The organism is Zhenpiania hominis (genome assembly GCF_014333425.1).
In the GTDB taxonomy this organism is placed as follows: Bacteria; Bacillota; Clostridia; order Peptostreptococcales; family Anaerovoracaceae; genus Hominibacterium; species Hominibacterium hominis.
In genome coordinates this window covers 1-50,219 of sequence record NZ_JACRYT010000024.1, presented here as the reverse complement: position 1 = coordinate 50,219, position 50,219 = coordinate 1, and the positions used below count along the sequence as shown (strand labels likewise).

The window sequence follows — 50,219 nt, the reverse complement described above, 5'->3', positions numbered from 1 at the left end:
GCCATGCCGTTTTTTATCCACTATTCACTTTTCAATGTTCAAATTACATCAAGTAACAAGTTGTAACTTTTTGAGCTAAATCTATATATTTCACTTGACTTTTATATAGTTAGCTTTCTTTTCAATAAAACTTATATAACGCTTTATTCAAAACGCAAACATCATGCCAACTTAAAAACTTTTTAAAATGTCTGAAATTCGCAGTTTCTGCCGATCTTTGAAATTGTGCTGGTGTCTTTTTAGACTTACACTTTTAAAGAAAAATTTTGATAATTTCATTATTTTCAAACAAAAAGACAGTGTTATTTTAAAGTCACACTGTCTTTTTGTACTCACATCATTTTTTCTTTCCCTTTTGCATATCACAAAGCTTTTACGAATTTTTGTTGAGAACCAGTTTCGCGAAATGCTCAAAACTCCAGTCTTCAAAGCCTTCTACACTGTCCACGACTTTCAGGAAAAAGCATTTTGGAATCTCTCCGCATTTCAGGCTGTCTTCTACGCACAAATTGCAGCCCTGATCGTGATTGGCGGGATTGAACTGACATCCGGTGTCCGTACATGGACAAAACTCAACTTTACTCATTTTTCTCTCCTTCTCATCTTATCGTTCATATATAATTGATCCATCCATTACGGTCAGCAATACGTTTGCGGAAATAATTTCAGAAGGATCTACCGTAAACAGATTGCGATCAATTACTACAATATCCGCAAATTTTCCTTCTTCTAAAGTCCCAAGTTCTTTTTCTCTTCCAACTCCGTATGCTGAACCGTAGGTATAGCTTCTCAGCACTTCATAAACAGATAACTTTTCCGTCGGATTCCATCCTCCTTCGGGTTCCCCGTCGTTATGAAGCCTGGTTACGCCTCTGTAAATTTCCAAGAATGGGTTATTGTCTACAACTGGACAGTCACTTCCAATCGCAAGAACCCCCGCGGTATCGTACAAAGATTTCAACGGCCAGGTTTTATCCGCACGTTCTTTCCCCAGAGTAATGGGGTACGGGTTCTCTGAAAATTTTTGTGTCAGCGCAATATGCTCCGGCTGTACAGATGGAATAATTCCCAGTGTCCGAAAACGCGGAAGATCTTCCGGCGAAAGCATTTCTACATGCTCAATAGCGTGTCGACAGTTGTTTTTGCCGTAACGAGTTATTGCCTCTTCATAGTAATCCAGCCCCATTCTTGCGGATTTATCCCCGCAGGAATGCAGTTTGACAGAAAACCCTCTGCGGTGCGCTTCCGGTATCGCCTTGCGAATCGCTTCGGTATCATTTAAAGAGATCCCATAGTTCCCGGGAGCATCCGCATATTCTTCCAACACCAGCGCCGTATGAGTTGTACTGACTCCATCCAGAAACTGTTTTAAATGTTCTACGCGAAGTTTCTCTGAGCGATATTTCTCCCTCCATTCTTCGACTTGATCCAGATCGCCTAAAAGATCGGGTGCCGCGTGAATACGAACAGTCAGCTCATTATTTTGATCCATGTCGCTGTACACTTCGAGGTTTCCCATATTCCCATGGAAGTAGGGCTGAACGTCATTTGTCGAAGTAATTCCATACTGTGCTGCGCCTTTCATATACTCACGGATAATTGTTTTTTCTTCTTCTGGAGAAAAAACAAAAGCATGTTTTGTAATCAGTCCAGAGGCAGATTCGTAAAAAAATCCCGTCGGCTCTCCGTTTTCGTCTCTTGCAATCTCTCCACCGAATGGATCCGGCGTATCTCTGGTAACTCCTGCAATTTCTAATGCCCGACTATTTGCCCATACTCCGTGCGCTTCCGCATTGACAAGACACACCGGGCGATCTGGAAAATATAGATCCAGAGATTCTTTTGTAGGAAGTTTCTTATTTTCCCAAAAGACGTGATACCAGCTGAATCCCCGAACCCATCCGTCCTTGTCCGGAGCTGCATCCGCTGCCTCTTTCACCATATAAGCCGCTTCTTCTTCCGATTTAGCATCTGCCAGATTCACATAAGTTTTAAACATTCCCGCCATCAAAAGATGGGTATGGCTATCGTGAAATCCGGCCATAACCAGCTTGTCTTCAAACTTCCTCACTATAGTCTCTTCTGATTTCCATTCTTCAAAATCCATTCCCTTTCCAACTTCAAGAATTCGATTTCCTTTTGTCGCGACAAAGCCGGGAAAGGGTTCTTCCGCAATGCTGTCAAAAACAGCATCACTTACAATGATCAAATCAGCTTTCATTTTCACCCTCCTTCTGTCTGAACTTCCTTTTTGAATAAATGCAATCTTCTAATTATTCTGTATATATAGTTAGCAAAATGTATGCCACTTAGTTTAATTTTGAATTTTCAACCTTTTCTTACAAATAACAAAAAACATAGTGTTTGTCCTCGCACACACTATGTTTTTTTTAATTCTATGCATTCTGTTTTTTCAACAGGTTTCTTTACATGTTATCCTATACACACACTGTCTTTTTTTACTGTCATATTCCTAGGCTGATCGGATTATAAATGAATCCCTAGACGCTTCATTTTCTGGTATAAAAGGGACCTGGATATTTTCAGGTAACGGGCAGCCTTACTCTTGTTATAGTCAAACCGCATCAGAGTTTCGTTAATCAGTTTTCGCTCTGCTTCCTTTTTAATGGCTTCGATGGGATTCTGTTCCCTCTGCAGGGCTTCCAGATCAATACTGCTGTTATCCGCCCTCCAGTTAAAATGCTCCGGCCGCAGGATTTCTCCCTGGGCGTAATTCATCGCCACTTCCACACGATTATAGAGTTCCCGCACATTTCCCGGCCAGTCATAATCCATTAGCTGCCGATACACATCCGGATCTACTTTCTGGATATTTTTCCCCAGCTCGCCGTTCAGCGACCGCACCTTCGCTTCCACCAGTTCCGGAATATCTTCCAACCGCTCTCTCAGCGCGGGAACATTAATGGGGAATACATTCAGCCGATAATAAAGGTCTTCCCGGAACTCGCCTTTATAGACCAGTTCCCTTAAATCCTGGTTCGATGCCACAATCACGCGGACGTTGACATTTACGTCTTCTTCGCTTCCCACCGGCGCGATTTCCCCCTCCTGCAAAGCCCTCAGCAGTTTTGGCTGAAGAGACAGAGGCATCTGGTTGATCTCGTCAATGAAAAGAGTCCCCTCATCTGCCTGTTGAAATTTTCCTTTTTTTCCGCCTTTCTTCGCTCCGGTAAAGGCACCTTCCTCATAGCCGAACAGTTCTGATTCGATGAGGGATTCTGCCATTCCCGCCGCGTTGACTTTTACAAAGCTGTTAAAAGCCCTGGCGCTTAAATTATGAATGGAATGGGCTACCAATTCCTTGCCGGTCCCGGTTTCTCCGCAGATCAGGACCGTGGAGTTTGTCGTACTCGCAAGTTCAATCTGATATTTCAAATCTTTTATTTTCTGAGAAGATCCCAGGATATTGTTAATGGAGTATTTCGTGCTTTTGAAATTCCGCACTTGCTCCCTGAAATAGGCCATTTCATCTTTCAGGGTTCCCGCGTACTTTGTCAGCAAATCGTCCAGCGCGTCGATATCCTGGATCATGTCATATTCCAGAACGCCTACGATCTCTCCGTCCTTTCTCAGCTGCACCTGTGTACTGACGCTCATTCTCCCGTCGCAGAAATAAAAGTTCGTATTGAATTTATTCGGGCCCTTGAGAAGATTCTGCATATTAGACGGAGGGAATACGTCCGTCACATATTTTCCCATAATTTTTTCCCGATCCACTTTTATATAATCCGCGCACTGTTCATTCATATAAACGACATTTCCATTTTTGTCAATTACCATTAATCCGGTAATAGCATCCAGAAACAAATCATAATCTTTGCTGATATCCATGCCGCACCCCCTCTCATTTCTGAAAAACCTTCTTATTTTTATGGTACATCGGGGAAAGGAAAAAGTAAAGGACGCTTTTCCTCTTATTTTACCAGCAGTTTTTTGATCCCCCGTTCCAGTCCGTCCAAAGACAGTTCAAACATGGGGAACACTTCCCCGATGGCCTGGATCGTCTGCGCGCCGTAAGCCCAGTCCCACTCGGATTCATGAATGGGGTTGAGCCAGATCTGTTTTTTATACCGGCGTTTGAATTTTTTCAGCCATTCAATTCCAAGCTCGTCATTCCAAAGCCCGATCACCGAGTTTCCGCCCCTCCGGTATAATTCCGAAGGCGCCATAGCCGCGTCTCCGACAAAAATCACTTTATATTCGCTGTCCAGATTGGACAGCACCCAGTTTGTTTCAATCCAGTCGCCCCGTTTGCACAGGGGGGTATTGTACAGATTGTCATAGATGCAGTTGTGGAAATAGTATACTTTCAGATCTTTAAAATGGTTGGATTTGCGCAATGCCTGAAAGAGCTGGTTGCACAGGCGGCTGTAGGGAAGCATGGAGCCGTCTGAATCAATCAGCAGCAGCACCTTTACCGTATTTTTTCTCGGCTTGTCGTAAACGATCTCCAGAAGCCCTGCGTTTTCACAGGTTTTATCAATGGTCTGATCAATATCCAACTCCGTTCTCTCCCCTTCCACCCGGGAAGAATACTGGCGCAGCTTGCGGAACGCCATCTGAAACTGGCGGATATCCAGAATATTGTCCTGGCGAAAGTCCCGGAAGTTCCGTTCTCCCGCGATCTGTACGGCGGATTTGTGCCGGCTGCGTCCGCCTACGCGGATTCCCTGTTTATTGTAGCCTCCCCGGCCCATAGGAGAGGTTCCGCCGGTTCCGATCCAGTAGTTTCCGCCATGATGCTTTTCCTTCTGTTCCTCAATTCGCTCGTGAAACATCTGCAGCAGTTCATCCAGTTCCCGGAAAAAGTCGTCACCGTTTCCTTTGTCATTGATATCCCGTTCCAGTTCTCCATCACTGAGCCATTTCCAGAATTCCTCCGGCAGATCTTCCGGAGTTTCCACACCCTGAAAGTACTCGGCGAAAACCGCGTCAAACTTGTCGTAGTCCGCCTCGGTCTTAATAATGATGCTGCGGCACAGATAATAAAAGCCTGTAAGGGAAGAACCCGCCAGACCTTTATCCAGCGCGGAAATCAGGGACAGCCATTCGTTGATGGAAACCTCAAGGCCTTTTGCCCTGAGCAGATAAAAGAATTCTAAAAACACATTACCACCTCTTGAGCGAATAGCCCTTTTCTTTGATCTCATGCATAATATCAATGTCCTGGTTCTTTTTCAGGAGCACTCCCACAAACGGAATTTCATCCTTAATTTTGTTGACGCTCACTCCACTGATCATCAAAGCCTGCAGCCAATCCAAAAGCTCGGAAGTGCTGGGTTTTTTCTGGATTTCTTTCATATTGCGGATCTCATAAAACGCTTCCAGCGCCTTCTGGCACAGCTTCCGGTCAATGTCTCCGAAATGCACCTTAATGATCTCCTCCATCTTTTCCGCATTCGGAAATTCGATGTAATGGAAAATGCAGCGGCGCAGGAACGCGTCCGGCAGTTCCTTTTCCGCGTTTGAAGTAATAATGACGATTGGTCTGTGCTTGGTCTTTATGGTTTCTTTCGTTTCATTAATATAGAATTCCATTTTGTCCAGCTCCCAGAGCAAATCGTTGGGGAACTCCAGATCCGCCTTGTCGATTTCATCGATCAGAAGCACGACCTGTTTGTCGGAAGCAAAGGCTTCTCCCAGCTTTCCCAGCTTGATATATTGTTTAATGTTGGCTACATCGCCTTCTCCGAACTGGCTGTCATAAAGTCTCTGTACGGTATCGTACACATAGAGCCCTTCCTGCGCCTTGGTCGTTGATTTGATTCCCCATATGAGCAGCTTCATGTCCAGCGCGTCCGCGATGGCTTCCGCCAGCATGGTCTTTCCGGTTCCCGGTTCGCCTTTGATGAGCAGGGGCTTTTCCAGGGCAATGGATACATTGACCGCGTTCATCAGCTCCTGGGTAACCACATATTTGTCGCTGCCTTTAAAAACGTCTAACTTTTTCATCTACATTCTCTCCTTCTACCTTCAGACTGTAACATCGCCTTTTTGCACATATGCAACTATTATACCATCTTCTCCTGTCTTTGGGTAATTTTTTTATCCGGCCGGACCACAAAAAAAGAACCCCCGTAAGAGTTCTTTCTTTTTGACGCTAAATCTTTTCGATCTCTTCCAGCGTAAGTCCTGTGATCTCCAAAATTTCTTCCAGCCGCATATTTTTCGCTTTCAGCCTTCGGGCAATATTCAGCTTTTCATCTTTGCGGCCTTCCGTAAGGCCTTCTGCGCGTCCCTCCGCAATACCTTCCGCGAGACCTTCGGCATGACCTTCCAGAATGCCTTCCGCGAGACCTTCGGCATGGCCTTCCATAATCCCTTCGGCATGGCCCTTCGCATGACCCTCCGCGTATCCCAGTTCTTTTGCCTTCTGCTTTTCTTCCCGTACCTCCTTTACCTCCCGCATGAGAATCGCTTCCTGCATCTTATACATCTCACGGGACATCCGGTACGCGAACAGCCGGTCATCTTCGCTCACTTTTTTCAATTCTTCATCCGCCATGGCGATCACCTCATCTCCTGTCTCCAGCAGCCTCTCCACATACGCTTCCTGCCCCGGCTCCCCCGTGCTGTTCATATAGGCGCTCAGCACTTCCAACGGGCTCAGTTCTTCCGCCTTCTTTCCCCGCCAGTTGTATTTCCCCAGTTCCAGAATATGCAGCTGCGCCATTTCACTCAGCTCATAACCCGTTCTCTGATTTTTCAGCACAAAACAGCTGTGCGCCGGTTCGCTCTCCGGCAGGCAGGAATCCTTTAAAATCACGATTACGATACTTTTTTTCAGTTTATCATAGTTTTCTCCCTTTTCCAACCCCCGTACCACCAGTTTGCTCAGATAATACAAAAACCGATTCATCAGTTCCTTCGTGGTGCTGATCTGCATTTCAATGTCGATCTGCTCTCCCCGGCTGGTTTCCACCAGAATATCCATAATAATTTCTTTTTCCTCTTCCAGTTCCCCGATGGAAAAAGGGTTCTGATAGTCCAGCGCCACAATGGGATCTTCGTTTCTTTCCAAAATCCGGTTTAACAAAGCGATCAGCGCCCGCTTGCTTCCCGGCGTATCCCGGCCGAATACGGCTTTAAAAATAATGTCACTGGTCAGCGGTTCTCTGTGAATATGTAATCCCATACAGTAAATCCCTCCCTTTTGTAATTGGATAATATTTACTGTAATTTTATTACATTTATTGTCATTTGTCAACTCCCGTCCAATTAATCTGTTATTTTTTGAATTTTCCCTTTTCTTGTTGTAGTTTCCGCGCACCTGCCTTATAATATAGTAAACAGTGTTGATTATTTTCCCACTCAAAAGGGAGGTGAGGTTTCCACATGGATCGACAACAGTTGAAGCTGGAGCTTCTTCAGTCTCTCCAGAAAATGTACGATATGGAGCTGGTTGCCCCTCTGCTGGAATTCTGTCAGGGGGAAATGCGGGTGCTTTTATATCTGGATGCCCATCCTGCCGGGGCGCGGGAAATTTACCCCTCGGATTTAAGCGACGCGCTCTATGTGACGAGGCAGCGTATTACCACAATTCTGGCGTCATTGCGGAAAAAAGGATATATTATTACGGAAACTTCAAAATCCGACCGCCGGAAAACGCGGGTAAGGCTGAGTAAGGCAGGGAGCCACTATGTTCAGGAAAAAAGAGCTCTCGCCGACTCCTACTTTGATCTTTTGATTCAGACACTGGGGGAAAAAGACGCGGCAGAACTCAACAGGCTGGTAAAACGCGCCGCGGAAGAACTGGAGGGACTTGCGGAATGAGTTATGTAATTTTTGAAAACGTATGTAAATATTATCACATGGGCGATCAGACCATCGCCGCCTCGGATCATGTCACCTTCCACATTGAGCAGGGTGAATTCTGCATTATCGTGGGTCCCAGCGGCGCGGGGAAGACCACAGTGCTTAATATACTGGGCGGGATGGACTCCTGCGACGAGGGACTGGTTCTGCTGGACGGTCGTGAAGTCAGCGGTATGAGCGAAAAAGAGCTGACTGACTACCGCCGCCACGATGTAGGTTTTGTCTTTCAGTTTTACAATCTGGTGCAAAACCTGACCGCTCTGGAAAACGTGGAATTGGCTTCGGAAATCTGCAAAGAGCCTCTGGATCCGGCTCAGGTAATGGAATCCGTGGAGTTATCAGAGCGAATGAATAACTTTCCCGCCCAGCTTTCCGGCGGGGAGCAGCAGCGGGTCGCCATCGCGAGAGCCCTTGCGAAAAACCCGAAAATTCTGCTCTGCGACGAACCCACCGGCGCGCTGGACTACCGGACAGGAAAAACAATTCTCAAGCTGCTGCAAGACTGCTGCCGCCAGATGAATAAAACCGTTATTATTGTCACACATAATCAGGCGCTGACGCCGATGGCGGATCGCGTGATCCGAATCCACAACGGAAGTGTCGCCTCAATCGAAGAAAATAAAGAGCCGCTGCCTGTAGAACAAATCGAATGGTGAGAACATGAAAAAAATGTATGCCCGTACAACTGTAAGAGAAATCCGCCAAAGTTTCGGTCGTTTCGCCGCCATCATCGCCATTGTCGCCCTCGGCGTGGGGTTTCTCACCGGTCTGCTGTCAACAACACCCGATATGGAAGCTTCTGTGGATTCCTGGTATCAGAAAACCTCCATGTCGGATTTTGATATTAAATCCACCATGGGGCTGACACAGGAGGACGCGGAAGCGGCGGCAGCCCTTCCATCCGTTGATAAAGTCACACCCGCGCGGGTCACGGATGTTCTTGTATCCTCTCCGGACGGCGATCTTTTATCCGCCCGTATGTACGGAATGGATCTGAATGATACAGATTCTGTCAATCAGCTCACCCTGCTGGAAGGGAGCATGCCGGAAAAGGCAGGCGAATGCGTGATCGAAAACCCCAACTCCTCTATGACCGACCTGTCCATCGGTGATACCATCACCCTTTCCGAGGACACGGAAAACTTGGAAGATACCTACCGCCAGAGAACCTTTACCATTACCGGTATTGTAAACAGCCCTTACTATTTCTGCAATTCCGAAGAACCATCTTCCGTGGGAACCGGCACCTGCAGCGTTATCTTTTATACAGACAGTTCCGCCTACGCTCTGGACACCTACACGGATCTCTTTTTAACCGTAACCAATAACGGCAACGCGTTTTCTGATGAATATGAATCGCGAATCGAAGATGTAACCACAGAACTGGAAACGCTTTCCGAAGAACGGATTCCAATCCGGTACGAACAGATCCGGGAAGAAGCCTACGAGGAAGTGGACAAAGCGCAGCGCGAACTGAACCGGGAGAAGAAACAGGCGCGGCAGGAACTGGAAGACGCCCGCGCGCAGCTTGAGGAAGGGCAGAAAGAGCTGGACAGTGGAACCGCTCAGCTGGCCAAGGCCAAAACGCAGCTCGCCGACGGAAAAAAAGAGCTGAAGAGCGGAAAAAAACAGTTAAAAGAGGGAAAAGCCCAACTGAAGAAAGCCCGCCGCCAGCTGAATGCCAGCAAAAAAGAACTGGATGCCGCCAGGGATTCCGTGGAACAGGCCAAAGAAGCGCAGGAAGCCGGGTACCCCCTTTCCGAAGAAGCGCTGGTTCAGATCGAGCAATACGATAAAGGACTCGCCGCCTGGGAGCAGGGAAGCAAGGAACTGTCCAAGCAGGAAAAGGCTCTGAAAAAATCCCAAAATCAGATCCGGGCCAGCGAAAAGCAGCTGGACGCCGCGGAAAAAGAGATCGCTCAAAATGAAGAAAAACTGAAAGAAGCCGAAGCCGAACTTGCCAGCGGCCGCGTGGAATACGAAGAGGGAAAAGCCGAAGCCGAGGCGCAGATTCAAAAAGCGGAAAGAAAAATCAAAAAAGCCCGGCAGGAAATCGAAGATCTGGAAGAACCGGAATGGTACATTCTCGACCGCGATTCCAATCTCAGCTACGCCCGTTATTCGGTTGACGTGGAAAAAGTCGCGGATATCGCTACCGTCTTTCCCCTCTTCTTTTTCCTGGTCGCCGCTCTTGTTTCCCTGACCACCATGACGCGTATGGTTGAAGAGGAACGGATTCAGATCGGAACTTTGAAGGCGCTCGGATACCGTAAGGCCACGATCATGTCAAAATACCTGATCTACTGCGGCGGAGCGGCTGTCGCGGGCTGCCTGATCGGTCTTGCCGCCGGGTTCATTCTGTTTCCGACCGTCATTTACCAGGCTTATATGTCCCAGTATGATCTTCCGGATCTGATCCTGCAGTTCCACTGGGAATACGCGCTTTTAGCCTGCGGTCTGGAAATCCTCTGTACGATAGGCGCCACCTGGCTTGCCTGCGCAAGCGCGCTAAAAGAAAAACCCGCGCTGCTTATGGTTCCAAGAGCCCCGAAAGCCGGAAAACGCATTTTTCTGGAACGCGTCGGCATCATCTGGAAGCGTCTGTCCTTTTCCCATAAAGCGACTGCCCGCAACATTTTCCGGTATAAAAAGCATCTGTTTATGACGGTAATCGGGATCGCGGGCTGTACGGCGCTGATGGTCGCGGGATTCGGAATGCGGGATTCCATGTCCCGCATGGTGGGAGCCCAGTATACCGAACTTCTGAAATACGACATGCAGATCGAACTTTCCGAAGACAAAACCGACTCTGTTTTAAGCGAGTTTCTCGATGGAAAAACCTTTGCAAAGGTCTATGATATGACGGGAGAAGCTTCGGCGGGCGGAAACAGCGTCAGCACGACAATCTGTATTCCGCAGGATACCGAAACCTTTTCGGACTTTATCAACCTCCGTGAGCGGAAGTCCGGCGATGCCATTGCATTCTCGAAAGACTCGGTCATTATGACGGAAAAGATGGCCGAAGATCTGGAACTGTCGGTGGGGGATTCCTTTACCCTGATGAACGCGGACGATCAGTCGCGAGAGTTTACCCTTACCGGGATTACGGAAAACTATATCGGATGCTATCTTTATATCGCGCCGCAGCTGTACGCGGACGCGTTTGGGGAGTTTGACTATAACGGATACCTCCTGCACAGCGGGATCCAGGGGAAAGCGGCTCAGGATCAGGCAAGCGAGCAGCTTCATGAGAGCAGCTATGTTTCCTCTGTGTCCTTTACCTCTCAGGAGGAAGAAAGTTATGAATCCATGCTGTCCAGCATTAATCTGATCGTTTATGTGCTGATCCTGTGCGCCGGAGCGCTGGCGGTTGTGGTTCTCTACAATCTCACCAACATCAATATTAACGAACGAAGCCGGGAGCTTGCGACGCTGCGTGTTCTGGGGTATCATCATCGGGAAGTGGCGATCTACATTTTCCGTGAAATCGGGATCCTCTCGATTCTCGGAACTCTGGCGGGGCTCATCGCCGGATGGGTTCTGCACCGCTATGTTATTCTTACAGCAGAATCGGTGGATTTTATGATGGGCAGAGAAATTTCCTGGCAAAGCTACCTGCTGGCGGCAGTCCTCACCCTTGTCTTCTCCGCTCTGGTAGACATTCTGATGCTGTTTAAACTCCGCAGAATCCAGATGGTCGAATCGATGAAAGCAGTGGATTAGTCAGTAGCGCAGAGGAACGGAGGAAACCCTGCAGGTTTTGGGAAATCCATAATGATGGAGCATATAGGCCGCGCCCCGGACTGCCATCTCCTTGTCCAGCGCCGGCCCCGCGGTCACCCCGGTAATAACCGTTCCCTTGTCCAGGACCTCCAGGGCCAGAAAAGGCACCTGAATCCCCCGGACTTTCCGAAACTGGTAAGGCGCCCCTTTTTCCTGCGGAGAGCGCTGAATCTGCTCGTTGCCGGAAGGGATCACAAGCCGGATCTCTTTCTCATGGGAAAAAGCCCGCTCTTTGTAAAACAGGCTCATTTTCTCAAAACAGCGTTCCAGCGCGTAAAGCAGGTTTTCCCTCTCCTCGGGATTTTCCCGGCAGTTCCATCGGTCGGAAAAAACGCGCAGCATGCTCCGTATTTCCTCTGCTTTCCGCTCATTCTCATACACAATCCTTCTGCACAGAATCTTCTCGCCTCCCGTCAGCGCGGAAGCAACGGGCTGTGCGTTCAGCACCTCGATCAGGCGCCGGGTGTCAAAATGAAGGTTGTAACCGGCGGCATGAAGGCTGTGGGTGTAATAGTTCCACATGGGCAGGCTGTCCTGTTCCTCTGAGCAGGAGAGGACAAAGTAGCGGGAAGCCGTTCTGTCCGAAGGATCGGGCTCCCCCAGACTGCGGAGAACATATCCCTGCCTGCCAAAATACCGTTCCGCCAGTTCCCTGCTTAATGGCGAATCCCATCCTTTCAGACATTCACGCAGAATCCGGTAAAAATTCTTACGTTCGCTCCGGTCATTGAGGAACAGGCTGTCCGTAAAATATAAAATACCGGAAGACAGAATTCCATGCAGCCCGTCCGCGGAGGTATAGTGATAAATCGTCCCCGGCAGAGTTTTCATACTCACAGTATCGCGGCGGCGCTGAGGATCACCAGAACCAGAACAAACAGCATCAGTACGAACTTCCAGACCCATTTCAAGTAAACGCCATAGGAAACCCTGGCGATGGCCAACGCTCCCATGAGCACGCCGCTTGTGGGGGTAATCAGATTTACCACTCCGCTGGCGCCGGCAAAGGCAGTAACGACCAGCTCCCTTCCCACTCCCGCAAATTCCGCGATGGGAGCCATAATCGGCATGGACAGAGCCGCCAGCCCCGAAGTCGAAGGTACCAAAAAGGACAGCAGAAGGAAAAACAGATAGGACAGATCCGCGAAGGCAAGAGAACCCATAGATTTAAGGGATTCCTCACCCAGATGCAGCACCGTCGCCGTCATGCCTCCATCGTTCATCACAACCGCGATTCCCCGCGTAATACCGATAATCAGCGCCACGCCCAGCAGATCCTTTGCTCCGTTTAAAAACAGTTCGATGAACTTCAGCTCTTTCCATCTCCAGATCAGCCCGCACAGAAACGACGCAATCAGGAACAGAATCGTAATATCTCCGAACCACCAGGAACCCAGCGGCGTAATCTTTCCCAAAACCGTTCCCAGCCCCGGGATTCCCAGAATCCAGTTATTAAAATCCTCAAAAATCGTAATCCCGAATTTATCCGCCCACGGTATCACGCCCAGAACCATGATGAAAAAGCTAAGACCGAAAATCCATAAAATCGCTTTCTGCTTTGTGCTCAGACCTTCCACGGAAGTTCCCTTCTGAGACAGAAAATGGGCTTCGTTACTCTCTTTCATATTGTAGACCAGAGATTTGGACGGATCCGCCTTGACTTTTTTGGCGTAAGACATAACATACCAGATGGCCAGCAGCAGGCAGGCTGCCAGAATCATGACCCGCAGCACGATTCCTTCTCCAATGGAGATCCCGGCAAATCCGGACGCAATGCCTGTGGCAAAGGGATTTATGGTGGAGCCGAGGCATCCCACTCCCGCTCCCAGGCAGATTACCGCGAATCCGGTAATGGAATCAAAGCCCGCCGCTACGAAAACCGGAATCACCAGGATATAGAAAGCGATGGTTTCTTCCCACATGCCGAAGATCGTCCCACCCAGGGCGAACACGCACATCAGAATGGGAATCATCAGCGTTTCCCGCCCGGAAAACCGTTTTACAATCGAGCCGATTCCGGCGTCAATGGCGCCCGTATCGGTAACCAGCCCTAAAAAGCCGCCGATTACAAGAATAAACACGATAATCTCCGTCGCGTTGAAAAAACCTTCAATGGGAGCACGCAGAACTTCCCAGAGTCCCTGGGGATTCTGGGCGGTCTGTGTATAGGTTCCCGGAATCGGTTCCAGTGAGGCGGCGGTATCGTCCACATAATCGTAAGTACCTGCCGGCACGATCCAGGTCAGGATCGCGATGATGATAATAATCAGAAATAAAATGGAAAATGCGCTGGGCATTCGGAATTTTTTCATAGTAAAACCTCGCTCGCTTCTGTTTTTCCTTAGTTTGGACAAAAGCGAGCCGCTTTATGTATTCAAAAAACGCGCCGCGAAGAAGCTTTGTAAAAAGCTTCTTCCGTCTGGCGCGCTATTTTCTTAGCGGTTCATAAGTTTTTGAATATCGGTTTGCGGATCGCCAATCGGCTGAAGGTTATAATGCTCTACCAGGAAATTCAGCACATTCGGCGACACAAAGGCCGGCAGGCTTGGTCCCAGGAGAATGTTTTTGATTCCCAGGTGCAGCAGGGTCAGCAGGATGCAGACCGCTTTCTGCTCGTACCAGGAAAGCACCAGGGAAAGAGGCAGTTCGTTTACACCGCAGTCAAAGGCTTCCGCAAGAGTAACAGCTACGCGGATGGCACTGTAGGCGTCGTTGCACTGCCCCATATCCATCAGTCTCGGCAGTCCGCCAATCGTTCCCAGATCCAGATCGTTAAACCGGTATTTTCCGCATGCCAGAGTCAGAATCACAGAATCCTGCGGCGCTTTCTTTACAAATTCCGTATAATAGTTTCGTCCCGGCTTCGCGCCGTCGCAGCCGCCTACCAGGAAGAAATGTCGGATCGCGCCCTGTTTCACCGCCTCAACCACCTGATCGGCGGCAGCCAGAACCGTGCCGTGGGCAAAGCCTGTGGTCATGATTTTTCCGCCGTTGATTCCGGAGAATTCCTGCTCTTCGCTATAACCGCCCAGTTCCAGCGCTTTTTCAATAACCGGTGTAAAATCTCTATCTTCTCCGATATGCACCATCTCCGGATAGGCTACCACTTCCGTTGTGAAAATCCGGTCCTTGTAGCTGTCCTTCGGCGGCATCAGACAGTTGGTCGTAAACAGCACCGGAGCCGGAATCCCCGCGAATTCTTTCTGCTGGTTCTGCCAGGCAGTCCCGAAGTTTCCTTTCAGATGCGGATATTTTTTCAGTTCCGGATATCCGTGAGCCGGCAGCATTTCTCCGTGAGTGTAGATATTGACGCCTTTTCCTTCGGTCTGCTCCAGCAGACGCTTGATAATATAAAGGTCGTGTCCGGAAACAACGATAAACGGGCCTTTTTCAACGTTCATGCCCACCTCCGTTGGCTCAGGCGTGCCGTAGGTTCCGGTATTGGCCCTGTCCAGAAGCTCCATGCATTTCAGATTCACTTCACCGGTTTTCAGTACCAGCGGCAGCATCTGTTCCATCGTCTGTTCGGTCCCCACCGCGGCAAGGCCTGTGCAGAAAAAGCGGTTTACCTCTTCATCCTGATATCCCAGTACAGCCGCGTGCCACGCATAGGCCGCCATACCCCTGAGTCCGAACAAAATCAGCGACTTCAGAGAGCGAATATCCTCATTCCCGTTCCAAAGGGCCTCCATGTTGTAATCTTCCGTTTCTTTTTGCCCGTGGATCTCCTTTATCAGATCCTCCAAAGCCGCATCGTCAAAATTTACATTTGTGACTGTGGCGAACAGTCCCCGCATCATCAGTTCCGCTACAGCCTCCGGCAGTTTCTCTCTTCCCGCGCGTTCCTCATCCTTGGCAAGTGAAATCAGCGCGCCTGTCAGTCGATCCTGCAGTCCCGCGGTTTCCGCCTTTTTGCCGCATACGCCGGCCTTTCCTGTGCACCCGCTGCATCCCGCAGTCTGTTCGCACTGAAAACAAAACATTTCTGTATTCATATTTGTTACCTCCCATATCCTGATTCGTTTTGAATGATGAGAGAAGCATACCAAAATCTCATGAAAAATTCCGTTGCAAATACAACGGAATTAAGTTTTGTTTTTTGTTATTTCCAGGCTCCTTCTTGATAGGACTTTCCTTTCATAGATTCCACGTTGATTTTTATAATCGCTGTTTTCTCAAAGGCCGCGGCAATAAACTTTCTCCCGTTTTCTTTGAACTCCGGTGAGAACCGGTCCACAAAGGTTTCCAGAGCTTTCTGCTTTTCCGCGTCATCCTCCACAAAAGAAGCCGTTCCGAAGGCGATAACGCTTTCAAAGGCTGCTGTAAATTTGCTCGGAAGAATTTCGGAGCTCAGAATTGCAGTAAAGCAGACCTTTCTATTATTTTCCAGCGCCTCAATTTTATACCCGTATTTCGCGGAATGGATATAAATGCAATCATTTAGATACACATAATTTACTGGTACTCCATAGGGATATCCGTCATCACCGTTTACGGACAGGATGCCGTGATGCCCTTTTTCAAAAATTGCCCTAGCCTGTTCCTCAGGTAACTGTCTGTCTTTTTTATACATTTCTCTGTTCATAACTTCGTCCTCCCGTATATTTCATTTTTCTTACTACTATTCTACCGGGTTCTTCACCAGAAGCATGTTGCGTCTGCAACACAAATCCGATAAAATAAAAATATTCCACCATTCTTACAGGAGGTGAATTCTTTTGGATCTTTTTGATAAGATACAGGAAACAGACCGAAAGTCAATGTTAAAATGCATCAACGCCTATGCGCGTCAGTATACCCGTGGAGACTATATTCGGTATCCCCGGGAAGCGGATTCTCTGATCGGCATTATTGAAGAAGGCAGCCTGCAGATGGCGGCCGAAGATCTCTGGGGAAACCGTTCTCTCATCAGCATCCTCCAACGCGGAGCTGTCTTTGGCGAAACCTTTGCCTGCGCGCGGAAAGAGAATTATGTGCTTTCCTATCAGGCGCTGTCCGACTGCCGCATTCTCTTTATGGACTACAGCCGGGTCTTTCACACCTGTAGTCTGGCCTGCAGCTTTCATCACCGAATGATTGAAAACATCGTAAAAATAATCGCCGAGAAAAATTTGGAGTTTATCAAAAAAATTGATGTTGTCTCCAAGCTTCATCTCCGCGAAAAGATTCTGACGTATCTGTCTCAGTGCGCTCGGTCATCCGGTACTGCCACGTTTACCGTTCCTCTCGGCCGGCTTAAGATGGCTGAATATCTCTGTGTGGATCGCTCTGCTCTGTCAAGAGAGCTGTCCAATATGTCCCGAGACGGTCTGATTTCTTATGAGGGGAATCGCTTTACACTCCACATACCTGATCAGGTCTGATCAATGAAGGAGTTCCCGCATTTCGGGCAGGTGATCTTCAGCGTACCCTTGCCCTTTGGCACCCGAATCACCTGACCGCAATTTCTGCAGCGGTAAAAATTATATTGAGAGTTATCATTTTCTCCCCATCCTCCGCTCTTTTTACGCCGGCGGAAGGGACTTACATTGGACTGCTGTCCGCCCTTTCTTGTGAAGCGGTTCTTGATGGACAGATATTTCTGATTTTCCCGCTGCCTTTTAAAAATGTTCCTCGACATAATCCGAAAGTACGTATATACGAGCAGCAGCAAGCCTGCCAGATATAAAAAATGCAGATGGCGGAAGTTGGAAAGCAGAATGACGATCACGGTTACGATCAGCAGAAACCGCCCGAATTCGTCCATTCCGTATCTGCCCTGCATAAATTGAAACAACCTGTATCTCCAATTATTCATACCTCAACCCTCTTTCTCTTTTTTTAATTGTAACATACTTTTTCTTCTTTTGAGATTTTTCATCAAATTTTCACATAAATATCCGCGGAACGCTTTTACCACGTCTTCTCCACTCCGCAAACTGTGAGAACGTTTCCATTTACCTGAAAGCGGATTTCCCGGCCGGCAAAGGAAAATCCGTAAACTCTTCCCGCTTCCTTCTGATAAGCCGGTCTGGGGTCCTCTGCCAGCACCTTTTTCAGCGCTTCCTGTTTTTCCTCGGGGATCTGCCGCAGCCAGTTTTCCGGAATCTCAACCTGCAGGCGATAATCCGCTACATTGGCGCTGAATCCGCCCAATGCCTGAGGATGGCTGTCAGCCTGAGGCACGTAGGGTTTTATGTCAAAAATAGGCGTCCCATCCATCAAATCCGCGCCTGCCACCTGAATCACCGGTCCGTATTTGGGATGGTTTTCTTCCACATGTTCAATACGCACGGAAGAAAGCCCCAGCGAATTAGGGCGAAATGGAGAGCGGGTCGCGAAAACTCCCATCCTCGTGTTCCCTCCCAGGCGTGGCGGCCGGACCGTCGGAGACCACTCCCGGCATACGGACTCGGAGAAAAGCCAGATAAGCCAGATATGGGAAAAGCCGTCCAGTCCCCGTAATGCCTGAGGGTCGCGGTACTCCGGCTCAAAAATAATGGTTCCCTTTAATTCCTCCACCAGCCCGCTCTGCCGGGGTATTCCGAATTTTGACGAAAATTCCGTGTGAATATGGGCGATGGGCGTTATTTCATGTATCATATACGTTGTTCTCCTGACCTGTTTTTGTTTTACTATATCGCAGGGAGAATTTTGTGTCAATGGCCGCTTTTGAATTCATGTGGCTACCTTCTCATGTATGCGTTCTTTCGTATTTTGATGTTGAATGATTCTCTTTTTCGTACTAAAATTATGAAATAAAGGGAGAATGGAGCCCCCTTACAACTGAATATATTTACCAAGGCAGTCGACTGAACGCGCTTTCACCTGACCCGAGGTCTTGCGGGAGGGGGTGATTTTATGAGTACATATCAGGAGTTTATGGTATTGCTCACCGTGGCGCTACTCATTATATCCATACTTGATTTTACGCATAAAAAATAGCCGTTCAGCTCTCTGGTAAAGAATCGAACGACTATTTTTATTTTGACTAATTACCGAGACGGGTAAGGCGTGGTTACTCGTCGGCTGTCTTGTTAAGTATATTATAGCAAATATGCTTTAAATGTCAAACAGAAAGCCCTACCTGAAAACTGTAAGTATTTAGGAAACGTTACGCAACATGAACTGCAACACCTTGCCACCCAAATAGACCCATTTAGATCGGGCGAATACAAATCATTCAAAAATACAAAACCCGCCGAACGCTTGAATCACTGCGTTTCAGCGGGTTTTTACATGGTGCTCCCGGGGCGATTCGAACGCCCGGCGCACGGCTTCGGAAACCGACGCTCTATCCCCTGAGCTACGGGAGCAAATCAAAGACTGCGGGTTTCATTCACCGCAACTGTAAACTATTATACACAAAAACGAAGCAAATGTACACTAAAATTTTTCAAATACGACTTTTTTATTTTTTATTTTTACTGGTCAGAAGTCCTTCGGGCAAACATTTTCTCCGAAACAGGCAGCTTGGTTGCCCATAGCCGCAGGTGACGGGCCTTTCGGGCGAACATTCCGCCACAATCCGAAGTGTTGTTCGCCCGAAAGGCTGAATTTCTTCACGTTTATTCGTAAAATTCCTGGGATTTAGAGAAAGCGGGCAACCATATGCTGTGAAAACCGCATCATGTTTGCCCCCAGCGGGACATCCTGCCCCTTCCGCGCGAACAACTATAGCGATATAAACGAAATGTTCGCCCGCCCGCTTTCCCGCCCGGCCTTAAAACCACGGCTCCGAGTAACTCTATACTTCCCGCAGCCGTTCCATCAGACTTTCCTTTCGGAATCTGCGTATCATAAAGAAGGCAATGACGCACGGCACCAGAAGAACCACCGCCGCGTAAATCAGACAATACATTAGAGGGAATTGATAATCCATGTAGCTGGCGCCCAGGTTTTCCATCAGGCGACAGACGCCGTATCCTGCCAGGGACCCAAACAGAATGGAGATAAAGATATTCCCCACCGCCAGAATCAGGCCTTCCCCAATAATCATTTTTTGTATCTGCTTTCCGCTCATACCGATGGACTGGAGCATGGCAAGCTCGGTTTTCTGAGACATAAAATTACTGATCAGCGTGTTCACCAGATTGATCATACTAAAGCAAATGATAAACAGTACAATGGATACCAGGATCAGAATCGTCTGGTTCCACATGTCTCTCGACTGGGCTTCCTGCTGTCTTAAGGTCGACATGGACAACTGCGGGTGAGCGTCCACAATCTCTCCCAGAGGCTCTTCCACCTTGTCTCTCTGCCCTTCCCGGGTCTCCACCACAAAAGTGTCCGTCAGATCCACGCCGGGAAGCGTTTCCGTCAGGACCTGCTGAGGCAGCAAGAACCATCCGTTTGTCAGTCCGTCCTTAAATCCTTTTACAGCGCCCGCGATTTCATAAGTCTTGAAAAATTCTTCTCCGTCATAATAATGAATCGTAACTTTATCCCCCGGCTGGAATCTCCATCCGTAAATCTCTTCCACCTGATCATTTGCCCGTATCACAATCTGATTCCCGGAAAGAAGCTCCCGGTAATCCAGAGCGCCTTCTGTCAGACACTCTTTTAGCTCGGAAAACTCTGATTTTGTAAAAGGAGTGACCATATCCTCCTGTCTGGCCTGGTCTTTATAGTCGTAAGAAACATAGGCGCTCCTGATTTTATGAATCTGTTTTACTCCCGGAATTTCCATCATTTCATCCTCCACCTCCCGGGTCAGAGGATTATCAAGCTGCACTTCCGCCGCGCCATGTCTTGCCGTCTGTGTAGCGTTTCCCGATAAAGAGACAGTGAACTCTCCCAGCTGGAACTGTCCCGTGCGCACGTATTGATCCGAATCAACCGAAGCCGCGTAAGTCATTACACCGATGAACAGCACGCCCCCTATCCCAAGGGACAGCATCGTGATAAACGTTTTCTTGCGGTTTCGCGCCGTATTCATCCGCGCCAGAGAAAAGGGCGTAATCTTTCTCTGCAGCCTTGCGGTCTTTTTCTGTCCGCTTTCCCCTGTGTAAGTCGAGTATCGTACCGCTTCCACAGGCGATACGGAGGCCGCCATCTTTGCCGGTTTCATAACGGAAATCAGAATCGTCAGCAGAATCACGGCGAAAGCGACCACTGCCATAACCGCCGCCCGGGTGAAAGAAAAACCGCCCGGCCGGATCAGAAATGACACAATCCCTCCCAGAACGATTCCCGCGGGAACCGCCCTTGCCGCCAGGATCATACCTTCCCGCCGCACGAATTTCCGTATCTGTTTTCGGGTCATGCCCAGCGTGCGGAGCTGTCCGTATTCTCTGGTCTTTCCGGAAATAGAGATGTAAAAGATGCTGTAGATTACCATAACCGCGGCAGCTAAAATGATCACGCCGATAATCGCCATGGTCAGGGTATTCCCTGTAAATTTCCCCTCCGGCAGGGTTTCTAGGAAATTGTTATTCTCATTCACCTGAGCCCGCGGCACTCCTGCCTGCTCTCCAATATCTCGAACCGTATCCAGAAATTCCGCCTGGCTCATTCCCGTCGAACCATCGATTTTCGCGAGAGCATCATAACGAATATCTTTGAGCGCAGATCCCGTTTCCGCGTAAGCTTTAGAATGTACGATTGGGTATAGATTAGAATTTTTAACCGCTTTTATAAAGCCGGAAACTACATATTCTTCCGTTTCCCCGGACAAGAGAGGTACGGAAATTTTCATCCCGACTTTCGCCTCTTTTCCCAGTTTCTCTATATAGGCTTTTGATACCACGACTTCCTTTTCCTGCTGCGGCAGCTTTCCCTCCACCAGCTCCATCGTTTTGATGGTCTCCGAGCTTCCGTCATAGTAAACCTGCCAGATAATATAATCATCTACCTCCATCTGCTGCCCCAGTTTGTCCAGCGTCATATAGGAAATCCGGCTGTCCTGCCGCAGATTACCAATCTGTTCTTTGTTTACATTCTGGTAAATCACGTCCTGGGCGCTGACGAGCTTGCGCTGCATATCCAGTTTGACCGATCCGCTGAACAGTCCCATTACCATCAGCAGGCTGGCAGCCAGAATAATCGTAATGGCAATGAAGAGATTTCCCATTTTTTTCGATTTCAGATCCGCCTTTGCCAGGTGGCCGATCACCCGTTTGTTCTGTGTCTCATACATGTCCGCCACCTACCTTCTCACGATTTTTCCGTCTTCAATACGGATAATCCGATCCGCGGTCTGGGCGATTTCCTCATTGTGGGTGATCATAACCATAGTCTGATTAAATTCCCGGCTGGTGGTTTTCATCAGGCTGATCACATCCTGGCTGGTGGCGCTGTCCAGATTTCCCGTCGGTTCATCGGCTAATACCAATGCGGGTTTTGTGGCCAGCGCCCGGGCGATAGCGACTCTCTGCTGCTGTCCGCCGGAAAGCTGATTGGGCATCTGATATTTCTTTTCCGAAAGCCCCAGGCGTTCCATAATCTGATCCACCCACCCTTTTTCGGCATGATGTCCGTCCAGCTCGATGGGCAGAATAATATTCTCATATACATTTAAAATCGGCACCAGATTGTAATTCTGAAAGACAAATCCGATGTGCCTTCTGCGGAAAATCGTCAGCGCTTCCTCCTTCATGGAAAACAGGTCTTTGCCTCCGACAATTACGCGCCCTTCTGTAGCCCGGTCAAGGCCTCCCATCATATGAAGCAGAGTGCTTTTTCCGCTTCCCGAGGTTCCGACTACCGCCGCGAACTCGCCCTGCTCGATTTCCAGATCCACGCCGTCTAAGGCCTTTACCAGATTTTCTCCTTTGCCATAATATTTTTTCAAGTTTTCGGTTTTCAGTACTAACATTCCCGATTCCTCCTTTTCGATTATGGCTTTATCATAAAGGATAAAAATCTCCAGATTCTCTCGGAAAAATCACAGTTTTGTTATTTTTCCCCTTTGGCGGGAAGAAAGATTTGAAACCGGCTGCCTTCTCCCGGCCGGGAAAGGACTTTGATATATCCCTTCTGCGCCGTCACCATTTCCCTGGCCAGATAAAGGCCGATTCCCAGACCTTCGGCGGAAGCAGTTTCCCTTCCCCTGTAAAACCGCCCGAAAATCCTGGGGATCTCTTCTTCCCGGATTCCCATTCCGCTGTCCGCGACTTCCAGGCATACGAAAAGCTGGTACGGCGTTACGGTAAGCTGAATCCTGCCGCCCTCCGGCGTGTATTTGATGGCATTGTCCAGAATATTTCCGGCCGCTTCCCTCATCCATCTGGGATCAAAAAAAGCGGTGACCTCGTTTTGACATTCCAGGCGGACGTCCAGGTTCTTTTCCTGGGCTTTTTCATAAAAATCGCCTATTACCTGTATACAAAACTCCCTTACGTTTTCCTGCCGGGGCACGCACTTTATCATTCCGTTTTCCAGACGCGACATTTCCACCAGAGTCTGAATTAAAAATTTCAGCTTTTCCGACTGCTGTACCAGCCGTTCCACAATTTCACGGTTTTCTCCGGACTTTTCTCTGAGAAGCTGGCTGTATAACAGAATATTGGCAATTGGCGTTTTGGTCTGATGGGAAATATCGGAAAGAAGAGCCTCAATCTGCGCCTTCTGCGCGTTGGCATCCTGAAAAGCCTTTTGCCGCAGATGGACAAAGCGGGAAAGCTTCACCTCAAACAGCGCCAGTTCCGTTTCCTCGTCCTTCGGCGGCCGCAGGTTTCCCTCTATGGCGTCATCCAGATAAGCGTTACATTCTCCGAAAATGGCGAGTACCCCCTTTTTGACGGAGAACACAAAAAGAATCAGGACTATCGCCATCCCGGCCAGCGCGGCCGGAACCACCAGACGAATATAAAAATCCATGAAGCAGGATAGGACAGCCGCGCCGCAAAGCAAAAGAAAACACCCGCCGCAGACTGCGTACAGACGGTAAAACCATCCGTTGCTGATGGCCTTTTTTTCCATGCCGCTTCCTCCTTTGTCTCAATGCTATCCATTGTTTTTCCAGGTATATCCGATCCCGTAAATACTTTTAATCCGATGGGTTCCCAGCTTGTCCCTCAGCCTTTTAATGGTCACCGGAAGAGCGTGGTCATCCACGAATTCGGTTTCCCATACCCGCGTAAGCAGCGTTTCCTTCGACAGCGTCTGTCCGCTGTTGACGGTAAGGATTTTCAGAAGCTTTTGCTCCGTCCTGCTGAGGGAAACAGGCTTTCCGCCTTTTGTGAAGGACATCTGATCAAAATCCAGCACCAGATCGTCAAAGCAAAAGCGGTTTTCGCCTTCTTCCGCGCCTCCATCACCCTTCCTGCGCCGGAGGACGGAATTGACTCTGGCCCGCAAAATCATGAGGCTAAATGGCTTGGTAATGTAGTCATCGCCTCCCATTTCCAGTCCTCTTACCACATCCAGCTCCATATCGTTGGCTGTCAGAAAAATAATGGGCACATCCGAGCCCTGCCGGATCTCCCGGCAAAAATCAAAACCATTCCCGTCCGGCAGATTCACATCCAGCAGAATCAGATCCGGAGGTTCGGTTTTTAGCGCTTCTTTGGCCTGCGCCACGGTTTCCGCCCGAATGGTCCGCGTTTCCGGGCCTTCCAGTGTCATGGAAATTCCTTCATTGAGATTTTTGTCGTCTTCGATAATCAGGATTTTGTTCACCAGCGCACACCACCCTATTTCTGTATTTCCGACATATAACTGATGGGAACCTGCCCCTGTTCGTTCATGTATTCCAGGAGCGCCGCCGCGTTGCCCTGGCTGCCGCTGTCCTTCTCCGCCATCAGACGGAAGAGAGAGGAAAACAGGCTGTTGTCTTCATACTTCATCTCATAAACCGGACAGTCCGCGAGGCTGTAAGTGCTTCGCATATCGGAAATCGCGTCATCTAAAGTCCCGATCTGATCTACAAGTCCGTTTTCCAGGGCCTGCCTTGCCGTATAGACCCGTCCGTCCGCCAGCTTTCTCACGGTTTTAATATTCATGTTCCGCCCTTCTGCCACAATCTGTGTAAACTGGTCATAGGCTTCATCGACCAGGGACTGATAAATTTCCCTCTGCTCCTGTGTAAGCGGCTGTGTCATGCTTCCCATGGCCTTATTTTCTCCGGCTGTAATCGTAACGGTTTTGATCCCGTACTTTTCCAGAAAACCCGAGATATCAAACACGGTACCTGCCGTTACTCCGATGGAACCGGTCCAGCAGTTGCGGTTGGCAATAATCTTATCCGCGGAAGCGGAAATATAATAACCGCCGGAAGCCGCCATCGATCCCATAGCCGAATACAGCGGTCTGCCCGTGTCCTGATACTCCCGGAGTTTCAGATAGATTTCATCCGTTTCATATACCGATCCTCCCGGTGTGTTCAAAAACAGAATCAGCCCTTTGTTATTGGAATTATTTATCGCGTCCTCGATCCGGTCCAGCACCCACTGGTGGTTATATCCATCGCTGGAATCCTTGCCAATCGTTCCCTCTATATAAAGAACACTGATATGATCTTCACGGATATCCGCGTAATTGCTGTCCTCATCTTCAAACAGACTGCCGCATGCCACTCCCAGCAGGATCACCGCCAGAAGAATACATCCCAGGATGATGAACGGTTTCTTCCGATTTCGCCTCGGAGAGCCGCCCTGCCCGCCGGAACCGCCGCCTGCGAAGGCTTCCTTTTTTTCATCACTGTCTTCCTGCGAAGGCGGAAGCGGAGACCTGCCCTCTGACTGGCCGAAGGTATAATAACGAATTCCGTTTTCATCCGGTTCACTGATAATCCCTTTTTTCTTTTCTTCCATAGATACTCCCTTTCTTACTATCTTCGTTACTGCCGTAATTGTTTGAATTATACCATCTTTTCCCTATGAAGTACAGATCCGGACCGTGAGGAAATATATACGACCTGCGCCCTATCCCCTTGACAACCGCTCCCCGCCCATAGTAGGCTTATAGATAGAAGGAGGACTTCTATGAAGTATGAACGTATTATAATCGGCGGCGGGGCGGCGGGGCTTTTTTGCGCCGCAAGCTGTCCCGTTGATAAAGGCCTGATTTTAGAAAAACAGTCTTCTCCTGGACAAAAGCTGTTGCTTTCCGGCAGTGGTCAGTGTAATCTCACCCACAACGGCAGCATCAAAGAGTTTATCGGACATTACGGAGAAAACGGTTCCCGAATCCGCTCCGCTCTTTATCGCGGAAACAATCTGCTGTTGATGAAGTTTTTTACAGAAAACGGAGTTCTGCTGGAAGAACGGGAAGACGGCAAGATCTTTCCCAAGTCCCGCAAAGCCGGCGACGTCCTGAATCTTCTGCTGGAGTTAAGCAAAAAAAACGGCTGGGAACTCCGCGCAGACTGCCCGGTGGATTCTCTGGAGCAAAAGGAGGATGGTTCGTTCCTTGTAAACCGGACATACGTCGCGGATGAAGTAATTATCGCGACCGGCGGATGTTCTTATCCGGATACCGGTTCGGATGGAAACCTGTTCCCGCTGCTCAAAAATCTGGGGCTGAAGATTATTCCGCCTCGCCCGGCCCTCGTACCTCTCACTGTTCGTGACTACCCTTACGGAGGCCTTTCGGGAATTTCCTTTCAATCCGTAACCGCCAAACTGGACGGTCACCGTCTGACCGGAGATCTGCTGCTGACCCATGGAAGCTTTTCCGGTCCCGTGATTCTGAATCTTGCTCGCTGGGCAAAGCCCGGAAGCGAATTAAAACTATGTTACATACCCGGGGAAAGTCACCTTCCCTCCGCCTCCGGAGACCGCAGGCAGGCCCTCACGTTTTTCTCAGAGGAACTGAATCTGCCCAGACGGTTTACCGAACAGATTCTCCGCCGCGGCGGAATCGAGCCATCTGTGAAAGCCGCCTCCCTCTCCGGTTCGCGGCTTAAAACGTTCCAGGCCTTTTTAAAGGAAGACACCTTCCAGGTCACGGGCACGTCGGGCTTTTCCTCCGCCATGGCTACAGCCGGCGGCGTCTGTCTCGATGAAGTCGATTTAAAGACCTTTGAATGTAAAAACATTCCCGGTCTTTTCATCATCGGAGAAGCGCTGGATATTGACGGGGATACCGGTGGCTACAACTTGCAGTTCGCTTTTTCCAGCGGATACTGCGCGGCCAAACATGTCTGATAAAAAAGAAGCAGCATTCTGGATGTTTTCCAGCAAGCTGCTTCTTTTTCAATTCCTCTATTCTTCTGCCTCTTCAAAGTCATCTTCAATGGGTACCGGGACGATCACCTCTTTCGCCTGCTCCAGAAACGGTTCCGGCACGTAAAGATCGATGGGATAGGCGTTATTGTTTCCCATGGCGATTTCAATAAAATTCGCCGCGCCCTGATACTTTTTCACGCAGGGAATGCCTTCGCTTCTCAGTTTAGATTCCAGCAGATCCGCCTGAAAGGTACTCTCCGCGGTACACAGGAAAACGCCTCCCCGCCAGGGCTCTTTGTTATCGTAATTACTAAACATCTTTATTCGCGATCTCCTTCAGGAGTTTGTCTTTCAGCTCTTCCACCTTCATCTCGCCAAGTTCGCCCGCTTTACTGGAACGCACAGTCAGAGTTCCTGCTTCCGCTTCTCTCTCTCCAATGATGCAGATATACGGCGTGCGCTCGTTTCTCGCTTGACGAATCTTGTATCCGATCTTCTCGTTTCTTACATCCACGACGGTTCTCAGACCTGCCGCTTCCAGAAGGCGCCCGGTCTCCTGGGCGTAATCGGCGAACTTCTCCGTTACGGTCAGCAGCTTCACCTGAACCGGAGCCAGCCACAGCGGGAATTTCCCCGCGAAATGCTCAGTCAGGATTCCGATGAAACGCTCGATGGAGCCGAATACAACCCTGTGAATCATAATCGGTCTATGTTTTTCCCCATCCGCTCCGATATAGGTCAGATCAAACCGCTGAGGCATCTGAAAGTCCAGCTGAATGGTTCCGCACTGCCAGGTTCTTCCCAGACAGTCTTCCAGATGGAAATCCAGCTTCGGTCCGTAGAAAGCGCCGTCCCCTTCGTTGACCGTGTATTCTTTTCCCTTCTTTTCCATGGCCTCCCGCAGAGCGTTGGTCGCTTTTTCCCAGTCTTCCTCGGATCCCATAGAGTCCTCCGGTCTTGTGGAAAGTTCCACATGATACTGAAAGCCAAAGAGGTTATAAACGTAATCAATCAGATCGATTACCCCCAGAATCTCATCGGTAATCTGTTCCGGCAGCATAAAGATATGGGAATCATCCTGTGTAAAGGTCCGCACCCGCATCAGACCATGCAGGGCTCCCGAAAGTTCATGCCTGTGTACCTGGCCCAGTTCGCCGAGCCGGATCGGGAAATCCCGGTAGGAATACATCTTTCTCTTGTACACCAGCAGTGACCCCGGGCAGTTCATCGGCTTAATGGCGTAGTCCTCATCGTCGATTTTGGTGAAGTACATATTATCCTTGTAATGATCCCAGTGTCCGGAAGTATGCCACAGCTGTTCATTCAGGATCAGCGGCGTTTTGATTTCCTGATAGCCTCTTTTCCTGTGTTCCTGCCGCCAGAAGGTTTCCAGTTCGTTGCGGATAATCATGCCGTTTGGCAGAAAGAACGGAAATCCCGGTCCTTCTTCATATATAGCGAAAAGATCCATCTCTTTTCCGATCTTACGGTGATCCCGCTTTTTCGCTTCCTCCAGCTTCTGAAGATATTCATCCAGTTCCGCCTGGGACGGGAAACAGGTTCCGTAAATTCTCTGCAGCATTTTGCGGTTTTCATCGCCTCTCCAGTAGGCGCCCGCCACGCTCTGCAGCTTTACCGCCTTGATCTGCCCGGTCCGATCCATGTGGGGACCCGCGCAGAGGTCGACAAAGTCTCCCTGCTGATAGAAGGAAATTACCTCGTCCTCCGGCAGATCTTCAATCAGCTCCACTTTATAATCTTCATTCAGCGCCTTCATTTTAGCAATCGCTTCCTCTCTTGGAAGTTCAAAGCGCTCCAGAGGATAGTTTGCCTGAATGATTTTTTTCATTTCCTTTTGTATCTTCAGCAGATCCTGATCCGTGAATTTGTGTTCCAGATCAAAATCATAGTAAAATCCGTTATCAATGGCAGGTCCGATCGCCAGCTTCGCCTCCGGCCACAGTTTTTTTACCGCCTGAGCCAGAATATGTGAAGTCGTATGCCGATAACAGAGTCTTACCTGTTCATCTTCAAAATTAATTTTTTCTTTCGCCATTTTCCTTTTCCTCCCATTTATTCCATCTCATCCGCTGCCAGGGCGATCAGCGTATCTAAAAGCTCACGGTAAGGAAGTTCTGTAGCTTCCCAGAGCTTCGGGTACATACTGATCTTTGTAAAACCTGGAAGCGTGTTGATTTCGTTGAATATCACCGTTCCTTCTCCATCCAGGAAAAAGTCCACCCTTGCCAGGCCCCGGCATCCCATCGCCTGATATACCGTAAGGGCAGCCTGTCGGATTTCCTCCTGCTTTTCCTCGGACACATCATCCAGAATACGTGTCTTTGATTCCGTATTAATATATTTCGCGTCATAATCATAAAACTCGTTTGCCGCCAGGATTTCACCCACAAGGGAAGCCCTCGGATGTCGGTTTCCAAGTACCGCCACCTCGATTTCCCTGCCGGAAATCGCTTTTTCGATCAGTACCTTATGATCTTCTTCAGCCGCGACGCGGATTGCGTTAAACAGCTCTAATCCGTTTTTTGCCTTGGAAATTCCCACTGACGAACCCGCGTTGGCCGGCTTTACAAATAACGGATAGCTTCCCTGAAAGTGTTCTTCGATTTCTTTCAAAATTCCCTGAGGATCGGAGGCAAAGGAAAACCGATCTGTCAGATAGTAATCCGCCTGTTTCACATAGGTGCTCTCTATGATATGCTTCGTAATCGCTTTATCCATACAGGCCGCCGAAGACGTGGTTCCCGCTCCTACAAAGGGGATCCCCGCCAGTTCCAGGAGTCCCTGTACAGTTCCGTCCTCTCCGTATTTTCCATGAAGAACCGGGAACACAACATCTACATTTCGCATCTCACAGACGCCGTTATCGCCGTATAGGATCATTCCACGCACGAACGTATCCGGCGACAGGGAAGCCCTGCGGTTTCCCGGGTTTTCCGTCCATCGCCCTTCCTCAATATCGGAAACAGGGGAATCGGTCAGAAACCAGTTCCCCTCTTTTGTAATCCCTACTTTATAAATCTCATATTTGTTCTCATCCAGATGTCTCAGCACGGAAGCCGCGGAGAGACAGGAGACCTCATGTTCCGAAGAAGCCCCCCCAAAAAGAATCAGTAACTTTTTTTTCATCAATTCACCCTCTCATACAGAACTTACCATCTGCCGGTCAGACTCGAAATCCGATCGCTGATCTCCTTTACAGTGTCTGTCGGCTCATAATTCTTCTGGTTGAAAAATTCTTCATGAAGCTGCGTTACGTTGCTCTTAAGTGTAACCGGCGGTCCATACCAGATCCCATTGTAGGTCCAGTCTGTCCAGTCGTACGGCCAGCTCACACTATCCGTAATTTTATAAGAATTCAGCGCCAACAGGATTTCCATCATCTGATTGGTCGTTATATTGGTCTTGATACTTGGCAGAACCTCATTGGCAATCTTGTTGAGCTGATCCAGATCCAGGTTTTTCGCCTTCTCAAAGGCCGCGGAAAGAACGATCTTCATACGCTCATTTCGCCTGTGATCGCCTTCCGCTGAATCTTTCCGAATCCGGGCATAGGTTACGGCCTGCACGCCATTCAGCGTCTGCTTTCCCGCTCTGCGAATCTTTTTCTTGGATCCGCCGATATTTTTCTGCGTATCTTTAATATACTTATTCATTTCACTGATTTCCGATTCCCGGATATTGATCTCAAGACCGCCCAGCAGATCTACCGCATCCGCTACCGCTTTCCAGTTGACAACCACCACTTCTTCGCAGTTCAGATCCAGGTTGCGATTAATCGTCTGCAGGGTCTGTGTGGCGCCTCCGTAATAATAAGCGTGGGTCATCTTATCCAGCCCGTAATTATCCCCCAGACTCACATAGGTATCCCGGTACAAAGACACCAACTTTACTTCATTGGTTTCCTTGTTAATACTGGCAATGATCATTGCGTCACTTCTAGTCTGGGAATCATCGCTCATATCTCTGGCGTCAATCCCCAGCAACGCGATATTCCGGTAGTTTTTCAATTCCTTCGCGACCCGCGAATTAATCCCCAGCGCCTTTCGGTTGACCTGCACCTTTGTTACCTTGTCAAGCTGCGTATGCACAACCGTAAGGCCCGCGCCGATAATGCTTCCCACTCCAATCACAACGATCAAAAGGGATAAAATCGCCACCCACAGCTTTCTCGTTGTCTGCTTGGGGTCTTTTTTCTTCTTTTTTGCGCCCTTTTTCTTTTCTTGTGCGGCAGCTTCCGAATCTGCGTTTTTACTTTTGCCGCCTGCTTTATTCTTTTTTTTCTGTTTCGCTTTCGCTGATCTTCCTCCGCCTTCCAGCATACCGGAAAAGGCCTTGTCCAGATCTTCGGAAGCGTTTGTATGATCAAATGAATGTTCAGAGGCCATTATGGATTTCTCCCTTCTGTCTCTTTCCTGTATAATATTCCAAATAAATAACGGTCCTATTATACCAACAATACCGCCCGATTGCAACTCCAAGCCATATCTTCACAGATTCTTAATAAATGTTAGAAAAAGGCCTCCGCATATCATGTCATACATTCTTTTGCAGAGGCTTGTTGCTTTTCCACATTCATCCTATAAACTTGGATTTTCCTTATTTTTAGTAGTATCCGGTTCGTCTGGAGATTTCCGAACTGATCTCCTGCACGGTTTCAGTCGGTTCATAATCCAGTTGTCCGAAGTACTTCTCGTGAAGCTCTTCTACATTACTCTTAAGGGTAACCGGCGCTCCGCACCAGGCTCCGTTGTAGTTCGTCCAGCCTTGGGTATTAAACGGCCATCCGGTACTGTCTGTCATATCCCCTGAAATAAAGCTCATCATTACTTTCATCAGGCTGCCGGAGCTCATATTGGTCTTTATTTCCGGCAGAACTTCGCTGGCAATCTGATGCAGCTTAAACGGATTTGTTTTTTTCGCTTTCTCCACAGTGGCAGAGACAACAATCTTCATCCGTTCGTTCCGGCGGTAATCTCCCTTCGCCGAATCTTTACGGATTCTCGCGTAAGTAACTGCCTGATTGCCGTTCAGTGTCTGCATACCCGCTTTCTTAATCTTCTTTTTTGATCCTCCGATGTTTTTCTGCGTATCTTTGATATATTTGTTCATCTCGCTGATTTCTGATTCGCGGATTTTCACATCAATTCCGCCAAGTCCATCCACCACATCGGCTACCGCTTTCCAATTTACAACGACCGCCTCTTCAATGTTCAGATCCAGGTTCTCATTAAGTGAATGAATCGTCCCTGTCGTTCCCTCATATGCATGGACATTCGTAATTTTATCGTACCCGTATTCTTCATTTACATGAAGATAGGTATCCCGGTAAACGGAAATCTGACGGATGGTATCATTCTTTTTATCCAGACTCAAAATAATCATCGCGTCCGTCCTGCAATTTTCATAATCATCCATATCTCTGGCGTCAATTCCAAGAAGAGCGATATTCTGGTAATCTTTCAGTTCCTCGGCCACCTGGGGATCAATTCCCAGATTGGAAGAATCAATTTCCAAATCACCTACTTTCTCCATCAGCCCCATTACCGCCATAACGCCTGCCGCGGCGAGAATAATCAGTAGTAAAAGGATCACTAAGATAATTCTTTTGACCCTTCTTTTTTTCTGTTTCGGCTTTTGTCTCGATTTGCGGGGAGGCTCTTCTTCATAAGATTCTAAGACCGGCTTCTGCCGTTTTTTCCTTGTGTATGTCTTTACATCGTCTTTTGGGGAACGGTTCGCGTTTGGATGTTCCCTCATGGCAAGATATTCCCGGTAAGCCTCCTCCCGCTGTTTTCTTTTTTTGAGTTCTTCCCTTTCTCTGTTCCTGCTTTGAAACAACATCTGGGTCTCTTCCCATCCATCATAGGCGCGGGTATCAAACCGGTTATCCCTGTTCCTGTCATTATACTTATCTGATCGCATCCACAATTCTCCTTCTCTTCAGCGGGTTTATTATAGCAGTAACGCGGGGAAAAGGCAAGAAAGGAGGGGAATTGTAACAAAAAATTAAGAGGACCTTTACCGGTCCTCTTCCCAAAGCGCGTCATTAAACAACTTCCACATCTCTCCATAACCCTCGGATGCCGGAGTAACGGGCTTTGGAATGTTATTATCCATCTGGATTTTAATCTTCCCTTCTTTGGAAAGAAGCATAATCCGGGTGCCCAGTACCAGCGCTTCCTGAATGTTATGGGTGATAAAGATAACGGTCGCGTTTTCCTTTTCTTTAATCTTCCACAGTTCTTCCTGCAGCTTGTTTCTCGTCATAGCGTCCAGACTGGCGAAGGGTTCATCCATAAGAATGATTTTCGGGTTCAGAGCCAGCCCCTTGGCGATAGCGACTCTCTGCTTCATGCCGCCGGACAGCTGATGGGGGTAGAAATTTCCATAATCCTTCAGACCCACCAGTTCCAGATGCTCCTGCGCGATCTTTTCCCTCTCCGCTTTATCCTTCATACCGTTTATCTTCAGAGGATATTCAATATTTTTGCGAACGGTTTTCCACGGAAATAACTGGTTAAAATCCTGAAAGACCATGATCCGGTCAATGCCTGGTTTTGTAACTTTCTCCCCGTCTACCAGAATCTCTCCCTCATAGTCTTCAAACCCCGCGATACAGCGGATCAGGGTTGTTTTTCCACAGCCGGAAGGTCCCAGGATACACAGAAAATCACCTTTATTTACGGTCAGATCCAGATTTTTCAGAATGTCTTTTGAGTCCGGGGAATCATGGTAGTTCTTTCTTAAACCTTTTATCTCAAGAAGCTTACTCATCTCACCATCCCCCACTTTCTTACCGTATTTCGCTCAATGGTGCTAAACACCACATATTCAATAATGATCCCAATAATGATAATGACGATCAGCGCAGCGAATACCCCCGCAATGTCCGTGTTGGTACGCTTCATAAAAATAAACCAGCCAATTCCAGCTCCGGATCCGGTGGTTCCGAAGATCATTTCTACACTGAGCAGACCTCTCCATGCTCTGGCCCATCCGACCCTCATTCCGGACAGGACATAGGAGAATGCCGCCGGAAGGTAAACGCCTTTCACAAGGGATAATCCCTTCAGCCCGATGTTCCGCCCGCTTTCAATATAGATTTTTGAAATCGACTGAAATCCATCCATAATGTTCCTGGACATCGGCCATAGAATCGAGTGGATTACAATAAAGATAATTGTAATTTCACCGATACCAAACCACACAATCGCCAGCGGCAGCAGAGCTACGCCCGGCAACAGATCGCAGATGGATACCACCAGATGATAAATCGCATGGAACGTCTTACTGATCACCGCGATACTGGAAAAGATAAATGCCAGAATGATCCCGATTAAAAGTCCCCTGATAATCAGAGACATAGAATAAAGTGTATAGGTCATCAGGCTGTCATCTCTAAATCCTTCGATAAAACTTTGTCCGATGTCTTTTAAAGATGGGAATACAATCGGGTTAAAGGTTCCCATCTGATAAACAATCTGCCATGCTGCCAGAAAGCAGATAATAAATATAATTTGTGTCCTTGCTTCCTTCATCCGTTCATCCTCATTTCCCTGATTTTAGTTACCCTTTACATTATCAAAGGCCAGATCGCTGAAGTCTTTCGGTCCCTCGTTTTCCAAGAATCCTTCTTCCGCCATAAAGTTTGCCATATCCATTACGCCTTTTGTTTCTGTGCTGTATACACAGTCTTTATCCGTCAGCCATTTTTCCATGGTCGCCGCGTCCACATCCTCTGCTTCACAGAGCATTTCCGCGGCTTCCGCTGTGTTATTATTAATATAATCGATGGCTTCGGCCAGAGCCGCCACTACCGCGTCGTAAAGTTCCGGATTATTTTCCTGTAAATCGGTGGACGCTACGGCTACGATAAAGGAATTTCCGCTGGGCCATACGGACTCCAGGGCTTCCACTTCCGTAATTCCGTCTTCTTCCGCTTCCTTAAAAACATAAGGAGACGTAGTCAAATGGCAGTCTACACTTCCGGAGATTAAGGAAGACATTCCGTCCGGATGAGCCATAGCCGCGATGTTTTCATCTAAAGCGTGAGCGTCGCCAAGCTGTTCCTTTGCCGCCATAGCCAACAGAATATGCTGGATACTTCCGATATTTACGAGCGCGATCTTTTCATCTGTAATATCCTTCAGAGACTTAATGTTCGGATTGTTCGTCATGATTTTATGGGGCTGAGCCGACATATTAGAGCAGATTTTATACGGCACGCCGCTGGTAACCCCTGTAACCGCAGGACCTACACCCATGGCGCCTACATCGATATCTCCGGACAGGAATCCCTCGTTAATGGCGGAACCGGAATTCAGTGTCGACCATTCTACCTCTACGCCGTCATAATGCTTTTCGATCAGTTTCTGCTGCTTCATCACTTCCAGAGGCGCATAAGCGATCCCGTACTGATGAGCAATTGTCAGCTTTGTCTTCCCATCTGCGGTTTCATCCCCGCCTCCGCAGGCGGCCAGGGATAATGTCATGATTAAAATCAGCATTACCGCGATTACTTTTTTTCCATGTTTCATTGTTATAAATCTCCTTCTCATTTTTTACTTAAGTAAGTTTTATTCTTCAAATGCCGATAAAGAATTCTTAAGAATGGAAATGAATTCTTTACCTGCACGTGACAGATATTTTTGTTTTGGATACGCGATATACATATCCCGGGTGCATAGATCCAGATCCGTCAGATAGAAGGCCGGATAATCTCTTAAATGCCCTTTCACAACTGTACTTTCCGACATTAGAGAGATTCCCGCACCAGCCAGCGTCAGCGCGTAACTGGTCATCGTCTGCTCGGCCGCGATGCGGTGCTCCGGAGAAAATCCATGTCTCTCAAAAAGTCGATTCATCATATTGCCGATATGCTGTTCTTTTCTCAGAAGAATAAAGGGTTCTTCCCGAAATTCTTTAAAATCCACATAAGGATTTTCCTTGTTTTCCAGCCATGCACTCAGCTTTCCCTCCAGGATAATTTCCTCCGGAATCCGCCAGTCCTTTAGCCGATCATTGATGGGCCATGCCGGAGGAACGCAAATCAGAATTTTTTCGCTTAAAAACTTCTCATAGCAGCACCGTTCGTCCATATTCCAGGAAGGCGATAAAAACAAATCCAATTCGTTGTTCAGCGCCTTTTCAATAATTTCCGGAAGATTTCCATCAATTACCGAAATCCGAATCCCCGGATACCTTTCCATGTATTCGGCAACCGCCCCTGGAAGATAGCTGACGTTAAAAAAGCTGGCGCCTCCAATTGTAAGGGCACCTCGCCGCAGACATTCCAGATCCGAAATTTGCTCCCGCAGTTCTTTGTCTAAATCCATTTGACGTTTCATGTAGTCAATATAGATTTGTCCCGCCTCCGTCAATTGGATCGGTTTTACAGCCCGATCAAAAATCGGAACCCCCAAAGCCTCTTCTATTTTTTTGATGTGGGCGCTCAACGCCGGCTGGGAAATCTTTAGTTTTTCCGCCGCTTTTGAGATGCTCCGCATTTTATGTACTTCCAGTATATAATTTAAATGCTGTCCCTGCATCACATCTCCTCTTTCCATTTCATAAATCCTTGGTTATTATGCCATATATTTTTATTTATGGCAATAGGTTCTTATAGAGTTTTTGTGAAGAATCTGTGAAAAACACTGAAAAAAATCGAAAAGAAAGATATAATTACACTGCGAATTTATATTTTTTTAAAGGAGTTTAATTCAAAAAATGTATCATTCTATTGTTGGAAGCATCGCTTCCCACGCCGATACACAGCCGGACAGACTGGCCCTGGCGGACACCAGTCAGTCTGTCACTTACGGAGAGCTGTGGCGGCGCGTTTATGGACTTTCCCGAAAATTATCGGAATTGGGTATCCGCCGCGAATCTTGCGTAGTCGTAGAATGCAATCAGAGCGTAGACTACATGACTTGTGAGTTTGCCATTCAGCTTTTAAAGGGCGTATTTGTTCCTGTTGAGAAGAATTCCGCCGCGGATCGCGTGCATGAAATTATAGAAAGCGTAGAGGCGGTTCTTTATATCGGGAAAAAGCCGCTGGATAATATCCCTTTTTTCCCGATTGAGGAAGCTGGCAAACATGCCTTTACCGGGACGATTCATGTGGAAACCATTGATTTTCCCGCTTCGGAAGATACCTCCGAAATTCTCTTTTCTACGGGTACTACCGGAAAATCAAAGGGCATTGAGCTCAGCCATGGTAATGACGCGGCCCTTGCGGAAAATGTCATCTGCGGCGTGAAGATGAAAAAAGATAATGTGGAACTGATTCCCATGCCCCTTTCCCATTCCCATGGTCTCCGGCGCACCTACGGGAACTTAGTAAATGGGAGCGCCGCCGTTTTCATCGAGGGCGTAACCCTGCTGAAAAAAGTGTTTAACATGATGGATGAATATAGGGTAACCGCTATGGATCTTTCTCCAAGCAGTCTTTCAATTATTTTCAAGCTGTCCAAGGACAGGCTGGGAGATTACGCGGAGCAGCTGGATTACATTCAGCTGGGTTCCGCGCCTCTTCCGGAAGAGGACAAGCTTCACCTTTCCAGGCTGCTGCCGAAAACACGGCTTTACAATTTTTACGGCAGCACGGAGGCCGGCTGTTCCTGTCTCCTGGATTTCAATTCCATGTCCGGAAAACCGGGCTGTATCGGAAAACCCGCGGTAAACGCGGAGTTTATCGTAGTAGATGAAAACCGCCAGCCGATTTCCTCTTCGGAAGAAAATCTGGGATTCCTGGCAAGCTCCGGCCCCATCAACATGAAGGGCTATTGGAAAGCACCGGAGCTGACAGCGGAAACCATGGCAGACGGATATATCTACACCAAGGATCTTGGCTATATTGATGAGGAAGGCTTCATTTATATGCTGGGCCGCAAAGACGATGTCATCAACTACGGCGGAATCAAAATTTCTCCGGAGGAAATCGAAAGCATCGTCATCAAATATCCGCTAATTATGGACTGCGCCTGCGTTCCGGTCAAGGATCCCCTTACCGGACAGGCTCCGAAGCTCTTTATCGTTTTATCCGACGCGGACGCTTACGAGCCGAAAGAACTGAAGAATTTCCTGGTTCAAAATCTGGACGCCAGCAAGCAGCCCAAGTATATTGAGGTTATTCATGAAATTCCGCGGACCTTTAACGGTAAAATCCAGAGAAAAAAGCTGATTGAGCTTGCGGAATAACTTAAGAGGAAAATTTTGAGGTGAAAAAATGAAAAAAATACTTTCCTATCTGTTGATTTTTACCTTAACCTTCACAATGCTCTTTTCGGGAGTATCCTTTTCCTTCGCGGCGGAAACGCAGCAACAGGAAAGCGATCCTGCCGCCGGAGAGGTCTATGTAGAGGATGAGGTTCTCGTTGTCTTCGAGGACGAGGTCAGCGAGAAAAAAGCAGAAGCGATCGTTGAGGACGCGGATGTGCAGACTGAAAATGTGGAGGAAATCGTTGCTCCAGAGGCTTCTTCCGCGCCGGAGGAGACTCCCTATCTGGTGACCCTGGATGACAAGGAGACTTCGGTTGAGGACGCGGTGGAAGAGCTGGAAAAAGATCGGGATGTGGCTTATGTTCAGCCGAATTATCTGTATACGACAGAGGAAGAAGAGATTTCGACTGCAAAAGCTAATAAAGCGAAACTTGCATCTGACACATTTCGTAGCAAGCAATGGAATCTGGACTATATTAATGCAGAGGAAGCTTGGGAGTACATTGACCAGCGCAAAGATGCTGGAGAAGAGCATATGTCGGAAAAGGCCATAAAAATCGCGACTTTAGATTCGGGCATCTCGCGAAATCATGAAGATTTAAATGCTAATATTGATTGGGCTCACTGCATTACAGTGGCAGGAAAATCTAGCCCCGATTATCCGCCGTATAACAACTCTAACCTTAAAGACGGCCATGGAACAGGCGTCGCCGGAGTAATCGCAGCGACTTCCAATAACGGAAAAGGAATTGCCGGCGCCGCCGCTGGTACAACAAATGATCTAATCCAACTGATGGGCATTAATGTATTTCAGAACTACAAAGGCGGTCAATCCGCTGCAACGACAGATGATATTATCAAAGGGATCGAGTATGCCTGCGAAAAGGAAGCAAAGGTCATCAATATGGCGCTAGGACATTCCTATGGCGAAAATGATGGAAATGGAAATCCACACAACGATAAGCTCCTGCAAGCAAAAATTAAGGAAGCCGTAAGTACATACGATGTTACCTTTGTCGCAACTGCTGGAAACACTAAGGATCAGAGTGGGTGGTATCCCTCGGATTTTGATTATGTAATCAGTGTCATTAATACCGTGGAATATGAGGATGCTTGGAGTAAAGAGTGCAAGGCCTCCGGCTCCAGCTATGGATCAAAAAAAGACATTTCCGCGCCTGGCAGCAACATCTGGCGGACCGTATTATCGTCAGAAGATGATGACAGTGAGCCGAAAGACGATTTCTACGATCCTGGTTATGGAACTTCCTTGGCTGCACCCCATGTAGCTGCGGTTGCCGCTATGGTATTATATGTGAATCCGACACTAACGACCCAGCAGGTTTACGACATTCTTTGCGGTACGACAACCGATCTTTATACCGATGGATTTGATATTTACACCGGATACGGAAATGTGGATGCCTACGCGGCAGTAAAAGCAGCCGGAGAATATACAGATACAGGAGATAAAGCAGCGATTCCGGATCCGGACCGCAACCGGCATTCCGAGCTTTTGGCTGAACCTGCGGAGCTTGACACTCCCACCGGCCTGAAGGCTGTCAATTCCGGTATGGAAGATATCACACTGACCTGGAACAAAGTGCCTGATGCCACCCAGTATTGGGTACTTCGTTCTGAAAGCGGAAAGTCAGGAACTTATGAAAAAATTGCGTCCGTCCCTCAGCGTAGCAGCTCTCCGCTCAAATATGTGGACAGCTCTGCGGATTATCCAAAAACCTACTACTACATTATACGTCCGCTTTCTACATCCCAGGAAACTCATAAAAAGATTCACGGCGAGGACAGCAAACCGGCTTCCGCAAAGTCTGCCATTGCCGATAAACTGACAACGCCTACTGTCAGCGCCAAAGGGACGAATTACAAGTCTGTCAAAATATCCTGGAACAAAATCAGTGGAGCCAGCAATTACCGTGTATGGCGTGCTACCAGCCAGAGCGGCGATTATAAATTGCTGAAACAAGTGGAGGGTAAAAATACAAAAAGTTATACAGACAGTACCTGCACCCTAGGCAAACAATATTGGTACAAAGTGTATGCCCGCGGTACAGCCTCCAACGGGAAATTTATACGCAGCACCGGAAGCAAGCCGGTTTCCTCCAAAGCAGTTTTGCCAGCACCTTCAGTCAGCATTACAAGCGTGGACTACCGAACCAATAAAGTATCATGGAAAAAGGTTTCCGGAGCAAGCGGCTACCGCATCTACCGAGGGAATTCAAGGAATGGCAAATATTCCAAGGTAAAAACAATCACCAATTCCAAGACAACCAGTTGGCAGAATACAGGTTTGAAAGCAGGAAAAGCCTATTACTACAAGGTTCGGGCTTACCGCACCGTTAGCGGCAAGCGTTATTACGGCACTGTATCCGCCTCAAACAAGCATATCGCAAAACCGAAAAAACCAACTTTCAGCATTAAAAAGAAGGGCCGTCAAGTTACGTTGACACTAAAGAAAAATTCGAAACTAACCGGTTATGTCATCTATCGCAAAAATGGAAACGGCAAATGGAAGAAGGTCAAAACCGTGACAGTAAACGGAAGAAGAGGAGCAACCTATGCGCGCAATTTATCCCGTGGAAAGACCTATTCTTTCAAAGTGCGGGCATATAAACGGGTATCCGAAAAACGCGTTTACAGCCTGTATTCCTCAATAAAGAAAAGGAAAATCTGACACAAACTAAATAGTAGATGGACAAAGTGTAGAAGCCTGTGAAAGAATTTCTACAAATTCACCTTCTATGGTAATTATAGACATAAAACATCTGAAACCAGCCGTTCCTGATTGGTAACAACAAGATAACTTACGCTTTTGAGCATGACAGGGGCTCCTCCGTTTAAAGAGTTTAAAACACCCAGCCAGCAATAGGCAGCCATTTCCTTGATGCGGTTATCTTCTCTTACAGAAAAGTAAACTTCTTTTTTCTTTGCCAGAGTCTGTCACGGTTTAGCCAGGGCATTTAAATAGCCTTCTATTGGCATTTTGATTTTACCATAGAAGGCTACCTCTTTCCTTATTTACAGCTTGGTATGGGGATTGTCCCAGACCATCTTTTCTTCGTCCGAAAATTCAGGTTTCTTTTCACAGACAATTTCCGAGCGGGCGGAATTTACAATCTTCTTGTTTTCACCTTGGAATAATTGCTGTAAACTATTTTTCCCTTTACTTTTTTATAACTCCGTATTTTATAGGAATACCGCACGCCGCGCTTTAATCCCCGATTACGGTAGTATTTCTGTTTTGGACTGACAGTTTTAATCAGATGCCATTTTCGATTGTCTGTTTTCCTGTAAATCTTATATCCACTTATCTTGCCTGCTTGCGTTTTTTTCCATTTCAAAACAACAGAGCGGTTCTTTTTCTTTGCAGAAAATGAAGGTGTTTTAGGACTGGCTTTTATGGAAACAGATTCCGACCACTCGCTGCAATACCGCTTTTTCTTATACAACCGATAAGAACGCATTTTATAATAATACGTTTTGCCCGGTTTTCGTCTACGATCCGTCCAACTGCCACTCCCCCCTTTTTTAATTGTCTTTGCAAGCTTATAGGGTCCATTTGGGGAGGATGCCCGGCCAATCTGATATCCATCCGCACTCTTTGCTCTTTTCCAGGAGAGTCGGATTGTTTGATAGTCCAGACGGCCTGTTTTTGTTACTGGTACAGCGGACCTTGCCTTTGAGCGGACGATTTTACTGCCACTGCTCACAGCCTGCTTTCCATCTTTCGTTGTTCCGTAGGCAACAACTTTATAAAAATACGTTTTATTAAATTTACGTCCGCCGTCACAAATAGAATATTGTTTTGAATCCGTTGTTGTCCTTATTTTCGTATAAGTCCCGTTTTTCTTATTCGCCCTGTAAATCCAATAACCGTTTGCTCCAGGAACTTTTTTCCAGGAAATTCGAATACTATGTGCACCTGCGGAACGCGCTCTTACGGATTTCGCAACTGAAAGTGTCTCTGTCTGTTTTCCAATATTCACGCCTGCTGCTGCAGCCACCGCCCGATAGGCATTTACATTACCATATCCTGTATAAGTATCATATCCTGTTTTATACAGATCCGTGGCCGTAGAATACAAAATATGTTTCACCTGACTCGCAGAGAGTTGCGGATTTACATACCGAATCAATGCCACTACTCCTGCTACCGCAGGCGTAGCCAAAGAAGTTCCTCCTCCTTTACGGAAGCCTCCTCCAAGTTCAGTCGTATAAACACTCTTCCCTGGCGCGGAGATGTCTTTTTTCGCTCCATAACTGGAACTTTTCGCTTTGCAATCCCTGCTCCATGAATTTGTATACTGTTTTGTGCTGATGACACTGATTACCGCATCAAAGTCCGACGGGTACCATGGTCTGGAATCTCCTTTATTCCCTGCCGAACAGGTTATTACAACATCTTTATTGTACACTGCATCATTCACAGCAGCCTCTAGCGCTGCATCATCATGGACTTGCCCATATAGATCCAGATCCCCTGTTGTATGCCCTAGGCACATGTTGATGACTTTCGCACCTTTTTCGCATGCATATTCAATGCCTTTAATAATGTCCGCGGTAGAGGCACTTGCTTGTGAATGATATCCTTCCTCATGAAATACATCTATCCCCATTAAGGAAACCAAATCATTATTATTGCCCGCAGCCACACCTGCCATTCCAACGCCGTTCCTTGACGTTGCCGCGAGTATTCCTCCGGTTGCCGTCCCATGAGAAAAACGCGGTCGTTTATATACTCTATAGGGTTCTTCCTGCCCTGTTACAGAAATGCAATTAGACACATCAATATTTTTTTTTAAGTCTGAATGCTCATAGTGAATTCCGGTATCCAGTGTTGCGACTATAACTCTATCTTCCTCCTTCCGGTCACTCTTCGGTTTCACCTTATCAATAAGATCCCAAGCTTCCGGAACATCCATGTAATCGAGATTCCACTGTTTTGGAAAAAGAGGATCATTTGAAGAATCAGCCTCATCTAAGGTATAATGATAATTAGGCTGAACCGCTTCAACCTCTGGCTTCTGCTCTAGGGAGCTTATTGCCGCGGCCTGTGCTTTTTTTGTCTCATGAGATACGACCAGGGTCTTACTGCCTGCGGAAAGGAACGTTTCTTCCACATCCCCATTCGCTTTCTCAATGGTTCGTTGGGCCTGCGTCTTGGTTACATCCTCCTTGAATGTTACCAGAATTTCATTTGTATCTTCATTCCCCATATCTTCAGCATAATCAGCATCAGCTATACAGCAGCCCGCACTCAACAGAAACACAAGCGACCCGAATATGCAGCACCGTATTACCGTTCCGATCTTCATTTTATTCCTCCATCTGTTTTCTTTTTTCCTCTGTAAAATCCAGATAGTTTTCATAGGCTTTATCCCAACTTGCATAGTCAGGATCTCCTCTATGATCTGTCACATTGTAATGTTCAACTATATAATTTGCCAAGTAGGCCGTATATTTTTCAGCTCCCAATATGTTGACATGATTTGAATTAAAAAAATCTGTTTCCCAGTTTATTCCAACTTTTTCAATCATTTCTTTGGTATTGAAATTTAGAACAGTATAACCCCTTTCACGAGCAATCTTTACAGCTTCATTTAGCCTCCCAACATTTTCTTCCGTGACTGAATGTGGAGACAATACAAATAGAACCTCTGTTTCAATAGAATCACAATAATCTAAAAGATCGTCAAATACCTCTTGCGTTTCTGGCGCCAACGGTACCGTTTCATCCGAATAAACCGCTGGAGATTGTGGCACTTGCCTAAATGATCTTGAAGGCGTCAAAAAAAAGCCTTTACATAAAGTTCTGGTTTTATCAATCCGCAAATCATCGGTTGTCAAATCTTCTTCATTCCATCTCCCATGATATTTTAAAATAGGAATATAGTAGTCAAATTTATTATCCACTACATCATTATCCCCTTGTATCGCATAGTCAACCGATTCATTCACAGCCTGAATTTTAGTTGCTGAAAAATGCATACTATCTGTTACTTTTCGGATAAAAGCCTCTTCTATTCGATCTGCATTTCTCACCAACCATCTCAACTCAATAATAAACACTTTTGGTTTTTGGGATTTTGCCGTTTCTTCCAGTAAAGACTTAACAACAACCAAAGGCTGGCTAGTTGTTCCCAGATTATACACAGCAATTCCTGTATCATGGTAAGCTTTTGCCGCAACCCAATACCGATTTACAGAACTGGCCCCAAAGAAAATGCCATCCAAAGAATTCTTTTTTTCATCGTAAAATTGATTGAAATTTTTCTTGCTTTCTTCTGATTCTGCTATAGAAAACACTTGATTTAGATAGAAAAAAACAATCCCAAGGATCAGCAAAAAAACAGTGCATCTTATTAAATTGCTTCTCGTATTTTTTAACATATTCGCTCCAATCTTACTTAAAATCCTCTATAGATAAATGTACTTGCATCATAACCCGGGCCATATACCCCCACTATTAGTACAACTATAATTACAGTTAAATAAATTCCCCAGCGGAACAGAATATTCTGTCTTGCCAGAGATTCCCGGATCTTCATTCCGCTTTCCTGCATCAGACTGATCACAAACCATACCGCGCAGCCGGCTAGCAGCACCGCATAATCCTCATAGGTAAGCCCCAACTCCACCAGATGGTCATTTAAGAAGATCCCCGGATTGAATACCATCGCCGACTTCATCATAGAAACCGCAGCGCCAAAGGAAGCCGCCCTGGGCAAAACCCTCCCGATTACAACCAGCAGGAATGTCCTGCAGATTTTGAATAGCCTCCAGCTAAAAGTGGTGGTATCAATATGCAGAATTTTTTCCAGTTTACGCAAAAACGGCTCAAAGATCAGCCCCAGAATAATCAGGCCGCCGTTATACAGACCGTAGGCAATATACTTAAATTCCGCTCCGTGCCAGATACCAATGGTCAGGAACGTAGCAAGCTGGGCTACAAGGACAGGAAACAGCTTGCCCAGACGATCACCGAATACTTTTCTCAGGTGCTTTCCCGCTTTTCCAAAGGTTTTGGAAAGAGAAATCGGGTAGAAAATATAGTCACGGCACCAGTTCCCCAACGTAATATGCCATCTTCTCCAGAATTCGGAAATACTGTCCGAAAAATACGGGCGCTTAAAGTTATCGACCATATCAATGCCGAGAATTCTCGCCACGCCTCTCGCGATGTCAATTCCTCCGGAAAAATCTCCATAAATCTGAATGCTGTAAAAAAGCAACGCCAGCAGAATATAGAACCCCTGATATTCGGTGTGATTATCAAACACTTCGTTTACCAGGATTCCTGCCCGGTCCGCAATCACCAGTTTCTTGAAAAATCCCCACAACATCAACTGCGCGCCAAAGGTCAGATTCGTATAAGAGAAGGCATGGCCTTTGTAAAGCTGTCCTGCCAACTGATCGTATCGGCTGATTGGACCCTGAATAATCTGCGGGAAAAAGGAAACAAACAACGCGAATTTAAAAATATTGGAATCCGCCTCAAATTTATTCCGATATAAGTCAATAATATACGCTACTGACTGGAAAGTATAAAAAGAAATTCCGAGCGGAATCAGGAATCCGGCATCAAAATGAATTCCCAAGCCAAGCGCTTCGATATAGTAGCGAAAATATTTCACTACCGCCAGCACTCCGAAGTCCAGAATCAGCACCAGCGCGACCATTTTGCGCTTTTTTTTCTGAACCGCGGCTTTTCTTTCCTTCTTTTCTTCTCTGGTTAATTCATTTCCGTGTTCTTCGATATACTTTTTATGTTCCGTATTTTTACGGCCGATGTATCTTCCTCCCAAGAACGTAATAATAGTCGTAAACAGCACAAAAACAAAAGTCTTGGGACTTGAGATCAAGTAGAACACATAACTGGCCGCCAGAAGAACGGTCCATCTGGCAGCCTTGGGTACAACATAATAAACGAATACAACAACAAGCACAAACACTAAGAAATAGAATGACGTAAAGTCCACTTTTTTATACTCCTTTCTCTTATCCCTGTGCTCTTGTAATTAATTCTACCATTGCGTCTACGGAATTGAAATTTTCCGGCACCAGATCTTCTACCGAAATTTCTACATCAAACTCATCGTTCAGCTCTCCGACAATAGCAACAATATCCAGAGACTCTAATATTCCATCGTCAATTAACTTTGTATTATTTTCAAAGTCTATATCACTACGCACTCCCGATAAAATCTCTAAAATTGTTTCTCTCATATTTATAACCTCACTTCTTAAATAAACTCTGCTTTTCCTACTAAATAAGACTGATTCTTTCTTAATTTCTTAAAAGCCATTATTGATATTAACACGCTCGTTTGTGTTCGTCAATAGACTTTCTTTATCGTCCATATTCTTCACGAAATCTTCATTTGCTGTTCCGGGAGTTTGACACCCTAAATTAGAAAAAGAGCCTGAAAGCGTTGCAAACGCCTTCTTTTTTTGTCAAGTTCAAACTTTTTGCTTGCACGTCCCTCTGCGTTCCACTATAATATAAATAAGGAGGTGTATCATGCGATTAGGATGGACAACCGGAAAATATTCGATTACCTACAGAGCAGTAAAAACCGTTCGAGTCAATGGAAAAAACAAGACGCAGATCGTCAGGTCCTTTGGTTCCGAAAAGCATATCTGTGAAACATACGGTGTAACCGATGCCAAAGCATGGGCAAAAGAACAGGTGCGACTTATGAATGAAGCAGAAAAAGAAGACTCCGCAAAGTTCCACATGGAATTCTGTGCCGGAACCGATCTGGTTATGAACCAGCAGCGAAGATTCAATGGAGGATATCTTTTTCTTCAGGACATTTATTACGAACTTGGCCTGCACAAAATATGCCGCGCAATCTCCAGAAGGCACCTTTTTGAGTATGATCTGAATCAGATCCTCTCCCGTCTGATCTATACAGGAATTCTCTATCCTTCCTCCAAAAGGAGCAGTTTCCACGAATCCAAAAGATTCCTGGAACAGCCTTCCTTTGAACTTCACGACATTTATCGCGCTCTGTCCGTAATCGCAGAAGAATCGGACTATATCCAGAGCCGTCTCTTTCAGAACACTACGGCCCTGCAGAAACGCAATACACAGGTCATCTATTACGATTGCACAAACTTCTACTTTGAAGTGGATGCTGCCCGGGACGATAAACAGTTCGGCAAAAGCAAGGAAAACCGGCCACTGCCAATCGTAGGCATGGGGCTTTTTATGGACATGGACGGCATCCCCATATCCTTTTCGATTTTCCCCGGGAACCGGAATGAACAAAGGACCATGATCCCATTAGAGAAAAAAATGCTGTCAGAGTTTGACCTGTCAAAGTTCGTTGTCTGCACGGATGCCGGGTTATCTTCCGCCACGAACCGGGTATTCAATTCTTATGACGGCGAGGACGGACTGCGCGGATATATCACAACGCAGCCAATAAAAACGCTCAAAGCATTCCTGCAAAAATGGTGTCTGGCGGATGACGGATGGTTTCTCGACGGGGACCCCTCCGGGAAAACCTACCGGCTCTCCGAACTGGACGGGGAAACGGATAAAGATAAGATTTTTTACAAAACAAGGTGGATCCGGGAAGAAGGACTGGTTCATACCGACAAGGGAGATAAAAAAGAAATCATCGAGCAAAAGCTGATTGTTTCATACTCTATCAAATACTCCACCTTCCAACGTCATGTACGAGAAGGTCAGTTAGAGCGGGCAAAAAAACTCGTGGAAGACGGATACACATCCTCCGGCAGAAAAAAGCAGAACGATCCGAAAAGGTTCATCAAAACCGACCATGCCACGAAAGATGGAGAGGTCGCAGAATTATCTTCCAGTTATATCGATGAATCGGTTATCCGTGAAGAAGAAAAATACGATGGGTTTTATGCGGTATGCACCAACCTGGATGAGAGTGTTTCGAACATCGTAAAGGCAAACCGGCGTCGCTGGGAAATAGAAGAATGTTTCAGGATTATGAAGACGGATTTTGAAGCACGTCCCGTATATCTGAATCGTCAGGAACGAATTCTCGCTCACTTTATAACCTGTTTCCTTTCCCTGATTGTTTACCGCTATCTGGAAAAGAAACTGGATCAGAAATACACTATAGACCAGATACTGCCCACCCTGCAAGAGATGGATTTTATGAAATACGAAGGAAAAGGATATCAGCCGGTCTACACAAGAACGGAATTGACGGATGCCTTACACGATGCTTTTGGATTCTGTACCTCCAAACAAATCGTGCCCATAGCAAAGATGAGAAATATTTGTTCTCAAACCAAAAAATAGATCGTGTAACGTGCATTCATAAAATCAGAAAAAGTCTCGCAAGCCGCTAACTGTGCGCTTTGTGAGACTTTTTGCTTCAAAAGACTGTCAAAGACGGGATATTAACACGCTCGTTTGTGTTCGTCAATAGACTTTCTTTATCGTCCATATTCTTCACGAAATCTTCATTTGCTGTTCCTCTATAGATTAGCAAACTGGTACTTCCATAGGCTGTGTTTTTATGATAAACTTAGATGAAATTATAATTTGAAACTATGGTTTATAAAAGTTAGACTTATAATAGTAAAGGAGAGCATATGGAAACAAACGTTTCGATTCGTTGGCAGCTAACAAAAATCGCAAGAAAAATCAGAAGGCTGAAGAATAGAAATAGCAAAATGTATCGAATTCTTCTTCTAACAAATAGAGACTCCGATAATGTCGGAGATCAAGTGATTGAAGCCTGCGATATCAGTTTAATCAAAACGGTAATGCAAAATTTGCACATTGACAGTTCTTGTTTTAAGATAAACAGCCGCGCAGCTGGAATTATCTCTAAAGATTATGTAGAGACAAAAGATCCCGCGTTATTGAAATCTGCAGAGAAGCTGATTCGTGAGTCTGATCTGATTATTTTTGGTGGTGCGCCTTTGTTCAATTATCTTTATCAAATTTTTTATGAAAGAACTGCCACTACGTTAGAACTCGCAGAAAAATATCATAAACCGGTCATTTTTTCGGCTATTGGAATCGAAAGTTATCATGAAGACAGTTCTAAATGCCAGCGGTTGAAGAAAACGCTCAATTTTGAGTGTGTCAAACAAATCACTACCAGGGATGGATTCTCTTATCTGCAGCAATATAAAGATCGGGATAGTCTGGTAATTGATAAAGTCTCAGACCCTGCGGTTTTTGCGTCTAATATTTTTAGAAATAATATTGGCACCAAATCTTTAAACAAACGTAAAAAAGTAGGACTTTTTATATTACGCGCAAATGGTTTCAAAGACAATAAAATCAACTTTACAAAAACAGATGCCGCTACACTCTGGCAGGATCTGATTTCTGAACTGGTGAATCGCGGCTATGATTATGAATTATTGACGAGTGGCCATTTTGGAGATGAAGCTTTCATAGATTATTTAATTCGCAATTATAATATCGACGCGAAAAAATGTGTATTCAACATTAATTCGCCAGAACATCTGATTTCGAAATTGTCCTCTTATGACGCAATTGTCTCATGTCGGCTTCATCCAAGCATTATAGCCTTTTCATTCAATATCCCATCCATTGGGCTTATATGGAATTCCAAAGTATCCTATTTTTATGACAGTATCGGATATGGAGATCGCTTAGTTGATGTGACCAATACGAACGCAGCCGAAATTGCGGACAAAATAGAACAGGCTATTGTACAAGGGCTACAAAAAGATCCTGAATATCTGGAAAGCGTATATCGCTCTCTCTTCCATGGTATAAAATCTGTTGTCTATCCGCAAGGCAGCAATATCACCCCATACAATTATGCAAAGCTTATTCGCAGTTTTCCTCCTTATCCAGGGACCTCCGAAAAAGAACAACAAAAGAAGTTAGAAAGGAAATTCCGAAGAGCTTACTCAAAATATAATGAGTTGTTTGAACAAAATACGATTAATAAAAAAAAGATTAAAGATTTACAGGAGCAACAAAAAAACAAAAGATATTGAAAACGCAACACGTTGATTGCCAAAAGGGCTGCCGCATCAGAATTGAACCGCTCCCCGTCAAGAGGACATTGAAACAAAATAAGATTTTGTACAGTCAGTATCGTATGGTGCTGGCTGTTTTTTAGTAAGCGCTTAAAAAGACGGTGCCTTGAAGAATACCGTAAACGGTAAATAGCCCGTGCCATGAAAACATAAAAAATGCTCACTTGAATGTGAGCCATCTAAAGATGACAATCGCCGCCAGGTTCATGACTTGGCAGCGTTGATATTACTTGGATT

General features: G+C 46.8%; 39 protein-coding genes and 1 tRNA gene. 9 read left to right on the top strand and 31 right to left on the bottom strand.

From position 1 onward, the window contains the following. Positions 1–373 precede the first annotated feature (373 nt). The 6 genes from H9L42_RS14630 to H9L42_RS14605 all read right to left on the bottom strand — a co-directional run bounded on the left by H9L42_RS14630 (position 374) and on the right by H9L42_RS14605 (position 7,156). Positions 374–586 carry a DUF6485 family protein gene (locus H9L42_RS14630; RefSeq protein WP_187304152.1) on the bottom strand — a complete coding sequence of 71 codons (213 nt, stop codon included), beginning with the start codon at positions 584–586 and terminating at the stop codon, positions 374–376. 18 nt (positions 587–604) lie between these two features. Then, a complete protein-coding gene (locus H9L42_RS14625; protein ID WP_187304151.1) occupies positions 605–2,221 on the bottom strand; it encodes an amidohydrolase in 1,617 nt (538 codons plus the stop codon). Positions 2,222–2,487: 266 nt separating this feature from the next. Next, positions 2,488–3,852, bottom strand: a complete 1,365-nt coding sequence (locus tag H9L42_RS14620) for a sigma-54 interaction domain-containing protein (protein ID WP_187304150.1) — start codon at positions 3,850–3,852, stop codon at positions 2,488–2,490. Between the two features lie 83 nt (positions 3,853–3,935). Beyond that, complete coding sequence (locus tag H9L42_RS14615) at positions 3,936–5,129, bottom strand: VWA domain-containing protein (RefSeq protein WP_187304149.1); 1,194 nt, start codon at positions 5,127–5,129, stop codon at positions 3,936–3,938. Position 5,130: 1 nt separating this feature from the next. Then, positions 5,131–5,973 (bottom strand): AAA family ATPase, encoded by an 843-nt coding sequence (locus H9L42_RS14610; RefSeq protein WP_187304148.1) that lies wholly within the window; start codon positions 5,971–5,973, stop codon positions 5,131–5,133. 148 nt (positions 5,974–6,121) lie between these two features. Continuing rightward, positions 6,122–7,156 carry an Rpn family recombination-promoting nuclease/putative transposase gene (locus H9L42_RS14605; protein WP_187304147.1) on the bottom strand — a complete coding sequence of 345 codons (1,035 nt, stop codon included), beginning with the start codon at positions 7,154–7,156 and terminating at the stop codon, positions 6,122–6,124. A 200-nt stretch (positions 7,157–7,356) separates the two neighbouring features. Here H9L42_RS14605 and H9L42_RS14600 point away from each other — a divergent pair, with 200 nt between their 5' ends. The 3 genes from H9L42_RS14600 to H9L42_RS14590 are packed head-to-tail and all read left to right on the top strand — an operon-like array spanning position 7,357 to position 11,559. Next, positions 7,357–7,794 carry a MarR family winged helix-turn-helix transcriptional regulator gene (locus tag H9L42_RS14600; protein WP_187304146.1) on the top strand — a complete coding sequence of 146 codons (438 nt, stop codon included), beginning with the start codon at positions 7,357–7,359 and terminating at the stop codon, positions 7,792–7,794. Further along, positions 7,791–8,492 carry an ABC transporter ATP-binding protein gene (locus H9L42_RS14595; RefSeq protein WP_187304145.1) on the top strand — a complete coding sequence of 234 codons (702 nt, stop codon included), beginning with the start codon at positions 7,791–7,793 and terminating at the stop codon, positions 8,490–8,492. Before H9L42_RS14600 ends, H9L42_RS14595 begins: the two co-directional genes overlap by 4 nt. Positions 8,493–8,496: 4 nt before the next feature. Next, the gene (locus tag H9L42_RS14590; protein WP_187304144.1) at positions 8,497–11,559 is read left to right on the top strand and encodes an FtsX-like permease family protein; all 3,063 of its coding nucleotides are present in this window, start codon (positions 8,497–8,499) and stop codon (positions 11,557–11,559) included. Here the strand turns inward: H9L42_RS14590 and H9L42_RS14585 are convergent, their stop codons facing one another. From H9L42_RS14585 to H9L42_RS14570, 4 genes are all read right to left on the bottom strand, one after another. Beyond that, on the bottom strand, positions 11,560–12,450 hold the full coding sequence (locus H9L42_RS14585; protein ID WP_187304143.1) for a DUF2971 domain-containing protein: 891 nt from the start codon (positions 12,448–12,450) through the stop codon (positions 11,560–11,562). 2 nt (positions 12,451–12,452) lie between these two features. Beyond that, positions 12,453–13,931, bottom strand: coding sequence for a YfcC family protein (locus tag H9L42_RS14580; RefSeq protein WP_187304142.1), 1,479 nt, complete (start codon positions 13,929–13,931; stop codon positions 12,453–12,455). 123 nt (positions 13,932–14,054) lie between these two features. Further along, positions 14,055–15,614 carry a hydroxylamine reductase gene (gene hcp, locus H9L42_RS14575; RefSeq protein WP_187304141.1) on the bottom strand — a complete coding sequence of 520 codons (1,560 nt, stop codon included), beginning with the start codon at positions 15,612–15,614 and terminating at the stop codon, positions 14,055–14,057. A 107-nt stretch (positions 15,615–15,721) separates the two neighbouring features. Next, positions 15,722–16,204 (bottom strand): pyridoxamine 5'-phosphate oxidase family protein, encoded by a 483-nt coding sequence (locus H9L42_RS14570; protein WP_187304140.1) that lies wholly within the window; start codon positions 16,202–16,204, stop codon positions 15,722–15,724. A 133-nt stretch (positions 16,205–16,337) separates the two neighbouring features. Here H9L42_RS14570 and H9L42_RS14565 point away from each other — a divergent pair, with 133 nt between their 5' ends. Next, on the top strand, positions 16,338–16,982 hold the full coding sequence (locus tag H9L42_RS14565) for a Crp/Fnr family transcriptional regulator (protein ID WP_187304139.1): 645 nt from the start codon (positions 16,338–16,340) through the stop codon (positions 16,980–16,982). Here H9L42_RS14565 and H9L42_RS14560 read toward each other — a convergent pair. The 8 genes from H9L42_RS14560 to sppA all read right to left on the bottom strand — a co-directional run bounded on the left by H9L42_RS14560 (position 16,973) and on the right by sppA (position 25,352). Continuing rightward, positions 16,973–17,416 carry a BRcat domain-containing protein gene (locus H9L42_RS14560; protein WP_187304138.1) on the bottom strand — a complete coding sequence of 148 codons (444 nt, stop codon included), beginning with the start codon at positions 17,414–17,416 and terminating at the stop codon, positions 16,973–16,975. The genes H9L42_RS14565 and H9L42_RS14560 overlap by 10 nt on opposite strands. A 95-nt stretch (positions 17,417–17,511) precedes the next feature. Next, positions 17,512–18,201 carry a tRNA (N6-threonylcarbamoyladenosine(37)-N6)-methyltransferase TrmO gene (gene tsaA, locus H9L42_RS14555; protein ID WP_187304137.1) on the bottom strand — a complete coding sequence of 230 codons (690 nt, stop codon included), beginning with the start codon at positions 18,199–18,201 and terminating at the stop codon, positions 17,512–17,514. Between the two features lie 637 nt (positions 18,202–18,838). Further along, a tRNA-Arg gene (locus tag H9L42_RS14550) sits at positions 18,839–18,914 on the bottom strand. Positions 18,915–19,345: 431 nt separating this feature from the next. Beyond that, entirely contained in the window at positions 19,346–21,736 is a 2,391-nt protein-coding gene (locus H9L42_RS14545; RefSeq protein WP_187304136.1) for an ABC transporter permease, read from the bottom strand. Positions 21,737–21,745: 9 nt separating this feature from the next. Continuing rightward, positions 21,746–22,414: an ABC transporter ATP-binding protein gene (locus H9L42_RS14540; RefSeq protein ID WP_187304135.1), complete on the bottom strand. Its 669-nt coding sequence runs from the start codon at positions 22,412–22,414 to the stop codon at positions 21,746–21,748. 80 nt (positions 22,415–22,494) lie between these two features. Continuing rightward, on the bottom strand, positions 22,495–23,520 hold the full coding sequence (locus H9L42_RS14535) for a sensor histidine kinase (RefSeq protein WP_187304134.1): 1,026 nt from the start codon (positions 23,518–23,520) through the stop codon (positions 22,495–22,497). 24 nt (positions 23,521–23,544) lie between these two features. Beyond that, a complete protein-coding gene (locus H9L42_RS14530) occupies positions 23,545–24,219 on the bottom strand; it encodes a response regulator transcription factor (protein ID WP_465270669.1) in 675 nt (224 codons plus the stop codon). A gap of 14 nt (positions 24,220–24,233) precedes the next feature. Then, the gene (gene sppA / locus H9L42_RS14525) at positions 24,234–25,352 is read right to left on the bottom strand and encodes a signal peptide peptidase SppA (protein ID WP_187304133.1); all 1,119 of its coding nucleotides are present in this window, start codon (positions 25,350–25,352) and stop codon (positions 24,234–24,236) included. Positions 25,353–25,523: 171 nt separating this feature from the next. Between sppA and H9L42_RS14520 the strand changes: the two genes are divergently transcribed. Next, complete coding sequence (locus tag H9L42_RS14520) at positions 25,524–26,687, top strand: BaiN/RdsA family NAD(P)/FAD-dependent oxidoreductase (protein WP_187304132.1); 1,164 nt, start codon at positions 25,524–25,526, stop codon at positions 26,685–26,687. Between the two features lie 57 nt (positions 26,688–26,744). On the opposite strand, the gene H9L42_RS14515 is transcribed toward H9L42_RS14520, so the two are convergent. The 9 genes from H9L42_RS14515 to H9L42_RS14475 all read right to left on the bottom strand — a co-directional run bounded on the left by H9L42_RS14515 (position 26,745) and on the right by H9L42_RS14475 (position 36,295). Continuing rightward, positions 26,745–27,026, bottom strand: a complete 282-nt coding sequence (locus H9L42_RS14515; protein WP_187304131.1) for a putative signal transducing protein — start codon at positions 27,024–27,026, stop codon at positions 26,745–26,747. After that, positions 27,019–28,764 carry a threonine--tRNA ligase gene (gene thrS, locus H9L42_RS14510; RefSeq protein WP_187304130.1) on the bottom strand — a complete coding sequence of 582 codons (1,746 nt, stop codon included), beginning with the start codon at positions 28,762–28,764 and terminating at the stop codon, positions 27,019–27,021. Before thrS ends, H9L42_RS14515 begins: the two co-directional genes overlap by 8 nt. A gap of 17 nt (positions 28,765–28,781) precedes the next feature. After that, on the bottom strand, positions 28,782–29,855 hold the full coding sequence (locus tag H9L42_RS14505) for a D-alanine--D-alanine ligase family protein (RefSeq protein ID WP_187304129.1): 1,074 nt from the start codon (positions 29,853–29,855) through the stop codon (positions 28,782–28,784). 23 nt (positions 29,856–29,878) lie between these two features. Next, entirely contained in the window at positions 29,879–31,114 is a 1,236-nt protein-coding gene (locus tag H9L42_RS14500; protein ID WP_187304128.1) for an LCP family protein, read from the bottom strand. Between the two features lie 217 nt (positions 31,115–31,331). Further along, the gene (locus tag H9L42_RS14495; protein WP_187304127.1) at positions 31,332–32,651 is read right to left on the bottom strand and encodes an LCP family protein; all 1,320 of its coding nucleotides are present in this window, start codon (positions 32,649–32,651) and stop codon (positions 31,332–31,334) included. A 96-nt stretch (positions 32,652–32,747) separates the two neighbouring features. Next, the gene (locus H9L42_RS14490; RefSeq protein WP_187304126.1) at positions 32,748–33,503 is read right to left on the bottom strand and encodes an ABC transporter ATP-binding protein; all 756 of its coding nucleotides are present in this window, start codon (positions 33,501–33,503) and stop codon (positions 32,748–32,750) included. After that, complete coding sequence (locus H9L42_RS14485; protein WP_243235812.1) at positions 33,500–34,267, bottom strand: ABC transporter permease; 768 nt, start codon at positions 34,265–34,267, stop codon at positions 33,500–33,502. The genes H9L42_RS14490 and H9L42_RS14485 overlap by 4 nt, the downstream gene beginning before the upstream one ends. A 24-nt stretch (positions 34,268–34,291) precedes the next feature. Beyond that, the gene (locus tag H9L42_RS14480) at positions 34,292–35,266 is read right to left on the bottom strand and encodes an ABC transporter substrate-binding protein (protein ID WP_187304125.1); all 975 of its coding nucleotides are present in this window, start codon (positions 35,264–35,266) and stop codon (positions 34,292–34,294) included. 39 nt (positions 35,267–35,305) lie between these two features. Next, on the bottom strand, positions 35,306–36,295 hold the full coding sequence (locus H9L42_RS14475; protein WP_187304124.1) for a LysR family transcriptional regulator: 990 nt from the start codon (positions 36,293–36,295) through the stop codon (positions 35,306–35,308). A gap of 160 nt (positions 36,296–36,455) precedes the next feature. Here H9L42_RS14475 and H9L42_RS14470 point away from each other — a divergent pair, with 160 nt between their 5' ends. Together H9L42_RS14470 and H9L42_RS14465 are read left to right on the top strand one after the other, a co-directional pair. Next, entirely contained in the window at positions 36,456–37,928 is a 1,473-nt protein-coding gene (locus tag H9L42_RS14470; RefSeq protein WP_187304123.1) for a class I adenylate-forming enzyme family protein, read from the top strand. Positions 37,929–37,956: 28 nt separating this feature from the next. Continuing rightward, a complete protein-coding gene (locus H9L42_RS14465) occupies positions 37,957–40,638 on the top strand; it encodes a S8 family serine peptidase (RefSeq protein ID WP_187304122.1) in 2,682 nt (893 codons plus the stop codon). Positions 40,639–41,074: 436 nt separating this feature from the next. Here H9L42_RS14465 and H9L42_RS14460 read toward each other — a convergent pair whose 3' ends face one another. Genes H9L42_RS14460 through H9L42_RS14445 form a run of 4 tightly spaced genes read right to left on the bottom strand, consistent with a single transcriptional unit; the run spans position 41,075 to position 46,190 of the window. Next, positions 41,075–43,279, bottom strand: a complete 2,205-nt coding sequence (locus tag H9L42_RS14460; protein ID WP_187304121.1) for a S8 family serine peptidase — start codon at positions 43,277–43,279, stop codon at positions 41,075–41,077. A gap of 1 nt (position 43,280) precedes the next feature. Further along, entirely contained in the window at positions 43,281–44,354 is a 1,074-nt protein-coding gene (locus H9L42_RS14455; protein WP_187304120.1) for a hypothetical protein, read from the bottom strand. A gap of 17 nt (positions 44,355–44,371) precedes the next feature. Then, the gene (locus H9L42_RS14450) at positions 44,372–45,943 is read right to left on the bottom strand and encodes an MBOAT family protein (RefSeq protein ID WP_187304119.1); all 1,572 of its coding nucleotides are present in this window, start codon (positions 45,941–45,943) and stop codon (positions 44,372–44,374) included. 19 nt (positions 45,944–45,962) lie between these two features. Further along, positions 45,963–46,190, bottom strand: coding sequence for an acyl carrier protein (locus H9L42_RS14445; RefSeq protein WP_187304118.1), 228 nt, complete (start codon positions 46,188–46,190; stop codon positions 45,963–45,965). A gap of 295 nt (positions 46,191–46,485) precedes the next feature. Between H9L42_RS14445 and H9L42_RS14440 the strand changes: the two genes are divergently transcribed. Both H9L42_RS14440 and H9L42_RS14435 read left to right on the top strand, forming a co-directional pair. Then, a complete protein-coding gene (locus tag H9L42_RS14440) occupies positions 46,486–48,252 on the top strand; it encodes an IS1634 family transposase (RefSeq protein WP_187304117.1) in 1,767 nt (588 codons plus the stop codon). Positions 48,253–48,548: 296 nt separating this feature from the next. Further along, positions 48,549–49,940, top strand: coding sequence for a polysaccharide pyruvyl transferase family protein (locus H9L42_RS14435; protein WP_187304116.1), 1,392 nt, complete (start codon positions 48,549–48,551; stop codon positions 49,938–49,940). The last annotated feature ends 279 nt before the right edge of the window (positions 49,941–50,219 follow it).

What these genes read in the sequence shown, in the direction of transcription:
- H9L42_RS14630 (WP_187304152.1), bottom strand. Translation starts at nt 586, where the DNA reads ATGAGTAAAGTTGAGTTTTGTCCATGTACGGACACCGGATGTCAGTTC.
- H9L42_RS14625 (WP_187304151.1), bottom strand. Translation starts at nt 2,221, where the DNA reads ATGAAAGCTGATTTGATCATTGTAAGTGATGCTGTTTTTGACAGCATT.
- H9L42_RS14620 (WP_187304150.1), bottom strand. Translation starts at nt 3,852, where the DNA reads ATGGATATCAGCAAAGATTATGATTTGTTTCTGGATGCTATTACCGGA.
- H9L42_RS14610 (WP_187304148.1), bottom strand. Translation starts at nt 5,973, where the DNA reads ATGAAAAAGTTAGACGTTTTTAAAGGCAGCGACAAATATGTGGTTACC.
- H9L42_RS14605 (WP_187304147.1), bottom strand. Translation starts at nt 7,156, where the DNA reads ATGGGATTACATATTCACAGAGAACCGCTGACCAGTGACATTATTTTT.
- H9L42_RS14600 (WP_187304146.1), top strand. Translation starts at nt 7,357, where the DNA reads ATGGATCGACAACAGTTGAAGCTGGAGCTTCTTCAGTCTCTCCAGAAA.
- H9L42_RS14595 (WP_187304145.1), top strand. Translation starts at nt 7,791, where the DNA reads ATGAGTTATGTAATTTTTGAAAACGTATGTAAATATTATCACATGGGC.
- H9L42_RS14590 (WP_187304144.1), top strand. Translation starts at nt 8,497, where the DNA reads ATGAAAAAAATGTATGCCCGTACAACTGTAAGAGAAATCCGCCAAAGT.
- H9L42_RS14585 (WP_187304143.1), bottom strand. Translation starts at nt 12,450, where the DNA reads ATGAAAACTCTGCCGGGGACGATTTATCACTATACCTCCGCGGACGGG.
- H9L42_RS14580 (WP_187304142.1), bottom strand. Translation starts at nt 13,931, where the DNA reads ATGAAAAAATTCCGAATGCCCAGCGCATTTTCCATTTTATTTCTGATT.
- hcp (WP_187304141.1), bottom strand. Translation starts at nt 15,614, where the DNA reads ATGAATACAGAAATGTTTTGTTTTCAGTGCGAACAGACTGCGGGATGC.
- H9L42_RS14570 (WP_187304140.1), bottom strand. Translation starts at nt 16,204, where the DNA reads ATGAACAGAGAAATGTATAAAAAAGACAGACAGTTACCTGAGGAACAG.
- H9L42_RS14560 (WP_187304138.1), bottom strand. Translation starts at nt 17,416, where the DNA reads ATGAATAATTGGAGATACAGGTTGTTTCAATTTATGCAGGGCAGATAC.
- tsaA (WP_187304137.1), bottom strand. Translation starts at nt 18,201, where the DNA reads ATGATACATGAAATAACGCCCATCGCCCATATTCACACGGAATTTTCG.
- H9L42_RS14545 (WP_187304136.1), bottom strand. Translation starts at nt 21,736, where the DNA reads ATGTATGAGACACAGAACAAACGGGTGATCGGCCACCTGGCAAAGGCG.
- H9L42_RS14540 (WP_187304135.1), bottom strand. Translation starts at nt 22,414, where the DNA reads ATGTTAGTACTGAAAACCGAAAACTTGAAAAAATATTATGGCAAAGGA.
- H9L42_RS14535 (WP_187304134.1), bottom strand. Translation starts at nt 23,520, where the DNA reads ATGGAAAAAAAGGCCATCAGCAACGGATGGTTTTACCGTCTGTACGCA.
- sppA (WP_187304133.1), bottom strand. Translation starts at nt 25,352, where the DNA reads ATGGAAGAAAAGAAAAAAGGGATTATCAGTGAACCGGATGAAAACGGA.
- H9L42_RS14520 (WP_187304132.1), top strand. Translation starts at nt 25,524, where the DNA reads ATGAAGTATGAACGTATTATAATCGGCGGCGGGGCGGCGGGGCTTTTT.
- H9L42_RS14515 (WP_187304131.1), bottom strand. Translation starts at nt 27,026, where the DNA reads ATGTTTAGTAATTACGATAACAAAGAGCCCTGGCGGGGAGGCGTTTTC.
- thrS (WP_187304130.1), bottom strand. Translation starts at nt 28,764, where the DNA reads ATGGCGAAAGAAAAAATTAATTTTGAAGATGAACAGGTAAGACTCTGT.
- H9L42_RS14505 (WP_187304129.1), bottom strand. Translation starts at nt 29,855, where the DNA reads ATGAAAAAAAAGTTACTGATTCTTTTTGGGGGGGCTTCTTCGGAACAT.
- H9L42_RS14500 (WP_187304128.1), bottom strand. Translation starts at nt 31,114, where the DNA reads ATGGCCTCTGAACATTCATTTGATCATACAAACGCTTCCGAAGATCTG.
- H9L42_RS14495 (WP_187304127.1), bottom strand. Translation starts at nt 32,651, where the DNA reads ATGCGATCAGATAAGTATAATGACAGGAACAGGGATAACCGGTTTGAT.
- H9L42_RS14490 (WP_187304126.1), bottom strand. Translation starts at nt 33,503, where the DNA reads ATGAGTAAGCTTCTTGAGATAAAAGGTTTAAGAAAGAACTACCATGAT.
- H9L42_RS14485 (WP_243235812.1), bottom strand. Translation starts at nt 34,267, where the DNA reads ATGAAGGAAGCAAGGACACAAATTATATTTATTATCTGCTTTCTGGCA.
- H9L42_RS14480 (WP_187304125.1), bottom strand. Translation starts at nt 35,266, where the DNA reads ATGAAACATGGAAAAAAAGTAATCGCGGTAATGCTGATTTTAATCATG.
- H9L42_RS14475 (WP_187304124.1), bottom strand. Translation starts at nt 36,295, where the DNA reads ATGGAAAGAGGAGATGTGATGCAGGGACAGCATTTAAATTATATACTG.
- H9L42_RS14470 (WP_187304123.1), top strand. Translation starts at nt 36,456, where the DNA reads ATGTATCATTCTATTGTTGGAAGCATCGCTTCCCACGCCGATACACAG.
- H9L42_RS14465 (WP_187304122.1), top strand. Translation starts at nt 37,957, where the DNA reads ATGAAAAAAATACTTTCCTATCTGTTGATTTTTACCTTAACCTTCACA.
- H9L42_RS14460 (WP_187304121.1), bottom strand. Translation starts at nt 43,279, where the DNA reads ATGAAGATCGGAACGGTAATACGGTGCTGCATATTCGGGTCGCTTGTG.
- H9L42_RS14455 (WP_187304120.1), bottom strand. Translation starts at nt 44,354, where the DNA reads ATGTTAAAAAATACGAGAAGCAATTTAATAAGATGCACTGTTTTTTTG.
- H9L42_RS14445 (WP_187304118.1), bottom strand. Translation starts at nt 46,190, where the DNA reads ATGAGAGAAACAATTTTAGAGATTTTATCGGGAGTGCGTAGTGATATA.
- H9L42_RS14440 (WP_187304117.1), top strand. Translation starts at nt 46,486, where the DNA reads ATGCGATTAGGATGGACAACCGGAAAATATTCGATTACCTACAGAGCA.
- H9L42_RS14435 (WP_187304116.1), top strand. Translation starts at nt 48,549, where the DNA reads ATGGAAACAAACGTTTCGATTCGTTGGCAGCTAACAAAAATCGCAAGA.